General features: G+C 69.7%; 40 protein-coding genes and 1 pseudogene. 31 read left to right on the forward strand and 10 right to left on the reverse strand.

Going from position 1 to position 48178, the window contains the following annotated elements:
- A pseudogene (locus ACQ754_RS15160) lies at nucleotides 1–473 on the reverse strand (IS1634 family transposase); the annotation flags it as partial.
- A 130-nt stretch (nucleotides 474–603) separates the two neighbouring features.
- Here ACQ754_RS15160 and ACQ754_RS15165 point away from each other — a divergent pair.
- From ACQ754_RS15165 to gdhA, 5 genes are read left to right on the forward strand one after another with little or no spacing between them, the layout of a single operon-like run.
- Nucleotides 604–1113 (forward strand): cbb3-type cytochrome c oxidase subunit I, encoded by a 510-nt coding sequence (locus ACQ754_RS15165; RefSeq protein ID WP_440997886.1) that lies wholly within the window; start codon nucleotides 604–606, stop codon nucleotides 1111–1113.
- Nucleotides 1110–1727 (forward strand): cbb3-type cytochrome c oxidase subunit II, encoded by a 618-nt coding sequence (locus ACQ754_RS15170; protein WP_440997887.1) that lies wholly within the window; start codon nucleotides 1110–1112, stop codon nucleotides 1725–1727. Before ACQ754_RS15165 ends, ACQ754_RS15170 begins: the two co-directional genes overlap by 4 nt.
- Entirely contained in the window at nucleotides 1720–2304 is a 585-nt protein-coding gene (locus ACQ754_RS15175; protein WP_440997888.1) for a c-type cytochrome, read from the forward strand. The genes ACQ754_RS15170 and ACQ754_RS15175 overlap by 8 nt, the downstream gene beginning before the upstream one ends.
- A gap of 17 nt (nucleotides 2305–2321) precedes the next feature.
- Nucleotides 2322–2651 (forward strand): carboxymuconolactone decarboxylase family protein, encoded by a 330-nt coding sequence (locus ACQ754_RS15180; RefSeq protein ID WP_440997889.1) that lies wholly within the window; start codon nucleotides 2322–2324, stop codon nucleotides 2649–2651.
- A gap of 58 nt (nucleotides 2652–2709) precedes the next feature.
- Nucleotides 2710–4062, forward strand: coding sequence for an NADP-specific glutamate dehydrogenase (gdhA, locus tag ACQ754_RS15185; protein WP_440997890.1), 1353 nt, complete (start codon nucleotides 2710–2712; stop codon nucleotides 4060–4062).
- 35 nt (nucleotides 4063–4097) lie between these two features.
- On the opposite strand, the gene ACQ754_RS15190 is transcribed toward gdhA, so the two are convergent.
- Entirely contained in the window at nucleotides 4098–4514 is a 417-nt protein-coding gene (locus ACQ754_RS15190; RefSeq protein ID WP_440997891.1) for a GreA/GreB family elongation factor, read from the reverse strand.
- A gap of 1054 nt (nucleotides 4515–5568) precedes the next feature.
- Here ACQ754_RS15190 and ACQ754_RS15195 point away from each other — a divergent pair.
- From ACQ754_RS15195 to ACQ754_RS15235, 9 genes are all read left to right on the forward strand, one after another.
- Nucleotides 5569–6438 carry a pirin family protein gene (locus tag ACQ754_RS15195; RefSeq protein ID WP_440997892.1) on the forward strand — a complete coding sequence of 290 codons (870 nt, stop codon included), beginning with the start codon at nucleotides 5569–5571 and terminating at the stop codon, nucleotides 6436–6438.
- A gap of 85 nt (nucleotides 6439–6523) precedes the next feature.
- Nucleotides 6524–7120 carry a CoxG family protein gene (locus tag ACQ754_RS15200; protein ID WP_440997893.1) on the forward strand — a complete coding sequence of 199 codons (597 nt, stop codon included), beginning with the start codon at nucleotides 6524–6526 and terminating at the stop codon, nucleotides 7118–7120.
- A gap of 102 nt (nucleotides 7121–7222) precedes the next feature.
- Nucleotides 7223–7681 (forward strand): (2Fe-2S)-binding protein, encoded by a 459-nt coding sequence (locus ACQ754_RS15205; RefSeq protein ID WP_440997894.1) that lies wholly within the window; start codon nucleotides 7223–7225, stop codon nucleotides 7679–7681.
- Between the two features lie 13 nt (nucleotides 7682–7694).
- Nucleotides 7695–10079 carry a xanthine dehydrogenase family protein molybdopterin-binding subunit gene (locus ACQ754_RS15210; protein WP_440997895.1) on the forward strand — a complete coding sequence of 795 codons (2385 nt, stop codon included), beginning with the start codon at nucleotides 7695–7697 and terminating at the stop codon, nucleotides 10077–10079.
- An 18-nt stretch (nucleotides 10080–10097) separates the two neighbouring features.
- On the forward strand, nucleotides 10098–10892 hold the full coding sequence (locus ACQ754_RS15215; RefSeq protein WP_440997896.1) for an FAD binding domain-containing protein: 795 nt from the start codon (nucleotides 10098–10100) through the stop codon (nucleotides 10890–10892).
- Between the two features lie 192 nt (nucleotides 10893–11084).
- A complete protein-coding gene (locus tag ACQ754_RS15220; RefSeq protein ID WP_440997897.1) occupies nucleotides 11085–12014 on the forward strand; it encodes an AAA family ATPase in 930 nt (309 codons plus the stop codon).
- Complete coding sequence (locus tag ACQ754_RS15225; protein ID WP_440997898.1) at nucleotides 11998–13224, forward strand: vWA domain-containing protein; 1227 nt, start codon at nucleotides 11998–12000, stop codon at nucleotides 13222–13224. Before ACQ754_RS15220 ends, ACQ754_RS15225 begins: the two co-directional genes overlap by 17 nt.
- On the forward strand, nucleotides 13181–13783 hold the full coding sequence (locus ACQ754_RS15230; protein ID WP_440997899.1) for a nucleotidyltransferase family protein: 603 nt from the start codon (nucleotides 13181–13183) through the stop codon (nucleotides 13781–13783). Before ACQ754_RS15225 ends, ACQ754_RS15230 begins: the two co-directional genes overlap by 44 nt.
- Nucleotides 13776–14591: an XdhC family protein gene (locus ACQ754_RS15235; RefSeq protein ID WP_440997900.1), complete on the forward strand. Its 816-nt coding sequence runs from the start codon at nucleotides 13776–13778 to the stop codon at nucleotides 14589–14591. Before ACQ754_RS15230 ends, ACQ754_RS15235 begins: the two co-directional genes overlap by 8 nt.
- Nucleotides 14592–14655: 64 nt before the next feature.
- Here ACQ754_RS15235 and purL read toward each other — a convergent pair whose 3' ends face one another.
- The 3 genes from purL to dapA form a co-directional block, all read right to left on the reverse strand.
- The gene (purL, locus tag ACQ754_RS15240) at nucleotides 14656–18549 is read right to left on the reverse strand and encodes a phosphoribosylformylglycinamidine synthase (RefSeq protein WP_440997901.1); all 3894 of its coding nucleotides are present in this window, start codon (nucleotides 18547–18549) and stop codon (nucleotides 14656–14658) included.
- 96 nt (nucleotides 18550–18645) lie between these two features.
- On the reverse strand, nucleotides 18646–19698 hold the full coding sequence (gene bamC / locus ACQ754_RS15245) for an outer membrane protein assembly factor BamC (protein ID WP_440997902.1): 1053 nt from the start codon (nucleotides 19696–19698) through the stop codon (nucleotides 18646–18648).
- A complete protein-coding gene (gene dapA / locus ACQ754_RS15250) occupies nucleotides 19695–20579 on the reverse strand; it encodes a 4-hydroxy-tetrahydrodipicolinate synthase (RefSeq protein ID WP_440997903.1) in 885 nt (294 codons plus the stop codon). Before dapA ends, bamC begins: the two co-directional genes overlap by 4 nt.
- 132 nt (nucleotides 20580–20711) lie before the next feature.
- Here dapA and ACQ754_RS15255 point away from each other — a divergent pair, with 132 nt between their 5' ends.
- From ACQ754_RS15255 to ACQ754_RS15265, 3 genes are read left to right on the forward strand one after another with little or no spacing between them, the layout of a single operon-like run.
- Nucleotides 20712–21245, forward strand: a complete 534-nt coding sequence (locus ACQ754_RS15255) for a glycine cleavage system protein R (protein ID WP_440997904.1) — start codon at nucleotides 20712–20714, stop codon at nucleotides 21243–21245.
- 47 nt (nucleotides 21246–21292) lie between these two features.
- Nucleotides 21293–21772, forward strand: a complete 480-nt coding sequence (locus tag ACQ754_RS15260) for a peroxiredoxin (protein WP_440997905.1) — start codon at nucleotides 21293–21295, stop codon at nucleotides 21770–21772.
- Nucleotides 21759–23084: a PhoH family protein gene (locus ACQ754_RS15265; RefSeq protein WP_440997906.1), complete on the forward strand. Its 1326-nt coding sequence runs from the start codon at nucleotides 21759–21761 to the stop codon at nucleotides 23082–23084. Before ACQ754_RS15260 ends, ACQ754_RS15265 begins: the two co-directional genes overlap by 14 nt.
- A 605-nt stretch (nucleotides 23085–23689) precedes the next feature.
- On the opposite strand, the gene ACQ754_RS15270 is transcribed toward ACQ754_RS15265, so the two are convergent.
- Complete coding sequence (locus ACQ754_RS15270) at nucleotides 23690–24562, reverse strand: ATP-binding protein (RefSeq protein ID WP_440997907.1); 873 nt, start codon at nucleotides 24560–24562, stop codon at nucleotides 23690–23692.
- A gap of 110 nt (nucleotides 24563–24672) precedes the next feature.
- On the opposite strand from ACQ754_RS15270, the gene ACQ754_RS15275 reads away from it, so the two are divergent.
- The 3 genes from ACQ754_RS15275 to ACQ754_RS15285 are packed head-to-tail and all read left to right on the forward strand — an operon-like array spanning nucleotide 24673 to nucleotide 27469.
- A complete protein-coding gene (locus ACQ754_RS15275) occupies nucleotides 24673–25239 on the forward strand; it encodes a gamma-glutamylcyclotransferase family protein (RefSeq protein ID WP_440997908.1) in 567 nt (188 codons plus the stop codon).
- Nucleotides 25236–25565, forward strand: a complete 330-nt coding sequence (locus ACQ754_RS15280) for a putative signal transducing protein (protein WP_440997909.1) — start codon at nucleotides 25236–25238, stop codon at nucleotides 25563–25565. The genes ACQ754_RS15275 and ACQ754_RS15280 overlap by 4 nt, the downstream gene beginning before the upstream one ends.
- Nucleotides 25562–27469: an ATP-binding cassette domain-containing protein gene (locus ACQ754_RS15285; protein ID WP_440997910.1), complete on the forward strand. Its 1908-nt coding sequence runs from the start codon at nucleotides 25562–25564 to the stop codon at nucleotides 27467–27469. The genes ACQ754_RS15280 and ACQ754_RS15285 overlap by 4 nt, the downstream gene beginning before the upstream one ends.
- Here the strand turns inward: ACQ754_RS15285 and ACQ754_RS15290 are convergent.
- Nucleotides 27466–29439: a TonB-dependent receptor domain-containing protein gene (locus ACQ754_RS15290; protein ID WP_440997911.1), complete on the reverse strand. Its 1974-nt coding sequence runs from the start codon at nucleotides 29437–29439 to the stop codon at nucleotides 27466–27468. The two genes, ACQ754_RS15285 and ACQ754_RS15290, sit on opposite strands and share 4 nt — an antisense overlap.
- A gap of 216 nt (nucleotides 29440–29655) precedes the next feature.
- On the opposite strand from ACQ754_RS15290, the gene ACQ754_RS15295 reads away from it, so the two are divergent.
- Genes ACQ754_RS15295 through ACQ754_RS15310 form a run of 4 tightly spaced genes read left to right on the forward strand, consistent with a single transcriptional unit; the run spans nucleotide 29656 to nucleotide 34502 of the window.
- The gene (locus tag ACQ754_RS15295) at nucleotides 29656–32286 is read left to right on the forward strand and encodes an EAL domain-containing protein (protein WP_440997912.1); all 2631 of its coding nucleotides are present in this window, start codon (nucleotides 29656–29658) and stop codon (nucleotides 32284–32286) included.
- Nucleotides 32287–32322: 36 nt separating this feature from the next.
- Nucleotides 32323–33060 (forward strand): pseudouridine synthase, encoded by a 738-nt coding sequence (locus tag ACQ754_RS15300; RefSeq protein ID WP_440997913.1) that lies wholly within the window; start codon nucleotides 32323–32325, stop codon nucleotides 33058–33060.
- Nucleotides 33061–33093: 33 nt separating this feature from the next.
- A complete protein-coding gene (locus ACQ754_RS15305; RefSeq protein WP_440997914.1) occupies nucleotides 33094–34020 on the forward strand; it encodes a CHAD domain-containing protein in 927 nt (308 codons plus the stop codon).
- A 17-nt stretch (nucleotides 34021–34037) separates the two neighbouring features.
- Nucleotides 34038–34502 (forward strand): DUF302 domain-containing protein, encoded by a 465-nt coding sequence (locus ACQ754_RS15310; protein ID WP_440997915.1) that lies wholly within the window; start codon nucleotides 34038–34040, stop codon nucleotides 34500–34502.
- A 61-nt stretch (nucleotides 34503–34563) separates the two neighbouring features.
- On the opposite strand, the gene ACQ754_RS15315 is transcribed toward ACQ754_RS15310, so the two are convergent.
- Both ACQ754_RS15315 and ACQ754_RS15320 read right to left on the reverse strand, forming a co-directional pair.
- Entirely contained in the window at nucleotides 34564–37017 is a 2454-nt protein-coding gene (locus ACQ754_RS15315; protein ID WP_440997916.1) for a YbcC family protein, read from the reverse strand.
- A gap of 15 nt (nucleotides 37018–37032) precedes the next feature.
- Nucleotides 37033–38565, reverse strand: a complete 1533-nt coding sequence (locus ACQ754_RS15320) for an NADH-quinone oxidoreductase subunit L (RefSeq protein ID WP_440997917.1) — start codon at nucleotides 38563–38565, stop codon at nucleotides 37033–37035.
- 108 nt (nucleotides 38566–38673) lie between these two features.
- Between ACQ754_RS15320 and ACQ754_RS15325 the strand changes: the two genes are divergently transcribed.
- From ACQ754_RS15325 to ACQ754_RS15335, 3 genes are all read left to right on the forward strand, one after another.
- Nucleotides 38674–39567 carry a LysR family transcriptional regulator gene (locus tag ACQ754_RS15325; RefSeq protein ID WP_440997918.1) on the forward strand — a complete coding sequence of 298 codons (894 nt, stop codon included), beginning with the start codon at nucleotides 38674–38676 and terminating at the stop codon, nucleotides 39565–39567.
- Between the two features lie 64 nt (nucleotides 39568–39631).
- Nucleotides 39632–40273, forward strand: coding sequence for a carbonate dehydratase (gene can / locus ACQ754_RS15330; RefSeq protein ID WP_440997919.1), 642 nt, complete (start codon nucleotides 39632–39634; stop codon nucleotides 40271–40273).
- 36 nt (nucleotides 40274–40309) lie between these two features.
- On the forward strand, nucleotides 40310–40834 hold the full coding sequence (locus tag ACQ754_RS15335) for a Slp family lipoprotein (protein ID WP_440997920.1): 525 nt from the start codon (nucleotides 40310–40312) through the stop codon (nucleotides 40832–40834).
- Nucleotides 40835–40907: 73 nt separating this feature from the next.
- Here ACQ754_RS15335 and ACQ754_RS15340 read toward each other — a convergent pair whose 3' ends face one another.
- Nucleotides 40908–41627: an alanyl-tRNA editing protein gene (locus tag ACQ754_RS15340; RefSeq protein WP_440997921.1), complete on the reverse strand. Its 720-nt coding sequence runs from the start codon at nucleotides 41625–41627 to the stop codon at nucleotides 40908–40910.
- 117 nt (nucleotides 41628–41744) lie between these two features.
- Here ACQ754_RS15340 and ACQ754_RS15345 point away from each other — a divergent pair, with 117 nt between their 5' ends.
- From ACQ754_RS15345 to ACQ754_RS15360, 4 genes are all read left to right on the forward strand, one after another.
- Entirely contained in the window at nucleotides 41745–43142 is a 1398-nt protein-coding gene (locus ACQ754_RS15345) for a PLP-dependent aminotransferase family protein (protein ID WP_440997922.1), read from the forward strand.
- 71 nt (nucleotides 43143–43213) lie between these two features.
- On the forward strand, nucleotides 43214–44509 hold the full coding sequence (gene fadI, locus ACQ754_RS15350) for an acetyl-CoA C-acyltransferase FadI (RefSeq protein WP_440997923.1): 1296 nt from the start codon (nucleotides 43214–43216) through the stop codon (nucleotides 44507–44509).
- A 1-nt stretch (nucleotide 44510) separates the two neighbouring features.
- Nucleotides 44511–46661, forward strand: coding sequence for a fatty acid oxidation complex subunit alpha FadJ (gene fadJ / locus ACQ754_RS15355; RefSeq protein ID WP_440997924.1), 2151 nt, complete (start codon nucleotides 44511–44513; stop codon nucleotides 46659–46661).
- Nucleotides 46662–46776: 115 nt separating this feature from the next.
- On the forward strand, nucleotides 46777–47985 hold the full coding sequence (locus tag ACQ754_RS15360) for an ABC transporter substrate-binding protein (protein ID WP_440997925.1): 1209 nt from the start codon (nucleotides 46777–46779) through the stop codon (nucleotides 47983–47985).
- The last annotated feature ends 193 nt before the right edge of the window (nucleotides 47986–48178 follow it).

Genomic DNA, 48178 nt, shown 5'->3' on the forward strand with positions numbered 1-48178 from the left:
TCGAGCGCATCCATGGCGCGCAGCAACTGCTGATGGGTGATGCCCTCGGTGTCCAGCCCGGGCATCACCACGGTCTCGAGCCAGCGCAGCACCCCGAGCTTGCTGTCGGGATCGCACAACCGATTGAACACCATCACCCGCAGCAGCGCCTCGGCATCGAAGTGGTGGCGCCCCGAGCGTAGGGCCCGCCGCAGCCCCTCCTCGAGACCCAGCGCGCGCCACAATTCGGTCAGCGCCCAGGGGCCGCCGACTTCCCGGGCCGCCTCGAACTCCGGGGTGCCGGGCTCGGGCATCTCCCGGCCGGTGAGCCGACGGAGGCTGCGGACCAGGCCCTCGACCTCCGCCTCGCCGAGCTGGTCGGCGCGGCCGAGCTGCGCGATCTGGCGCTGACGGGCACGGCCGTTGTCGTCGCGATACGACTCGACCAGGCGCAGATACGTATGGCCGCCGGAGCGGGAGGCGCGGATATACATGGCTGCACAGTATAACGGTGCAACCACAACGAATAAATAGGAAACGCGTCCTATATTGGCACTACGGCGCGATTCGCAGAATCAGCCCAGAGGCCGCATCACCGCGTCGTCATCGTTAGGACGCCAGGGCGTGAACTGTCGAACTTCGGTCGGCTACACGGCGTCGTCGCTGCAGGGCTCCATGGAGGCACTGCGCTCGGTGAACGCGGTCACGCACTTCACCCATTACACCGTGGGCCACGCGCACCTGGGCTTCTATGGGTTCCTCAGCTTCGTGCTCTTCGGCGCCATCTACTTCATCCTGCCGCGCCTGGCCGACTGGGAGTGGCCATCGGTGCGGTTGATCAGCCTGCACTTCTGGCTCGCCGCCGCGGGGATCACCGTGTACTTCGTATCGATGACGGTGGGCGGCTGGTTGCAGGGGCTGGCGCTGTTGGACGCGGATACCCCATTTATGGATATCGTGCGCCTGACCTTGCCGTATCTGGAGGCGCGCTCGTTGGGCGGCGCGCTGATGACGCTGGGTCATCTGGTCTTCGCCGCCCACTTCTTCCTCGCGCTCAGCCACCAGGGACGGGCGCTGCGGGGGGCGGCGGTATTCCGACCGCGCATACTCGGTGAGCGGGGGGCGACGCCATGAGGAACACCCTCGCCATCATGGCCGGCGCCGCGCTCATCCTCATGCTATCCATGCTCTTCCTCGTGCTGATGCCCTACCTGCAGATCCAGGGCGCGGAGCCCGCCGATGAGCTCCAGCCCTATACCGAGGCGGAGCAGCGCGGGCGCGCCGTCTACATCGCCGAGGGCTGCATCTACTGCCACAGCCAGCAACCGCGCGACGGCGCCTTCTCCGCCGCCGATCGCGAGCGCGGTTGGGGGCGGCCTTCGGTGCCCGCCGACTATGCCTACGACCAGCCGCACCTGCTCGGGACCATGCGCACCGGCCCGGACCTGCTCAACGTCGGCGCGCGGCTGCCGAGCGACGACTGGCACCTGGTGCATCTGTACAACCCCCGCGCGGTCGTGGCGGACAGCATCATGCCGCCGTATCGCTACCTATTCGAGACGGTCGATACGCCAGTGGACGGCGAGCGGGTGGTCTCGCTGCCCGAGGGGCTCGGTCCCTCCGGGGGGCGCGAGGTGGTGGCCACGCGCCGGGCGCTGGACCTCGTCGCCTATCTGCAGGCGCTGGACCGCACCTACCCCACGGCCGCGCTGCCCACTCGCGAGCCGGCGGAGGGCGACCATGAGTGATCGCGCACCCAACGCCCGCGGTCGTGAGCACCCGGAGCCCGAGGAGGGCGATCGGCCGATCCCCGTGTGGGTGTACCAATTGGTCGGCGGGTTGTTCTTGTGGGGCGGTTTCTATCTCGTCGCCCATACCGGCTACCCCCTCAACGCCGGTGATGCCCGAACGCCTTTGCCGGCCGCCGCATCCGAGGCGGGCGAGGTCAGTGGCGCCACCGTGTACAACAGCAACTGCGCCTCCTGCCATCAGGGCAACGGTCAGGGTGTGCCGGGGACCTTTCCGCCGCTGGCGGACAGTGACTGGGTGAGCGCGGGCGACGGCACCCGGGCCGCGGCCATCGTGCTCCGCGGCCTCAACGGGCCCATCGAGGTGCAGGGCACCACCTACGAGGGGCAGATGCCAGCCTTCGCCGGGTCCCTGAGCGATGCCGAGATCGCCGCCGTACTCAGCCACATCCGCCAGAGCTGGGGTAACCACGCGTCGCCGGTCACCACCGCGCGCGTGGCGGAACTGCGCGAGTCCATGGCGGACGCTGAGCCCTGGGATGGTGGTGAGGCCGTGCGCGCCGCCTTCTCGCAGTGACGAACAGGAGCGTCCCAATGACCGATTCCCGCAAGCCGAACCATCGCGCCACCCACACCCCCGATACGGAGACGGCCTGGCGGGCGTTCAGTCGGCAGGTCTTCGCCGACGGGGCGCTGGATGCGCGGACCAAGCAGCTGATCGCGGTGGCGGTGGCCCACGTCACCCAGTGCCCGGACTGCATCGACGGCCATACCCGCGCGGCCAAGCGCGCCGGCGCCGAGCCCGCGGAGCTGATGGAGGCCATCTGGGTGGCCGCCGAGATGCGCGCCGGCGGCGCCGTCGCCCACAGCCGGCATGCCTTCGCGAGCTGGGAGGCGGCGTCGGATTCGCACGGGCGTAAATGATAGTATGCGGGCCACTGATTAGCCCGCGTATTGTTTCTGACAAGGAAGGCCGCCGCGCATGTCCTACGTCCAGGAAACCCTGAGCAACCTCCGGCGCAGCAGCCCGGCGCAGACCGAGTTCTACCAGGCGGCCGAGGAGATCCTGGCGTCGCTGGCGCCGGAGCTCGACAACGACCCGCGCTATGCCCGCCATGGCATCATCGAGCGACTGGTCGAGCCCGAGCGCCAGATCTTCTTTCGGGTGGCGTGGATGGATGACGCCGGCGCGGTGCAGGTCAACAAGGGCTACCGGGTGCAGTTCAACTCCGCGCTTGGTCCCTACAAGGGCGGACTGCGCTTTCACCCGGCCGTCACCGCCAGCGTGATCAAGTTCCTCGGTTTCGAGCAGATCTTCAAGAACGCCCTCACCGGTTTGCCCATCGGCGGCGGCAAGGGCGGCGCCGACTTCGACCCCAAGGGGCGCTCCGACGCCGAGATCATGCGCTTCTGCCAGGCGTTCATGACCGAGCTGCATCGCCACATCGGCGCCACCGTGGACGTACCCGCGGGGGACATTGGGGTCGGCGCCCGGGAGATCGGCTATCTCTACGGCCACTACCGCCGCCTCAGCGGCCGCTACGAGGGGGCGATCACCGGCAAGGGGCTGGACTGGGGCGGTTCGCTCGGTCGCAGGCAGGCGACCGGTTATGGGTGCGCCTACTTCGCGGAGAACATGCTCAATGCCCGGAGCGAGAGCCTGGAGGGCAACGTCTGCCTGGTCTCCGGGGCCGGCAACGTCGCCATCTACACCATCGAGAAGCTCTACCAGCTCGGGGCGATCCCGGTAACCTGTTCGGACTCCGGGGGCGCCGTCCATGACGAGCGCGGCATCGATCTGGCGCTGCTGAAACGGCTGAAGGAGGAGCAACGGCTGCCATTGTCCGAGTACCTGGCCCACCATCCCCAGGCGGAGTACATACCTGCCGAGGACTACCCCGAAGGGGGCCACGCGGTGTGGCGTTATAGCGGCCGCGCCGCTTTCCCGTGCGCCACCCAGAACGAACTCGGCGCTAGTGACGCCGAGGCGTTGCTCGATAGCGGGGTGGTCTGTGTAAGCGAGGGCGCGAATATGCCTAGCACTCGGGAGGCGGTGGATCGCTTCCTTGAGGCCGGGATCGCGTACGGCCCGGGGAAGGCGGCCAACGCTGGCGGCGTGGCCACGAGTCAGCTGGAGATGCAGCAGAATGCCGGTCTCACGCAATGGTCCCTGGACAAGGTCGACGCCCATCTGCAGGCGATCATGGCGGACATATTCCAGCGCTGCCGGACGACCGCCGTCGAGTTCGGCGAGCCCCACAACCTCGCGCGCGGGGCGAATATCGCCGGCTTCCGGCGCGTCGCCAACGCGATGATCGAGCAGGGGCTCTCCTGAGGGTGGCGGCGGGGCGGACGGTCGCCCCGCGCGCCCTACTCGTTGAAGTTCCCCTGCGCCTCCGGCTGATAGAGGATCTCCAGGACCCGGTACTCGGTGGTGGCGCTCGCGGTGACGACCTCCAGGACCTCCCCGACGCGGGCGCCGAACAGCGCGACCCCCAGCGGCGCCAGTACCGATATCTGCTTGGCCTCCGAGTCCGCCCGATGGGGGAATACCAGCGTGCAGTCGAACTCCTTGCCGCTGGACAGGGACGCGATGCGGACGCGGCTGTTCATAGTGACCACGTCCGCCGGGATGGCGTCCGAGGGCGCCTGATCGTAGGCGTAGATCTTGGCGATCAGCTCCGAGAGGGGGTTCGTGGCCACCCGCAGATCCGAATGCCGGGCCACCACCGCCTCCAGACGACGGACGTCGAATTCCGAGAGCAGGGGAATACGTTCACTCACCATTTCATTGTCCTCCACCAATCCACGACGCATTGCTGACGCGGCACGGGGTCGGCGCCAGTCAGGTTGAAAGCAGTACCAGGGAAGGGCGGCCAGGTGGCGATCACGCACACGCACCTGGCCGGACCTACGGCCGGACCGAGCGCACGCTCCTTCTGCGTATTTTCACGGGCCGGTGAGGGAAGAGCATCGCGTTGAATCCCATCGAAGAGCTAGGGGCAGTATAGCCCAGGGGACAGGGTGCCGATAGCGGTGTCAGTGGCGCCCGAGTTCCCATCAGTCGGGGTCGACCAGCAACGTCCGATATCCGAGCGACCGTTGAGCAACACCTTGAGGCGCTGGAGGACATCTACCTCGCCGATCCCAAGCTCGACGCCTCCGTGCGTAGGCGAATCGGCGAGTACCTCCAACACCGCGTTGCCGGCCTGCGAGACCATCACGCTTGCGCCCCGCGTCTGGAAGGAGCGGTTCGCCCACGACCCCCTGACCAGCGATGTCGAACGCGATGGCCATTCATCTCGTTGCCCTGAACCACCGAATCGTGGAGCGGCTGAAGTTCCTCGAGACGATGCAAGCCCACCGGGCGATGGTGCCCCCGACCCACGGGATGCGGCCAACCCACCATCAGCGATAATGAGTTCCCGTAGGCGGCTCCGGAGCTTCCGCTCAAAAACTGCATTCGATACGGGCCAACTGAACGCACATCGATGTGCCCAAGGATCGGCCTATATAGGTGTGTGTCGGCTAACCGGGTACTCGGACTACTTCCAGTTACACTATTCATCAATCATTGAACTTTCTCTGCTCGGAGAGATCTTGGGGCAGGGGGTATAGGAGCCCTGCGGCAGGGCCGCCTTCCGCCCATTCGGGTACGCTTACGTCGTCGAAACGGGTTGTGGTCGAGCGGGTAATGATGGACCGCCTCGTCGATGGAGGCGACTGTGCCTGGAGCGCGAATACTTTGTTGTCGCAAAGGGGATTGGTGGTCGTTACGCCCGGTCCTATCGTGGGGGCATCGATGAAGGCAAGAGGGCGGTCACTCCGCCGGGAGGCAGTGATGGATGAAGAGACGGTGGTATCGGCGGGCTCCGCCGGCCGCCTCGTGGCTCGTCAGGTCCGTGGACTTCCCGCCAGTGACGGTGCGGGGGTGCGGCTGACGCGGATTATCGGCACCCCGTACCTGGATGCTGTCGATCCCTTCCTGATGCTCGACGAGTTCCGGTCGGACGACCCGGGCGACTACATCGCCGGCTTCCCGGAGCACCCTCACCGCGGTTTCGAGACCGTCACCTACATGCTCGCCGGCCGCATGCGCCATGGCGACAACCAGGGCAATAGCGGGGTGCTCGAGCCCGGTGGCCTGCAGTGGATGACGGCGGGCCGGGGCATCGTCCACTCGGAGATGCCCGAGCAGCAGGACGGGCTGATGTGGGGGTTCCAGCTCTGGGTGAATCTCCCGGCGGCCCGGAAGATGGCGGCGCCGCGCTACCAGGATGTGCCCCCGGAGGCGGTGCCCGAGCGAACGCCGGCGCAAGGTGTGCAGGTCCGCGTGCTCGCCGGCGACGCCGCCGACGCCCGCGGGCCGGTGGAGGGTATCGCCGTGGCGCCGCTGATGGTGGATGTGGCCCTGGCGGCTGGTGCCTCCTGGACGCTGCCGGTCCCCGCTGGTCACGCCGGTTTTGTGTACGTCTTCGAGGGTGATGTCCACGTAGGGCCTGCGGCACGGGCAGCGGCGCTCCCCCGGGGTGAGCTCGCCGTGCTCGCCGACGGTGACACCCTCACGTTGACCGCGGACGGCGGCGGTCGCTGCCTGGTGGTGGCCGGGCGGCCCATCGGTGAGCCCGTGGCACGGCATGGTCCCTTCGTCATGAACACCCGGGAGGAGCTCCAACAGGCCTTCGAGGACTACCGCGTCGGGCGTTTCTGAGCGGCTGTTGCAGCGCGTCAGTGCGCGGCCGACGCGGTCGCGTTATGTTTGGGGCCGGATTCGGACAAGCGCGAGGGTGCCGGCCATGGAGATGAACCAGGAGCGCGAGCTCCCCTTCGACCGCCAGACCGTCTGGGATACCCTCAATGACCCGGAGGCGCTTCGCGCCTGTATCCCGGGATGCCAGGGGTTGGAGCAGCTGGAGGCGGATCGCTACGAGGCGGAGGTGCTGACCAAGGTGGGACCGGTGAAGGCCCGCTTTCGGGGTCACGTTTCCATTGAGGATGCCAACCCCCCCGAGGCCTATCGACTGCGCTTCGAAGGCCAGGGGGGCGCCGCGGGCTTTGCCAAGGGGGCGGCCTCGGTGCGCCTCGACGAAATGAACCCGGAGGGCACCCGGCTCGGCTATGCGGTGGAGGCCACCGTGGGCGGCAAGCTCGCCCAGGTGGGTTCGCGTATCGTCAACGGCGCGGCGCGCAAGCTTGCCGACGAGTTCTTCGACAACATGGGCGCCTATCTCCGCGGTGAGCCCGTCGGCGAGCCCGCTCCCGACAAGTCGAAGGGGCAGGGCAAGGCGGCGGCCGGCGCCGCGGAAGGCGGCGGGGAGGGCGCGGAATCCGCCCCGGCCGAGCCATCGAAGAAGAAGGGTGGCTGGCGGTTCTGGCGGCGCGGCCAGGGCTGAGCGCGGCCGCGTTGGCGTGCCGGCGACGGCCGGCTATCTTTACCGGGTATCGAATGACAACCAGGCGGCACCGGGCCGCCGCGGCGAGGAGGAGAGCCGTCGATGGAAGTATCCCTTACGGTCAATGGCCAGGGCGTCACGCGGGAGGTGGATCCGCGGACCACGCTGGTGGATCTGCTGCGTGACCACCTCTCGCTTACCGGCACCCATGTGGGCTGCGATACCGGCCAGTGCGGGGCCTGTACGGTGCATCTGGACGGCCGGGCAGTGAAGGCCTGCAGTGTGCTCGCCGGGCAGGCGGAAGGTGCGGAAGTCACCACCATCGAGGGGCTCGCCCCCGATGGGGAGCTCCACCCCATGCAGGCCGCCTTCCGCGAGTGCCACGGGTTGCAGTGCGGCTTCTGCACACCGGGCATGGTGATGGCCGCCGTCGACCTGGTACGCCGGAACCCTGATCCCGACGAGGCCACCATCCGCGAGCAGCTCGAAGGCAATTACTGCCGCTGCACCGGTTACCACAACATTGTGCGCGCGGTCCGCGAGGCCGCCGGCCGGATGTAAGGAGGAGGCAGCCATGAGCGAATCCGGAATCGGGCAGCCGGTCAAGCGTCGCGAGGACGAGCGCTTCCTCCGGGGCCAGGGCCGCTATACGGACGATCTTCATTTCCCCAACGAGGCGTATGCCTACTTCCTGCGCTCCCCCCATGCCCATGCGCGCATCGGCGGCGTAGACGTCTCCGCGGCGCGCTCGGCGGAGGGCGTGGTGGCGGTGCTCACCGGCGAGGATCTCGCCGCTGATGGCGTGGGCGGCCTGCCCTGTGGCTGGCAGATCACCGATGTGGACGGTAACCCCATGAAGGAGCCGCCCCATCCGCCCCTGGCCCAGGGCAAGGTCCGTTACGTCGGCGATGCGGTCGCGGTGGTGGTCGCCGAGACCTTCTGGCAGGCGAAGGACGCCTCGGAGCTCATCGAGGTGGACTACGAGCCGCTGCCGGCGGTGGCGTCGGCCACGGCGGCCCTGGAGCCGGACGCGCCGAAGGTCCACGACGAGTTCGACGACAACTGCTGCTATGTCTGGGAGCTCGGCGAGGGCGGTGAGGTGGACGCCGCCTTTGACGCCGCCGCGCATACCGTATCCGTGGATCTCACCAACAACCGGATGATCCCCAACGCCATCGAGCCGCGGGCCGCGGTGGCGATGTACAGCCCCGGCGAGGAGCGCTATACGCTGTATACCACCAGCCAGAACCCCCACGTCACCCGGCTGTTGATGAGCGCCTTCGTGCTCCAGATCCCCGAGCACAAGGTGCGGGTGGTGGCCCCGGACGTGGGCGGCGGCTTCGGCTCCAAGATCTTCCACTACGCCGAGGAGGCGGTGCTCACCTGGGCGAGCCCCAAGGTGGGCCGACCGCTGCGCTGGACCGCGGAGCGCTCAGAGTCCTTCGCCACCGATGCCCACGGCCGGGACCATGTCACCCGCGCGGAGATGGCCCTGGACGAGGACGGGCACTTTCAGGCCATGCGGGTGCGTACGACGGCGAACTTGGGGGCCTATCTGTCCACCTTCGCGCCGTCGGTGCCCACCATCCTCTACGCCACATTGCTGGCGGGGCAGTACCGTACCCCGAAGATCCACTGTCGGGTGACCGCCGCGTTTACCCATACCACCCCGGTGGACGCCTATCGGGGCGCGGGACGGCCGGAGGCGACCTATGTGGTGGAGCGCCTGGTGGACGCCTGCGCCCGCCAGCTGGGCATGGACCAGGCGGAGATCCGGCGGCGGAACTTCATCCCCAAGGACGCCTTCCCCTACCAGACGCCGGTGGCGCTGAACTACGACGTCGGCGACTACGAGGCCACCCTGGATGCCGCCATGCAGCTCGCCGACGTGGCGGGCTTCGATCAGCGCCGCGCGGAGGCCCGCTCCCGCGGCCGCTACCGCGGCCTCGGGTATTCCACCTATATCGAGGCCTGCGGGCTGGCCCCGTCCAACATCGCCGGTGCCCTCGGGGCCCGCGCGGGGCTCTACGAGGCCGGCGAGGTGCGCCTGCACCCCACCGGTAAGGTGACGGTGTTCACCGGCTCCCATAGCCATGGCCAGGGCCACGAGACGACCTTCGCCCAGGTGGTGGCCGATCGACTCGGCATCGGCATCGAGGACGTCGAGATCGTCCACGGCGACACCGACCGGGTGCCCTTCGGAATGGGCACGTACGGCTCGCGCTCCCTGGCGGTGGGCGGTACCGCCATCATGCGGGCCCTGGATAAGATCATCGACAAGAGCCGGAAGATCGCCGCGCACATGCTCGAGGTGGACGTGGCGGACGTGGAGCACGACGAGCACGGCACCTTCCGGGTGGCCGGCACTGACCGCACCCTGTCCATCCCGGAGATCGCCTTCTCCGCGTACGTCCCCCACAACTACCCGCTGGAGACCCTGGAGCCGGGGCTGGACGAGACCGCGTTCTACGACCCCACCAATTTCACCTATCCGGCCGGCAGCCACATCTGCGAGGTGGAGGTGGACCCGGAGACCGGGCGCGTGGAGATCGTCAACTTCACTGCGGTGGATGACTTTGGCAACGTCATCAATCCGATGATCGTCGAGGGCCAGGTCCACGGCGGCCTCGCCCAGGGCATCGGCCAGGCGCTGCTGGAGGGCTGTGTCTACGACGAGGCCAGCGGCCAGCTCATCACGGGGACCTACATGGACTACACCATGCCGCGTGCCGACGACCTCCCGAGCTTCCGCGTGGACACCCGCAACACCCCCTGCACGCACAATCCGCTGGGGGTGAAGGGCTGCGGAGAGGCCGGGGCCATCGGTGCCCCGCCGGCGGTGGTGAATGCGGTGATCGACGCCCTGCAGCCGCTGGGGGTGAATGATATCTCCATGCCGCTGACCCCGCTTCGGGTCTGGCAGACCATCCAGCAGGCCGGCGGCAGCCGCGCGGCGTGAGCCTCGGAGGATTGGCACATGTATGCATTCGAATTCCATCGCGCCAGTGATATCGACGACGCGTTGAAGCAGCTGGCGGCCGACGACGAGGCGCAGTTCATCGCCGGCGGCCAGACCCTGCTGCAGAGCCTGCGCCAGCGCCTGGCCATGCCCTCGACCCTGGTAGACCTGGGTGGGCTGACCGAGCTCGCCGGCATCGAGCGCGACGGCGATGAGCTGGATATCGGCGCGCTCTCGCGCCATGCCGAGGTCGCCGCCTCCGCCACCGTGCGTGATGCCGCCCCCGCCCTGGCGGAGCTGGCCGGGGGTATCGGTGACGCCCAGGTGCGCAACATGGGTACCCTCGGCGGCTCCATCGCCAACAACGACCCGGCGGCGGACTACCCCGCGGGCCTGGTGGGCCTCGGTGCCACGGTGGTGACCACCGGCCGGGAGATCGCCGCCGACGACTTCTTCACGGGTATGTTCGAGACCGCCCTGGAGGAGGGGGAGCTGATCCTCGGGGTGCGCTTCCCGGTGCCGAAACGCGCCGGCTACGTGAAGTTCCCGCAGCCGGCATCCCGCTATGTGCTGGTGAGTGTCTTCGTCGCGGAGACCAATGACGGGGTGCGGGTGGCGGTGGCCGGGGCCGGGCCCTGCGTGTTCCGGGTCCCGGAGATGGAGCAGGCCCTGGCCCGGGACTTCCGACCCGAGGCCCTGGACGGCATCCGCGTGGACCCGGGCGGCCTCAACGAGGACCTCCACGCAACCCCCGAGTACCGTGCCCACTTGGTGGGGGTGATCGCCCGGCGGGCCGTGGCGGCGGCGAGGTAGGTCCGGGCGTAATGATCCCCCGTCCGAGTGCCTGCGGCGGGGAGGGGAAGGGGTATCGCGGCCGATCTCCCGGCAGCGGAGACGCTGTGAATACATCCCTGTACGCTCGACGGCGGCCATCCCTGGCCGCCGACGCTCCGCTGCCGGGAGACCGGCCGCGATACCCAACCGGATAACGTCAGCGTATTGAGTATGGCAGAGCATAGCGATCTCCCCAGCTCCATCGACGCCGTGGAGGAGCTCCTCTCGGCCGAGGACTACGTCCCCGACCGCCGCCTGGCGACGGCGGTGTTTCTGGCCCTGCGCCTGCAGCGGCCGCTGTTCCTGGAGGGGGAGTCTGGCACCGGCAAGACGGAGGTCGCGCGGGTCCTTGCCGCCGCCCTGGGCCGGCGGCTGATCCGGCTGCAGTGCTACGAGGGCCTGGACGTGGCGGCGGCGGTCTACGAGTGGAACTACCAGCGCCAGATGGTGGAGATCCGGCTCGCCGAGGCCGGTGGCGTCGTCGACCGGGAGCACTTGGCCGATGACATCTTCGCGGAACGATTCCTTATCCGCCGGCCCCTGCTCCAGGCCCTAGAACCGCAACCGGAAGGGCCGCCGGTGCTCCTCATCGACGAGCTCGACCGCACCGATGAGCCCTTCGAGGCCTTCCTCCTGGAGGTGCTCTCCGAGTACCAGGTCACCATCCCGGAGCTCGGCAGCGTACGTGCCGAGGAACCGCCCATCGTGGTGATCACCTCCAACCGCACCCGCGAGATCCACGACGCGGTCAAGCGCCGTTGCTTCTACCACTGGGTGGACTATCCGGATGCCGCCCGGGAGCTGGCCATCGTGCGCCGTCGGGCCCCCGAGGCCGCGGAGGCGCTCAGCGCCCAGGTGGTGGCCTTCGTCCAGCGCCTGCGGGAGATGCCGTTGTACAAGCTCCCCGGCGTCGCCGAGACCATCGACTGGAGCCAGGCCCTGGCGGCCCTGGACCGGGTGAGCCTGGACCCGTCGGTGGTGGGCGAGACCCTGGGGGCGGTGCTCAAGTACCAGGAGGACCTGGAGCGCCTGGACGCTCGGGAAGTGGAGACGCTGCTGGAGCAGATCAACGCCGAGATCGCCGATGCACGGCACGGCTGAGCCTTCCGGACGGCTGGCGGAGAACATCACCCACTTCGTGCGCCTGCTGCGTGCGGCGGGGTTGCCGGTGGGCCCGGATAGCACCCTGGACGCCATCGAGGCCGCCCGCACCGCGGGTGTCGCCAGCCGTGCCGACCTCCGCGCCGCGCTGGCGGCCGTGCTCGTGCGTCGGCGCAGCGAAGGCCCGATCTTCGATCAGGCCTTCGCGATGTTCTGGCAACACCCCCATCTTGGCCAGCGGGCCCTGCGCCGCCTGGCGGAGCGGGCGGCCGGAGGTGGCGCGAGCCCCCCGAGGCGGCCACCACCACGGCGGCTGGCCGATGCCCTTTCCCCGGAGGCGAGCGAGGGTCCGAGGCAGCGCGAGCACGAGGAGATCGAGGAGCATGCGGGGGTGCATACCTGGTCGGAGCGCGAGCGCCTCCAGCACCGGGACTTCGAGTCCCTGAGCGCCGAGGAGCTGGCGCTGGCCCATCGGCTGATCCGCCGCTTGACCCCGCCAGTGCCGGCGCGACCCACGCGGCGGCTCCAACCCCACCCCCGTGGCGAATACCTGGACCCCCGGGCGAGCCTGCGCGCGAGCCTGCGTGGCGGCGCCCCGGGCATCGACCTGCAGCGCCGACGCCGGCGCCGGCGCGATCCCCCGCTGGTGGTGCTGGTGGACATCTCCGGTTCCATGAGTCAGTACGCGCGGACCTTCCTGCACTTCCTCCATGCCCTGATGCAGCAGCGTGACCGGGTGGAGGTGCTGCTCTTCGGTACCCGGCTGACGCGGGTGACCCGGCTGTTGGCGGCGCGAGACCCGGACGAAGCCCTCGCGTCGGTGGGCCGTAGCGCCCCGGACTGGTCCGGGGGCACGCGGATCGCGGCCATGCTGGGCGCCTTCAACCGCCGCTGGGCCCGACGCCTGCTGGGCCAGGGGGCGGTGGTGGTGCTGCTCACCGACGGCCTGGATCGTGACCCCGAGGACGGGCTGGATCGGGAGGCCGCGCGGCTGGGGCGGCTCGCCCGGCGGCTGATCTGGGTGAATCCGCTGCTCCGTTGGCAGGGCTTCGAGGCGCGGGCCTCGGGGGTGCGGGCGCTGCTGCCCTATGTGGACGAGTTCCGCCCGGTGCACAGCCTGGACAGCCTGGAGCAGCTCGCGCGTGCCCTGGGCGGGGAGTACGGTCGTGGCGAGCGCTCGGATCTGCGCGCTGCTGCTCGCCGGCGGTGAGGGGCGCCGCTTCGGCGGCGACAAGCTCCTCGCCCCCCTTGCCGACGGGACCCCTTTGGCGGTGGCCGCGGCGATGCCGCTGCTCGCCTGTGTCGAACGGGTGATGGCGGTGACCCGCCCCGGCCGAGAGGCCCTGATAAGGGCACTGGAGGCCGCGGGTTGCGAGGTGGTGGTCACCGATGCATGTGCGGAGGGCATGGGGGCGAGCATCGCCGCCGGGGTGGCGGCGAGTCCGGACGCGGACGGCTGGCTGATCCTGCCGGCGGACATGCCAGCGGTGCGGCCGTCGAGCGTGGCGGCGGTGGTCGCAGCCCTGGCGCGTGGTAGCCTCGTGGCAAGACCGGAGTACAAGGGACGCGGCGGCCATCCGGTGGGCTTCGCTGCTTCGCTGCGCGCCGAGCTCTCCGTGCTCGGCGGCGATGTGGGGGCCCGTTGGGTCGTGGAGCGCCACCGCCGTGACCTGGGCCGGCTACCGGTGGATGACCCGGGGGTGCTCCTGGACGTGGATACGCCGGCGGACCTGGAACGGCTCGCCGGGGGAGGGAAGCAAGGTGAGTGACGACTGGCTGGAGACCTTGAGAGACCTGCGCGAGCGCGGGGTGGGCCACGCCCTGGCCACGGTGATCGAGACCATCGGCAGCGCGTCGGCGAAGACCGGCTCCAAGGCCGTGATCGATGGCGAGGGCCGGCTCCTGCATGGGTGGGTGGGCGGCGGTTGCGCCGAGTCCACGGTCTGCCAGCAGGCGGTGGCCGCCCTACGCGAGGGCGAGGGCCGGGTGGTGGAGATCGACCTGGACGATGAGGTGTTGGGCGTGGGTATGCCCTGTGGCGGGCACATGCGGGTCTTCGTGGAGCCGGTGCTGCGGCGGCCCGGTCTGTGGGTCGTCGGCCACGGCCGGGTGGCGGAGACCCTCTGCGAGCTCGGTGATCGCCTGGGCCTTGCCGTACGGGTCAGCGACGCCCAGGCGAGCCGCGAGCGTTTCCCGGCGGCGCTGGAGCGGATCATCGATGACCCCGGCTACGAGCGGTTGCGACCGGAGCCGGGCGACTTCGTGGTGATCGCCACTCAGCACAAGGGCGACCATCTCTCCCTGGACCGGGTATTGGCCTCGGAGGCGGGCTATATCGCCCTCATTGCCAGCCGCAAGCGCGCCGGACTGGTGATGGACTACCTCCGCGAGCGCGGCCGTGGCGAGGCGGATTTGGCCCGGGTGCGTTCGCCGGCGGGCCTGGATATCGGCGCCCGCACCCCCGAGGAGATCGCCCTCAGTGTGATCGCCGAGATCGTTCAGCATCGCCGTGGCGGAAGCGGCCGCCCCATGGCCGGCGCGGAGGCGGTCGGACAGGGCAGGGACGAACCCGCGTAGGGGCGCGCCCTGCCCGCGAGAGGCGAGCCCCGTTCGCCGGCAGGGCCGGCCCTACGGGTGGGTGTCACCCCAGTGCCCGGCGCGCGTTGCGGAACAGCCGCATCCAGGGGCCGTCCTCGCCCCAGCTCGTCGGGCGCCAGGAGTGCTGGACGCTGCGAAAGACCCGCTCCGGGTGGGGCATCATGATGGTCACCCGGCCGTCGCGGCTGGTGAAGCCCGTCAGCCCCAGGGCCGATCCGTTGGGATTGGACGGGTAGCGCTCGGTGACCTCGCCGTGATTGTCCACGTAGCGCAGGCCCGCGAGGCCGGCGCTCAGCACCTTGCGCGGCCCCGATTCCGGCTCGTAGACGGCACGACCCTCGCCGTGGGCGACCGCGATGGGTAGCCGCGAGCCGCTCATCCCGGCGAGTAGCAGTGACGGCGAGTCCAGCACCTCCACCAGGGAGAGCCGGGCCTCGTACTGCTCGGAGCGGTTGCGGACGAACCGGGGCCAGAGCTCGCTGCCGGGGATCAGCTCGCGTAGGCCCGCAAGCATCTGGCAGCCGTTGCAGACGCCGAGGCTCAGGGTGTCCGGCCGATCGAAGAAGCCGGCGAAGGCGTCCCGCAGGCGGGGGTTGAACAGCACCGACTTCGCCCAGCCGCCCCCGGCACCGAGGACGTCGCCATAGGAGAAGCCGCCGCAGGCGGCGAGCATCCGGAACGCGGAGAGCTCGCGGCGGCCGGCAGCGAGGTCGCTCATGTGCACGTCCACTGCCTCGAAGCCGGCCCGGTCGAGGGCCGCCGCCATCTCCGAGTGGCTGTTCACCCCCTGCTCGCGCAGCACCGCCGCCCGCGGCCGGGCACCCGTGCCGATGAACGGCGCGGCCACGTCCTCGGCGGGGTCGAAGGACAGGCTCGCCTGCAGACCTGGGTCCGCATCGTGGTCCACCGTGGCCAGGGCCTCGTCCGCGCAGTCCGGGTCATCGCGCAGGCGCTGGATCTGATGGCTGGTCTCCCGCCAGGTGCGCTCCAGCGCCGCCCGGGACTCGTCGAGGAGCACCGTCTCTCCGGCGCTAATGCGGATACGCTGGTCGTCACGCAAGGCGCCGACGCGATGACAGTGGCGGCCCAGGCCGGCCTCGTGGAAGGCCGCCTCCACAGCGGCGAGCTCGGTCTCCGCTACCTGTAGCACGGCGCCGAGCTCCTCGCTGAACAGCAGCGCCAGGGGATCGGCCGCTGATGGCAGGACGAGCTCGACGCCGGTTCGCCCGGCGAAGGCCATTTCGGCGACGGTGGCAAACAAACCGCCGTCGGAGCGGTCGTGATAGGCGAGGATCCGGCCCTCGCGCAACAGCCCTTGGATGACAGTGAAGAACGCCGCCAGCGCACGGGGATCGTCCAGGTCCGGGGTATCGTCTCCGATCTGCCGGTATACCTGGGCCAGTGCCGAGCCGCCCAATCGGTTGTGCCCCTTGCCGAGATCCACTAGCAGCAGCGCGCTCTCGTCGTGGCCGCGATCCAGCTGGGGGGTGAGGGTGAGGCGGGCGTCGTCCACCGGGGCGAAGGCGGAGACCACCAGGGTGAGGGGGGCGGTCACCGAGCGGGTCCTGCCGGCCTCCTCCCAGACCGTGCGCATGGACAGGGAGTCCTTGCCCACCGGAATGGCCACCTCCAGCTCCCGGCACAGCCGGGATACCGCCTGCACGGTATCATACAGGCGGGCGTCCTCGCCGGGATGGCCGGCGGCGGCCATCCAGTTGGCGGAGAGGTTGACCCGGCGCAGGGCCCCTACCGGCGCCGCTGCCAGGTTGGTCAGCGCCTCCCCCACCGCCATGCGCCCGGACGCAGGCGCATCGAGGACCGCCACCGGCGGCCGCTCGCCCATCGCCATGGCCTCGCCGGTGTAGCCCTCGTAGTCCGCCAGGGTGACCGCGACGTCCGACACCGGCACCTGCCAGGGGCCGACCATCGGGTCCCGGGCCACCAGGCCGGTGACGCTGCGGTCGCCGATGGTGATGAGGAACTCCTTGGAGGCCACCGCCGGGAGCTGTAGTACCCGTCGGGCGGCCTCTGCCGGGTCCACCCCGTCGAGTGCGAGCGGCGGTTTGGCGAAGGGGTGGTGGTGGACATCGCGGAGCATCTTCGGCGGCTTGCCGAGCAGCAGCTCCATGGGGATGTTCACCGGCGTGTTGTCGAAGTAGCCGTCGCCCACCACGAGATCGGCCTCGTCGGTGGCCTCGCCGACCACCGCGTAGGGGGCGCGCTCGCGCTCGCAGATGGCCTCGAAGGCCGCTAGGCGTTCCGGGGCCAGGGCCAGGACGTAGCGCTCCTGGGCCTCGTTGGACCAGATCTCCATGGGCGACATGCCGGGCTCGTCGTTGGGTACGGTGCGCAGCTCGATGCGCCCGCCGCGGCCGGAGTCGTCGAGCAGCTCCGGCAGTGCGTTGGACAGCCCGCCGGCGCCGACGTCGTGGATGGCGACGACGGGGTTGTCCGGACCCAGGGCCCAGCAGGCGTCGATGACCTGTTGGCAGCGCCGTTCCACCTCGGGGTTGCTGCGTTGCACGGAGGCGAAGTCCAGCGCCTCGTCGCTCTCGCCGCTGGCCACCGAGGAGGCGGCACCCCCGCCGAGGCCGATGAGCATGGCGGGACCGCCGAGGACCACCACCGGTGCCCCTGCCGGCGCGCGTCCCTTGTGCACCTGGGACTCGCGGATGTTGCCCATGCCGCCGGCGATCATTACCGGCTTATGGTAGCCGCGGGTTTCCTCGCCTTGAGGCCCCGGGACGCGCTGCTCGAAGGTGCGGAAATAGCCGGCCAGCTGCGGCCGGCCGAACTCGTTCGCATAGCCGGCGGCCCCAACGGGGCCGTCGATCATGATCGACAGTGCCGAGGCGATCCGGGCGGGACGCCCGTGGCCGTCCTCCCACGGGCGAGGGGCGTCCGGCAGATGCAGATTGGAGACGGTGAAGCCGGCCAGCCCCGCCTTGGGCCGGGCACCACGGCCGGTGGCTCCCTCGTCGCGGATCTCGCCACCCACACCGGTGGCCGCGCCGGCGCTTGGGGAGATCGCGGTGGGGTGGTTGTGGGTCTCCACCTTCATGACCAGGTGCGCGGGCTCCTCGCGCCGGGTGTAGACGCCGGTCTCCGGGTCGGCGAACCAGAGCCCGGCGGGATGCCCCTCGGCGACCGCCGCGTTGTCGCGGTAGGCGGAGAGGACCCCCTCGGGGCGATGCGCGTGGGTCTCGCGGATCATGGCGAACAGCGAGCCCTCGCGGCGCTTGCCGTCGATGATCCAGTCGGCGTTGAAGATCTTGTGCCGGCAGTGCTCCGAGTTCGCCTGGGCGAACATCATGAGCTCCATGTCCGTGGGGTTACGGCCGAGCTCGCCGTAGCTGTCCAGGAGGTAGTCGATCTCGTCGTCCGCCAGCGCGAGACCGAGTTCCGCGTCCGCGCGCGTCAGTGCGTCCCGTCCGCCACCGAGGACATCCACCACCGCCACTGGACGCGGTTCGTGGCGCAGGAACAGTGCCTCCGCGTCCGCGGCATCGTCGAGCACGGACTCGGTCATGCGGTCGTGGAGCAGCGGCAGGATGCGCGCGCGTTCCGCGGCAGTAAGCGGCCCGTCGCCGTCCAGTGTCAGCGCCCATAGCACGCCGCGCTCGATGCGTCGCACCGCGGTGAGGCCGCAGTTGTGGGCGATGTCCGTGGCCTTGCTCGCCCAGGGGGAGATGGTGCCGATCCGCGGCACCACCACCAGCTGCTCGCCGGCGGGGAGGGGGACGTCGGCGCGCTCGCCGTAATCGAGCAGGGCCTCGAGCACCCGTCGCTGGGGCTCGCCGAGGGCGGTCTCGGTGTCCACGAAATGGACATAGTGGGCGCCGGCTGCGTTCAAACGGGGCACGACGGCGCGGAATGCGGATGCCAGCCGTTGGAGACGGAACGCGGAGAAGGCGGGGTTACCGGGGATTTGCAACATCGATGCGCAGAGCTCCTCGTGCAGGATTACGCCCGGCGGAGCGGGCCCTGCGGCCGCGCCCCCGGGCGTGCTGCGGGGGGCGGGGGCGCCCGTGGATCAGCGCAGCTGTTCCGCGAGCAGCCCGAGCATGCGGGTGACCAGTTCCTCGTCCGGCGCCTCGCCGTCCTCTTCACCGGGAAGCACGCGCACGCGGGTACCGGCCTCGGCCTGATCGAGCACCAGTCGATAGGTGCGGATGGTATCCGGAACCGGCTCGTCCCGCCAGAATGCGAAGGACGCGAGCCAGCCCTCCTCGGGGGGCTCGGCGCCGGTCTCCGCCATGGTGTCATAGCGGACGTAGTACACGCCGGCGCTGCGGTCACGGTCGTCCACGGTGAAGCCGGCGCGGTCCAGGGCGAGCCCCACCCGACGCCAGGCATCGAAACGGTCGCTGTCCAGGACCAACTGTGGCTCGCCGCCGAAGCGCTGTACCTCCGCCTGGATCTCGCCGGCGCTGGCGGCGGCTACCGCCTCGTGGCTGCGCTCCTGCTCGTAGCCGAGGAACACCAGCATGCCACGCAGCAGCTCCGCCTCCAGGTACGGATCGTTGCCGATCAGGCGCCAGCCCTCCGCCTTTCGGGCCACACGGCGGTGCGCGACGAACACCTCGGCGCTGCCGTCGTCGCGCCCTGGCTCCACGCGAATGAGGTAGCGGTCCGCCACCGTGGCCTCGTCGGGTCCTGCCACCCGGGGCGCGAACACGCCACCGCTGAGGGGGCGGTTGGTGTACAGCCACTCCGTCTCGGCGATGCCCAGGGCGGGCCGCCGCCGCTCCAGGCGCACCCCCTGGCGGTCGACGAAATCGTCGATCCAGCCCCAGACCTCCTGCGGCGAGGCATCCACCTCCAGCCAGCGATCGTCCCCCGCGCGGCGCACGGACACCGATCCGGGCTGGGGCAACACCGGCTCGCCGGTGAGGGGATCCCCGCCTCGCGCCGATACCGAGCCCGGGATGGCCATCAGGCCCTCGGTGCGGTCCCGCGTAAGGTCCGGGGGGAGCTTGAGCTGCTCGATGCGCGGGCTCGAGTCGGTATCCCCACTGAACCAGCTGCAGCCGGAAAGCATGCCCGCCAGGGCGGCCATGGCGAGGTAGGTGAAGGGGCGTTTCATGTCTTTCCCAGGCAGCCCGCGAGCTTCATGGCCTGCAGCACGGTCTCGTGGTGCTGCTCGGACAACGGGGTCAACGGCAGCCGGATGCAGGGGCCGATGAGCCCCATCTGCTCGGCGGCCCACTTGACCGGAATGGGGTTGGTCTCGACGAACAGCGCCTTGTGCAGCGCCGCCAGCCGCGCATCGATCCGCTCCGCCTCCTCGCGGTCGCCGTCGAGGGCGGCGGTGCACATCTCGTGCATCTGCCGCGGGGCGACGTTGGCGGTCACCGAAATGGAGCCCTTGGCACCGACCAGCATCAGCGCGAGGTTCTTGGCGTCCTCGCCGCAGAAGACGTCGATGCGATCGCCGCAGCGCTCCACCAGGTCCTCGGCGCGCTCGACGCTGCCGGTGGCCTCCTTGATGCCGACGATGTTGGAGATGTCGGCGAGCCGGTCCACGGTGTCGGGGAGGATGTCGCAGGCGGTGCGGCCGGGTACATTGTAGATGAGTTGGGGCAGCGGCACGGATTCCGCCACGGTGCGGAAGTGCTGGTATAGCCCCTCCTGAGTGGGCTTGTTGTAGTACGGCGTCACCAGCAGGGCGGCGTCGCAGCCCCCCTCCATCGCGCAGCGGGTGAGCTTCACCGCCTCCCAAGTGGAGTTGGCGCCGGTGCCGCCGATCACCGCGGTGCGCCCCCGCGCCATCTCCACGACGCGGCGCATCACATAGCAATGCTCGTCATAGTCGAGGGTGGCGGACTCGCCGGTGGTGCCCACGGCCACGATGGCGTCGGTCCCGTTCTCGACGTGGAATTCGACGAGTCGCTCCAGGGCCGGCTCGTCCAGCGAGCCGTCTTCGTGCATCGGGGTTACCAATGCGACCATGCTGCCGCGGAACATCGCAACGACCTCCCAACCGGGCCTCGACCAAAGCCCGCATAGTAGCGACGGCGCCCGGGTGTGACAAGCAAGCCACGCCGCCGTGCTACACTCGCTGACCGGTGAACCAGCGCACGTGACGTTCCGGTGGGCATGCACAATAATCTTCTGGTGATATCCGCCCTCGGCGAGGATCGGCCGGGCCTGGTCGACGAGCTGACCCGCCTCGTGGCCGACGCAGGCTGCAACATCGAGGAGAGCCGCATGACGGTGCTCGGTGGCGAGTTCGCGGCCATCGCGCTGGTCTCCGGCCGCTGGAATCAGCTCGCCAAGCTCGAGACCACCCTGCCCAGCCTGGAGCGCCGCCTCGGTTTGACCGTGCAGACCCGGCGCACCGCGCGTTCCCGCCGGATCGGCGACCTGCTGCCCTATGCCGTGGAGGTCATCTGCCTGGACCAGCGCGGCGTGGTGCATCAGCTCTCCAATTTCTTCTCGCTGCGCGAGATCGATATCCGTGACCTGGCGACCACCACCTATGCAGCGGTGTATACCGGCACGCCCATGTTCTCCGTGCGCATGACCATCGACGTGCCGGCGCGGATGCAGATCGCCCGCCTGCGCGAGGAATTCATGGATTTCTGTGACGAGCTCAACCTCGACGCCGTTATCGAGCCCGCCAAGGCCTGATACCGCGCGGGGTTGCACATGGATACCGATTCAGGGAGGCAATGACCATGTCCGAGGTCGCCATCGACCGGCCTGTCCCCGATTTCGAGCTGCCCGCCACCGACGACGGCCATTTCCGGCTGTCCGATTATCGGGGCCGGCAGGTGCTGCTGTTCTTCTACCCGAAGGCCAATACCCCGGGCTGCACCCAGGAGGGCAAGGACTTCCGCGACCTCCACGAGGACTTGACCGCCGCCGACACTGCGGTGGTCGGTATCTCTCGTGACGGTGTGCGCGCCCAGCAGAACTTCAAGGAGAAGTACGGTTTCCCCTTCCCGCTGCTCTCCGACAAGGAGGAGCGGGTGTGCAACCTCTTCGGGGTGCTCAAGGAGAAGAACATGTACGGCCGCAAGGTCATCGGCGTGGAGCGCTCCACCTTCCTCATCGATGCCGAGGGGGTGCTCCGCCGGGAATGGCGGGGCGTGAAGGTCAAGGGCCACGCCGCCGAGGCCATGGAAGCGGCACGGGCGCTCCATGCCGGCGGGTGAGGGTGCGTACCCCCGGGCCTACGTGCTCGACACCTCGGTGTTGATGCACGAGCCCACAGCGCTGTTCCGCTTCGAGGAGCATGACCTCTACCTCCCGGCGGCGGTGCTGCGCGAGCTCGATGCCGCCAAGCAGGGCGTCTCCGAGGAGGCGCGCAACGTCCGTCAGGTGAGCCGCTTCCTCGACGCCCTGCTTAGCGGTGCAGGCCCGGAAGAGCTGGATGCCGGGTTGCCGCTGTCGCCGGTGGCCGTGGGCGAACGGCCGAGCGGGCGGCTGTACTTCCTGCGCGACGGTGGCGACCGCGGCGACGATGCCATCCTCGCCGCTGCCCTGGCGCTGCGCGAGCGGCTGAGCCCGGCCACGGTGGTACTGGTGAGCAAGGATATCAACCTGCGCATCCAGGCCACGGTGGCGGGGTTACGCGCCGAGGATTACCACAGCGACCAGGTCCTCGATGACGTGGACCTGCTCTACCGGGGCATGCGCGAGGTCCCGGGCTGGGACGAGGGCATGAGCCTGCCCGCGCCACCGGAGGGGGAGGCCGGCTATGCCCCTGCGGAGTGCGTGTACTCGAGTGGGCGCGAGGGCATCATCACGGCGGTATCCGCGACCGGCGAGGCCGAGGCGCGGGCAGTGGGGGATTTCCGTTCCGGCGGCGATTCCGTCTGGGGGATCCATGCCCGCAACCGCGAGCAGAATTTCGCGCTCAACCTCCTGCTCGATCCCGGCATCGACTTCGTCAGCCTGCTGGGCCCGGCGGGTACCGGTAAGACCCTGCTGGCCCTCGCCGCCGGGTTGGCCCAGACCTTTGACGATGCCCGCTACCGGGAGATCGTGATGACCCGGGCCACGGTGGCCATCGGCGAGGATATCGGTTACCTGCCGGGTACGGAGGAGGAGAAGATGACCCCCTGGATGGGGGCCCTGATGGATAACCTCGAAGTGCTGGCCGGTCCGGGCCAGGGCGGCGGCTGGCACCAGGCCGCCACCCGGGACGTGTTGCAGAGCCGCATCCGCATCCGCTCGCTGTCGTTCATGCGCGGGCGCACGTTCCTGGACCGTTATCTGATCCTGGACGAGGCGCAGAACCTCACCGCCAAGCAGATGAAGACGCTGATCACCCGGGCGGGACCCGGGACCAAGGTAGTGTGCCTGGGCAATATCGGGCAGATCGACACGCCCTATCTCACCGAAACCACCTCGGGTCTGACCTACATGGTGGACCGATTCCGCAGCTGGCCGCATGCCGGCCATATCACCCTGCAACGGGGCGAGCGCTCGCGGCTGGCTGATTACGCCAGCGAGGTGTTGTAGCCGCGGGTCGCAGGCGGTCGCGGACGGCTTACTCTTGTTCATGGGTAGGTGGCGCCATTCGATAAGGGCGACCCCGGTCCGCAGGGAGAGCGGTCGTTGCGCTCCGAGGGGACCCCGCCCGCCTGTGCGTATAGCATACCTATGCCTGACGGCCGTGAGGCCCCGGCGATTTCGGGGGCGGGCACCCCCAGTCGCTTACGCCCGCTCTCCCTACGGACCGCGCTCGCTTTCAAGCACCGCTCCGGAGATTGGCCAACACTGTGGCCCCGGCGTCGACTACGCTGGAAACGCCGACATGACGCGTGCAAGGTGCCGGTCGGTACCGCCTGAGTTCGCTATCGTGTGCGCGGATGGTGGCGCGATGTGCGTTCACCAGTCCCCGTAGCCGAGCCTTCCGTGCGCGGGGTCGACGCGGCGGGTAGCCGGGTGCAAGCGACTGGGGGCGGGGTCCCCTCGGAGCGACGCGCACGGCTACCCGCCGCGTCGATCCCGCCTGTGGCAGTGACACCAATGGCCGTTTCCGTCAGCGGATCCCCTCGGAGCGCAACGACCGGACCCCCTTCGGGTCGGCATCGCCCTGCTCGGGCGGTGAGGGTGGAGGGAGCCTATCGGCCTGCAAGGCCCTGGCGCCCGGCGTAGTCGCGGGCGAACTGCCAGGCCACCCGGCCGCTGCGCGAGCCGCGGGCCAGCGCGTAGCGCAGTGCCTCCGCCCGGATGGCCTCCCCGTCGGTGGTGTCCGTGCCGAGCTCTTCGAGCCAGGCGAAGCAGATGTCCAGGTAGCGCTGCTGGTCGAAGGGGTAGAAGGACAGCCACAGCCCAAAGCGCTCGGACAGCGAGATGCGCTCCTCCACCGCCTCGCCGTGGTGGATCTCGCCGTCGATGTTGCGGGCCTGCTCGTTGTCGGCCATGTACTCCGGCAGCAGGTGGCGACGATTGGACGTGGCATAGACCAGCAGATTCTCGGGGGCGGCGGCCAGGGAGCCGTCGAGCACCGCCTTTAACGCCTTGTAGCTGGCATCATCCGCCTCGAATGATAGGTCATCGCAGAAGATCACGAAGCGCTCCGGGCGGCCGTGGACCAGCGCCACGATCTCCGGCAGATCGGCGAGGTCATGGGGCTCCACCTCGATGATCCGCAGGCCGTCGGCGGCATATTCGGTGAGCAGCGCCTTGATCAGCGACGACTTGCCGGTGCCCCGGGAACCCCAGAGCAGGGCGTTGTTGGCGGGCAGCGTGGCGAGGAACTGACGGGTATTGCGCTCGAGCTCGTCGCGCTGGCGGTCGATGTTGCGTAGCTGGGCGAGGCGCAGCTGCTGGGGGTGCGCGATTGCCTCCAGATGGCCGCGCCCCTGGCGATGGCGCCAGCGGAACGCCGTGCTGGCGGCCCACTCCGGCTCGGCGGAGGCCGGAGGCAGGACGGGGTCCAGGCGCTCGAGCAGGCGCTGCAGGTTCTCGGCCAGGTGGGTCACGGCATCCATGGTCGCAGTCCTCCGGTTCGGGCGCGGGGCGCTATTCTGGCATAACCCGTGGCGCTTCACCCGCTGGCACGTCGGCGCTAGGGTAGCGGCTCACGAGTAAGGGGAAGGCAATGCACGAACGCGGAACAAGACGCTATTTCGCCTACGGCTCCAATCTCCATCCGCTGCGCCTGGGGTTGCGCACCCCGGGTTGCCGACTGCTCGGTACCGCGGCGCTGCCCGACTATCAGTTGCGCTTCCACAAGCGCAGCGACGGGGACGGCTCGGCCAAGGCGGATGCCCGCCACACCGGCGCCGGCGACGATCGGGTGCTGGGCGCGGTCTACGAAATGCGCGACGATGAGATCCCGGTGCTCGACCGCATCGAGGGTCTCGGCCCCGGCGGCTACCGGGTGACCACAGAAACGGTATCCCTGAACGGCGAGGCGCTGACGGTCTTCCTCTACGTCGCCGTCGACAGTCACATCGTGCCGGACTGGCGCCCCTTCGCCTGGTACCGGGACCTGGTCTGGCACGGCGCGCGCTGGCAGGGTTTCCCTGCGGACTATGTGGAGACCATTGCCGCGGTGCAGGCCCGGCCCGACCCCGAGCCGCAGCGCTCGGCGGACAATCGCCGCCTGCTGGAGGTCATGCCGGACTGGCGGCTCGAGCACGGTTATCGCCTGGAGTGGCAATGAGGCGCGTCTACACCGATAGCGATCCCCTCATCGTCGGTCATCTCGCCGAAGTGCTGCGGGCGCGGGGGATCGTCTGCGTCCTGCGCAACTATTACTTGAGCGGCGGGGTGGGCGAGCTCCCGCCCAATGAGGTCTGGCCCGAGCTGTGGGTGGAGGATAACGATGACGAGGCCGTGGCCCGGCGTCTGGTCGACGAGGTGCTGGCGAACCACGACGCCGACGGACCGGACTGGACCTGTCCCGGGTGTGGCGAGCGCATCGAGGGCCAGTTCGCCGCCTGCTGGCGCTGCGGGCACGTCGCCCCTTCGGAACGGGGAGAGGCATGATCGAGCTGCGTGATATCACCCTCCGACGCGGTCCGGAGCCGCTGTTGGAGCGCACCGGCGTGACCCTGCACGCCGGCCACAAGGTGGGTCTGGTCGGCGCCAACGGTACCGGCAAGACCAGCCTGTTCTCGCTGCTCCAGGGCGAGCTCGGCGTCGATGCCGGCGAGGTCTCCATTCCGCGGGACTGGGAGATCGCCCACATGGCCCAGGAGACACCGGCACTGGAGCGCCCGGCCCTGGAGTTCGTGCTCGACGGCGATCGGGACTTCCGTGCCGCCGAGGCCGCGGTGGCCGAGGCCGACGCCCGCGGCGATGGCCGGGCGATCGCCGCCGCCCACGCCGCCTACGACAACGCCGGCGGCTATACCGCCCACGCCCGGGCCGGGGAGTTGCTGGACGGCCTGGGTTTCCCCGCCGAGCAGCACGGCTGGGCGGTGGCCCAGTTCTCCGGCGGCTGGCGGGTACGGCTCAATCTCGCACGGGCGTTGATGAGCCGCAGCGACCTGCTGCTGCTGGATGAGCCCACCAATCACCTGGACCTGGAGGCGGTGCTCTGGCTGGAGCAGTGGCTGCGGGCCTACCCGGGCACCCTCATGCTGATCTCCCACGATCGCGATTTCCTCGATGCCGTGGTCGACGAGATCCTCCACATCGAGCACCGTAAGCTCACCCTCTACCGGGGCGGCTACAGCGACTTCGAGCGCCAGCGCGCCGAGCGCCTGGCCCAGCAGCAGGCCCTCTACGAGAAGCAGCAGCGCGAGATCGCCCACCTGCAGAAGTTCATCGACCGCTTCCGGGCCCAGGCCAACAAGGCCCGCGCCGCCCAGAGCCGGGTCAAGGCCCTGGAGCGCATGGAGCGAATCGCCCCGGCCCATGTGGATTCGCCCTTTCAATTCGAGTTCCGCCAGGCGCCGGCGGTGGCCAATCCGATGCTGGCCATGGAGGCGGTGAGCCTGGGTTACGGGGAAGTGCCCGTGCTCACGGGTATCGATCTCGCCCTGCGACCCGGCCAGCGGATGGGGCTGCTCGGCCCCAACGGGGCGGGCAAATCCACCCTGGTGCGGGCCCTGGCTGGGGAGCTGGGGCCGGTGACTGGTCGAGTCACGCGGGCACGCAACCTGCGGGTGGGTTATTTCGCCCAGCACCAGCTCGAGCAGTTGGACCCGGAGGCCAGTCCCGTACTGCACTTGGCGCGGCTGGCGTCGGACGCCCTGGAGCAGACCCTGCGCGACTTCCTCGGCGGTTTCGGCTTCCACGGCGACCAGGCCCTGGAGCCGGTGGCGCCGCTCTCCGGTGGCGAGAAGGCGCGGCTGGTGCTGGCCCTGCTGGTCTGGCAGGCGCCGAATCTGCTGCTCCTCGATGAGCCCACCAACCACCTGGACCTGGAGATGCGCCATGCCCTGACGGTCGCCCTCCAGGGCTTCGAGGGTGCGGTGGTCACCGTTTCCCACGACCGCCACCTCCTTGGTGCCACCGTCGACGAGTTCCACCTGGTCGCCGATGGCGGGGTGCGTCGCTTCCACGGGGGGCTGGCGGAGTACCAGCAGTGGCTCTCCGAGCGTCGCCGCGCGGGACGGAGCCTGGCCGCCGAGACCCCCGCCGGCGGCCAGAGTGCCGCGGAACGAAAGGCCGAGCGCCAGCGCGCCGCGGACCAGCGACGTGCCCTCAAGCCCTTGCGCGAGCGCGTGCAACGCCTGGTCCGGGAGATCGAGCGGGTATCCGCCGAGCTTGCGGAACTGGAGGGGGACCTGGCCGACCCGGCGCTCTACGAGGCCGACGACAAGGAGCGCCTCAACAACCTGCTGCGGCGCCAGGGCGAGCTCCGCCGCCACCACGACGCCCTGGAGGCCGAGTGGATGGAGGCGGAAGAGGCCCTGGAAACCGCGCAGGCCGATGGGGCCTAGAAGCGGGCCGTCAGCGCCGCGTAGAGGGTACGACCGCGTTCCTGGTACGAGTAGCCATCATCGCGCTCGGTGCGTTGGTCGGCGATGTTCAGCACGCCGCCGCGGACCGTGAGGGTATCGCTGAGGTCATGACTCATTCCGGCATCGGTGAGCGCATAACCACTGAGGGTGGTCTCACCGTCGCTCTGCTCGCCGCGGTATTCCGTACGCACGAACCAGCGTGTCTCCATGCCGAGTTCTCCCTCGAGCCGCACGTTGGCGCTGTGTTTCGGGCGATACGTGAGGGTCTCGCCGGTTTCACGGTCCTCGGCGTCGAGGTAGGTGTAGTTAGCGGTCAGCGTGAGTGATTGCGTTAGTGTGCGGCGCAGGGTTGCCTCCACGCCCTGCAGGCGGGCCTCGGCGACATTCACGTAGGTGTAGTAGGGGTTACCGTCCTCGTCGCTGCCCACTGCATGTTCCAGGTCTCGCTCGATCAGGTCCTCCACGTCGTTGCGGAAGAACGTGAGCGAGCTATTCCAGGCACCACCGTCATACGCCACGGAGGCCTCGTAGTTGGTGCTGGTTTCAGGCTCCAGGTCCGGGTTGCCGACCAGGGTACAAGCCCCGCGGCAGCTCGCTGTCTGAGAGGTGGGGCTGTTCTGGCGCAGGGTCGGTGCCTTGAAGCCGGTGGCGACGCCGCCTTTGACCGTCACCCGGGGGCTCAGCCGATAGACCAGATACCCACGCGGGGTGACCTCGGTGCCGAATCGCTCGTGGTCGTCCACACGCGCCCCCAAAAGGAGATCCAGCTGGTCGGTGAGCATAATGTCGTCCTGCAGGTATACGGCGGCCTGGCGCACCCGGTCGTCACCCGGAGTGCCGGCGCCGCCGAGGCCCGGGGCATCCTCCAGCTCCAGCCGCCATAGCTCCGCCCCGGCGGTGAGGGCGTGGTTGCCCAGGTAGGCGGTGGCATTACCCTCAATGAGGCGGTTCGTCTGCGTGACACCGTCGGAGTCGGTTTCGATGCGCTCACCATAGGCGCGGAACTCCGAGTCGCCCCACGACCATCGGCCCTGGTGGCTCAGGGAAAGGTCGTCGCGGACCAGTTCCTGGTCCGCTTCGCCCCAGCCGCGGATGAAGTACTCGCCGAAGCGCTCCTGCTCGCGGTGGCCGATCTCGGCCTTCACCGTCTGACCCTCTGCCGGAGTCCAGGACAGCCGCGCGCCGACGTCCCGGTTGTCCCGGCCTTCGACGGTGCCGAGGTCACTTTCCTTGACGACACTGCCGTCACCGCGGGTGACCGGATCGCCGTCTCCACCGGTAAGCACGCGATCATCGCCGGCGCGCCAGGGCTCGCGCCGGCTGTAGGCGGCGGTGACGGTGAATGCCAGATGGTCTCTCACCAGTGGACCGCTGACGCGCAGGCTGGTATTGCGCTCCAGGCCGTCGCGGCCCTCCGTGGGTTTGGCTGCCTCGGCGTTGATGCTGCCGCCCCATGTGCGCTCCGCCGGTTTGGTGATGATGTTGACCACGCCGCCCAACGCCTCGGAGCCGTAGAGCGCCGACATGCCGCCGCGGATGACCTCCACTCGGTCGATCGCGTCCACCGGGATCATGCCCAGGTCGTAGTCGTTATGGCGAAACACCGCTTCCCGGGAATTGACTCGCTTGCCGTCGACCAGGATCAGGGTGTAATCCGAATCCATGCCGCGGATGCTGATCTCGGAACGCCCCTGACTGCCGGCGCTCAGGCTGATCCCCGGGAGCTGACGCACGGCGTCGGTCAGATCGTCGCTGGGCACGTTCCGCAGTTCCTCGCCGGAGACCACACTCACCGACGCTGGGGCAGTGGAGACCTGCTGCTCGGTGCGTGTGGCCGATACCACCACGGCGGCGCTCGTGGTGACTTCGCCGTGAGCGCAGGTGGAGGCCAATAGCGCGAGGACGGAAGACATCGTGGTGGCAGTGAAGCGAAGACGGTACACGCGCATCGTTGTTTTCCCTCGTATACTAATTGTTAGAAGGCGAACAATAAGCGAAACGCGAATCGATCGCAATACGATTTCAAGTTATCGGCTCGATGACGGATGGTGGCTGCCCGTACCGGCTGCTTGCTTTATGATCAGCCCGACAAGTACTTCTTACTTCCCTCGAAGGGGCGGCTGTCGATTGATCAAGGGAGCGTTATGTTTTCCCCGGACACCCCGATGCCCAGCTTCCTGCGCGGTGGCGGAGAGATGGGACGCCGCATCCGCGAGCTGGACTGGTCGTCCACCCCGATTGGAGCGGTCCACACTTGGCCGCAGACCCTGCGTACCGCCATAGGCATCATGTTGAACTCGGGCTATCCCATGTATATCGCCTGGGGCCCGGAGTTCGTGCAGTTCTACAACGATGCCTACGCCCCGATCTTCGGCAGCAAGCACCCACAGGCCCTGGGCCGCGGGACCGCGGAGTCCTGGGGGGAGATCTGGGACGAGGTCGGGCCCATGTTCCGTGGGGTCCTGGAGACGGGGGAGCCCGTCACCGTCACCGATCACTGCTTCGTCATGTACCGGCACGGCTATCCGGAGGATTGCTACTTCGACTTCTCCTACAGCGCGCTCTGCGACGAGGAGGGAATCCCGCGAGGGGTGCTGGTCACCTGCGCCGAGACCACCGAGGCGGTGCTGCAGGCCCGGCGGATGGCGATGCTGCAGGGTCTCGACGGCAGTCTCCATGACGCCCTGAGCCGGGATGTGGTCTACTCGGTTGCCCTGGAGAGCCTCTGTGGGACGGAGGCGGGTGTCCCCTTCGTACTGTTCTACGAGCCCAGCGGCGATGGTACCGAGCTGTGGTTGCGCGGCCACCGCGGCTGCCAGTCGGTGCCACCGTCCTGGCGGGCACTGCGCTCGGACAGCGAGCGACCCTGGCCCCTGGCCCAGGCCCTCGGCGGCGACGAGGTAACGCCGGCACAGCATTGGCGGGACGAGCGCCTTCGGTTGACGCCGGGCCGTGCCGCCGGTGCGCCCGCTGAGGCGGTGGTGATACCAGTGGCCGGCACCGATGCGGGGCAGCCCGATGCGGTACTGGTGCTGGGCGTGGACCCGCGCCGACGCCTCGACGAGCCCGGCCTGCGGTTCTTCCAGTTGATCCGCCAGCACCTGGAGAAGGCACTGCGGCGCGCCATGGCCCATGAGCAGAGCCTGGCGGGTGCGCGCCGTCGCGCCGAGGCGGTCTTCGAGATGGCCCGGGAGGGGATCGTTGTGTGCAGCCCCGAGGGGCGCATCATCGAGGCCAATCCTGCATTCGCGGACATGGTGGGCGAGACGGGCGCGGGCCTCGCTGGCGTCGCATTCCCGCGCCTGGTGGCCGACGATGAGCACTATGCCGTGCGCGATCTCCTGCGTCGCGCGCGGGTGGCGGAGGGGGCGTTTGGCCAGCTCCGCCTCAGTGACCGGGATGGCGCGGCGCGCCTGGTGGAAGTGAACGCCCGGCCCCTCGATGACGGCGCCGGGGGGCAGCTGTTCCTGGTCATCCACGACATCAGCGAGCGGCTCCGCCACGAGGCCTTGCTCGCCCACCAGGCTTCCCATGACGCCCTCACCGAGTTGATCAACCGCTACGAGTTCGAGCGGCGCCTGGACGCCCTGCTGGACAAGCCGCTCGCCGGGGATGCGGGTCATGCCCTGGCCTATATCGACCTGGATCAGTTCAAGGTGGTCAACGACACCTGCGGCCACACCGCCGGCGACGAGTTGCTTCGGGAGCTCGCTCGACGCATGCAGGAGCCCCTGGCCGGGGGGCACACCCTGGCGCGGCTCGGTGGCGACGAGTTCGGGGTGATCCTCAGCAACGTGGGCATCGAACACGCAGAGGCCATCCTCACGCGGTTGCTGCAGAGCATCGAGGGCTACCGGTTCGATTGGGCCGGCGAGCAGTACCCGGTCACCGCCAGTGTCGGCCTGGTCGAGATCCCACCGCAGGGGGCCTCCCGCGTGGAGCTGGTCAGTCGCGCGGATAACGCCTGTTTCGCCGCCAAGGAGGAGGGGCGGAACCGCATCAAGACCGTCCCGGTGACGGATACCACCCTGGTGGATGCCCGTCGCAATGCGATGAGCTGGGTTTCCCGGATCGTGGATGCGCTGGATAGCGGTCGCCTGTTCCTGGAGTACCAGCCCATCGTGCCGGCGCGGGAGGAGGCGCTGGGCCGGCCCGCGGAGCGCGGCGAGCTGCTGGTGCGGCTGTGCGACCGAATGGGCAGCATTGTGCCGCCGGATCACTTCATTCCGCCCGCGGAGCGCTTCAACCTCATGCCTCGGGTGGACCGGTGGGTGATCGGCCACGCCCTCTCGCACCTGGCGGCGCGCGAGGGCAGTGATGCGGGTGTCTACGGCATCAACGTCTCCGGTAATAGCCTGAGCGAGCCCGGTTTCGCCGACTTCGTGCTGGAGACCATCGACGCCAGTGGCATCTCGCCGCGGCGGCTGTGCTTCGAGATCACCGAGACCGCGGCGGTGACCTACCTGGACAGCTGCATCGAGTTCGTCAGCCGCTTGCGGGCCATCGGCTGCGAGATCGCCCTGGATGACTTCGGCAGCGGCTTTTCCTCTTATGCCTATCTAGAGCGGATCCCCTGCGACTGCATCAAGATCGACGGCCACTTCGTCCGTGATATCGCCGACAGCCCCAGCTGCCAGGCCATCGTCGAATCCATCGTCAGTGTCAGCCAGCGCATGGGCCTTCGCACCATCGCCGAATGGGTGGAGCGCCGCGAGACGGTGTCACTGCTGCAAGGCCTGGGCGTCGACTACGTGCAAGGCTTCGGCGTCGCACCGTATCGGAACTGGCTGGAATGAGGTGCTGCGCCGGGATGGTTCGGCTGTAGGCGGTTCATGCGTACGCTAAGCGGTCTCGAGGTGCTGTACCTCGACGATACCCTGGTGGCGGTGAACAAGCCCTCCGGGCTGCTGGTCCATCGTACGGAGCTGGACCGGGAGCGGGATGTGGCCCTGCAGCGCGTCCGCAACGGCCTGGGCCGCCGCGTCTATCCCGTGCATCGCCTCGACCGCGCCACCTCTGGGGTGCTGGTGTTCGCGCTGACCGCGAAGCGGGCGGGCATCCTGGCTGCGGCGTTTCGCGGCCGTGCCGTGGAGAAGGCCTATCTCGCGGTGGTCCGGGGGTGGGCGCCCGCCTCCGGCGAGGTGGATCGTCCGCTGGCCCGGGAGAAGGGCGGGGAGCGCCGGCCCGCCCGGACCCGATTCCGACGGCTGGCCACCGTGGAGCTGCCCATCCCGGTGGATCGTTATCCCGCCGCCCGTTACTCCTTGGTGGAGGTTACGCCGCTGACAGGCCGCCGCCACCAGATCCGTCGCCACATGGACCGGGCGAATCACCCCCTGATCGGCGACACCACCTACGGTCGTGGTCCCCACAACCGGCTGTTTCGCGAGCACCTGGGCAGTCACCGGCTGTTGCTCCACGCCTGGCGCATTGCCTTCCGCCACCCCGGTTCCGGTGAGTGGCTGGAGATCCATGCCCCGCTGACGGACGATTTCTCGGAGGTCTGCGCCCGCCTCGGCTGGTGGCCGGCGCTGCGCCGCCGGGGTGTGGCTGCCACCGGCCGTGGCTAGACTGGGAGATGTGCCCCGCTGGCAGGAGACGGCATGGCCTATCGACTGGACCCGCAGTGCGACGCCGATGAGGAGGTCCGGCGTATCGCCGGTGAGTGCATTGCTTGGGCCCGGGATGCCCTGGCGTTGCCCGCCGAGCGCCGGGCCGAAGGGGTGCACGAGGCACGCAAGCGGCTCAAGGAGCTACGCGCCCTGCTGCGGCTGATTCGGCCGCGCCTGGGCAAGCATCGATTCCGCCGCGAGAACGCGCGCTTTCGCGATATTGCGAGGGGGCTCTCGGAGATGCGTGATGCCGATGCCCTGTTGGAGGCCTGGGACGCCATGGCCGTGGCCGAGCCGACGCGCTTCTCCCGTGCCGCTATGCGTCGGGTGCGGGATCGCCTGGTGTCGCGCCGGGATGCCGGCGTGGGGGAGGGCGGTCCGGCCGAGGCGATCGAGGGGGCGCACTCCGCCCTCACGGAGGCCGCAACGGGGGTGTCCGAGTGGCCTTTGGGGGCCCGCGGTTTCGCCCTCGTCCGCGAGGGATTGCATCGCAGCTACCGGGATGGCGGCCGCCGACTCGCGGTGCTGGATGACGGCCTCACCGACGCCGGGCTCCACGAGTGGCGAAAACGGGTGAAGGACCACTGGTACCACACCTGTCTGCTGGAGCGTTGCTGGCCCGCGATGCTGGGTGCCCGGCGCCGGCTGCTCAAGCAGCTCTCCGATGCCCTGGGCGATGATCACGACCTGGCGATGCTGCAGGCCCTGATGGACGTCGAGCCCGGCGTGTTCGGGCCTGCCTCCACGCGCCGGGCCGTGGCCCGCGCCGTGGCCCGACGACGCGCCACCCTGCAGGCCGACGCCTTCGCCGTCGGCCGCCGCCTGTACGCGGAAACCCCTAGGGCGCTGGTGATCCGGTGGCGGGCATACTGGCGCCTGACCCGTGCGGGTAATGGTCCCGCGACGAGCAAACCGTGAGGAGAGGAGTGAGCGTGATGATCGCAACGAGGTTGTACCGAATGATCGCCGCGGCCGCCGTCGCCCTGTTCCTGGGGGCCGGTAGCGTCCACGGTGCCGAGGGCATGGAGCAGGTCACCAGCACCGATGATGTCGCCACCACCACGGAGCGGTTGGTGGAGGTCCTCGAGGAAAAGGGCATGAACGTATTCGCCGTGATCGATCACGCCGCTGGCGCCCGGGAGGCCGGTATGGAGCTGCCCCCCACAAGACTCGTCATCTTCGGCAACCCCAAGGTGGGCACCCAGCTCATGCACTGTGACCGGAGTACCGCCATCGATCTGCCCATGAAGATGCTCGTCTGGGCCGAGGACGGCGCTGTGTACGTCGGCTACAACACGCCCGCGTATCTTGCCCAACGCCATGGGCTCGAGGACTGCGGGCCGGTGCTCGGCAATATCGAGGAAGCCCTGCGCGGCTTCGCCGACGCCGCGGCCGGTTGAGCCTCGCAGGCCTCGCCCGGACCGCATGCGCGGCCCGGGCATGACAGTGCGGCTCGTGCCGCTAGCCGGCGGCGCGCTGGCCGTCGCGCCCGGCCGTTTCTGTCTGGGCGTCGTCACCCGCCCCGGCCTCGGGGCTCCAGTGCAGGTCGCCGACGTAGCGCCACGCCATACGGCCGCGCTCGTCCAGGGCGAAGAGGTGTAGCCAGCGGTTGTCGAATAGCGCCCGGAGCTCCGGGTGCCGTCGCAGCACCGCGGTCATCGCCGCCACCGGTGCCTGTATCAGCACCGATAGCCGGAGTGGTTCGTGCACCGGGTCCTCGCCGTCGTGCACCGACTGCCAGGGTAGGCCGCCCCGGAGGGCCCCGCCGTTACCCTCCACCACGCCGATGCCGCCGGTGACGTTGTGCAGCAGCTTGTTGCCCGCGCCGAACAGCGCCGGCGCGACCGTGGAGCCGTAGTACTGCAGGCTGATCCAGCCGGCCACCACCACCGGCGCGGTCATCACCTGCTCGAGCACCTGGAAGCCCCGGTCGGCGCGCCAGTCGTAGCTGTGCAGGAACGCCGTTCCGCCGAGATCGACGCCGGCGGTGCGGTGACGCGGTGCGGCGACGAATGCCCGGCAACCGGCGAGCCCCCACTCCGGACGGATCTCCGCCCAGTCCCGTGCCCGTGCCGGCACGTCGGCGGCCTCGCGCGCCCGGGACAACCGCCGTGCGCGCTCGGCACGGGTCGCGTGGCCGGCGGCGTCCAGGGCGGCCCGGAGCCGGTCCAGCGCACCCGCGTGGGCCGGTGACGGTGTATCCCCGGCGTACAGGGTCACTTCATCCGTGGCCGTGTCGTGCAATGCGCCGACGAACACGGTGTCTTCGGGGATGAGGAAGCCCCGCCCGTCGAGCCCGGCGCGGACCGCGGGGTCGTTCAGGAGCCCGGCGAGCAGCCGCGCGTTGGCATCCCCCGGATAGCCACCGCAGGCCCCGCAGTGGAGTGCCCCGGCGTGGGGGTTGTTGATCACCCCCGCGCCGTGGCCTGCGAGCATCACCACCGGCGCGAAGCCCCCGGTCAGCGACATCCCCCGCAGCACCGTCTCGGCGGCGTCGACCCGCGCCTCCAGGGGCAGGGCCGGATCAGGCACCGGCGGCGGCTCGTGGCCGGGCAGCGGGCTACGCTGCTGGCGCAGGGCGTCGCGCAGCAGCCGGGCGACGTAGACGGGACCCGTGGCTTCGACGAAGGCGAACGAGGAGACCGCCGCCAGCTTGAATCGCCCCCAGGCGCGGGCCGTGCGCGCGGCGATGCGCGCTCGACGGGACGCAGTCCCGTCCTCGGGGTCGGCGGCCCGGCTGGGGAGGGTCGGGGCGAGCAGTCCGGGGCAACGGGCCTCGATTGCCTCGGAGGCAAACCGCCGATGGGCGAGGGGCAGGCCGAAGAAGCCGGCGAAGCCCAGCGTCGCGATCCCCGGGTCCGCTGCCTCCAAGGCACGGCGGAAGACCTCCGAGCGCACGTCGATGCAGAACGCCGCCTGAATCGCCGGGCGTTCGTTGGCGTCGTCCCCGACTGCGGCAGGAATGCGGCCCGCGAGGCGGCGCTGCGCGGCGCGTTCCGCTGCCTCTTGGAGGATGGCATCGATGACGTGGTTTCGCCCGGGCCGAACCGGCCGGGCATGGGCAGTGCACACTGCCGCCCAGCGCTCGGCGATGGTGTCACGGTGACGTGCGAGCAGCGCCTGCTCCCATACCAGCCGGACCGCGAGCAGGGCGATGCCCGTGCCGTCCGTGCTGTCGCGGAGCTCCGCCTGCCACAGCCGGTAGCGGGCGTACTGCGCCCAACCGCCCAGGTCGTTCAGCAACCGGTGGAAATAGCCTTCCCGGGCCTCGGGGGGTAGCCCGAGGGCCTCCGTCGCCGCGACGATGGTGGCCTCGGCGGATTCGGGCGTGGCCGCCACCCGGCGGGTGAAGCCGGCCAGCCCCGCGATCTCCGGGGTCCGGTCCCGGCGGGCGTGGGCCCGCCAGGCGGTGAAGGCGTTCGCCGGCCGAGGTGCCGGCCATAGGGCCTGCCCCAGGTCGAAGTACCCCGCTGCCCAGGCGCCCACGCGCTCGGTGATGAGCCCCGGCCAGTCGGTGCCTGAGGCATCCGCTGCCAGCTCGGCGACCGTGGGCAGTGCCCGTGGGGCCGGCGCGGGCTCCGCCGCGGCCGCCTTCAGGGCGGCCAGATCCCGGGGGCGGTGCCGAGCGGGCGCGGCGGCAAGGGCGGCGAGCAGGTCGTCGTCCTCGATGGCGCCGGAGCGGATGCGTGCCTGGAACCACTCCCTCGGCATCGTGACCCGGGCCCCGGCCGTGCGTTCTAGCCGGGCCGCCGTGGTCGCCAGGGGTTCATCACCCTGGCCGAGGAACGGGTTCACGGCCACCGAGCCGTGCAGGGGCCACAGCGGGGGCACCGCGCGGACGGCCGCTTCCGCCGCGTTGAGAACGGGGTCGGCGTCGTCGGCGGGGTGGGGTATGGGGTGATCATCGTGGCTCATGGAGGCCTCCAGGGGTCAGTGACTCGGGGACCTCGTCCAGCCCCCGAGGAGCCGGTCGAGCAGGGCGTTGGCATACAGACCGTTGGCCAGGTGCACCCGGAGCGCGGCCGCGGCCGGACGGTGGGCCCACAGCGGCAGGGCGGCCTGGGCGACGGCCACCAGGGTGAAGCTCGCCACGGCTAGGGCCATGAGGGCCCACTCGAGGCCACCGGGCGGCGGCGGTGCGGGCAGGCGGTCCGCCGTGGCCCAAGTGGCGACGGCATGCAGGGTGAAGTAGGCGACGGTGGTCGCCGCCGCATACGCGGCCGTGCGGGCGGTCAGGGCCCCGGGGGCGGCGTCCGCGAGCCCCTGGGCCAGCAGGTAGGCCACGCCGAGGACGAGGATCGCCCCGAGCACGATGGCCTGCGGCGGCTTCGACGCCAGGCCGAAGGCGAGTCCGACCGCCGCATACAGCGCCAATGCCGCCGTCAGGGCGCACATCACCGCCGCGATGCCGGGCGTCGCCACCGGACCGGGACGGCGGTTCGCGGCGATGCGCTCCACCGCGCCGCCGGCAGCGAGGAAGGCGTGCGCCTTGTACAGCGAGTGCGCCAGGATATGCAGCAGCGCCAGCGGGAAGAGCGCCAGCCCGCACTGCAGGATCATGAACCCCATCTGGGCCACGGTGGACCAGGCCAGCGAGGTCTTGACGGCCGGCTGGGTAAGCATGACCAGCCCGCCGAACAAGGCGGTGAAGCCGCCGACGGCTGCGAGGGCGGCGAGCACCGGTGGGGCGAGCAGCAGCACGTCGGCGAAGCGCACGAGCAGGAAGCCGCCGGCGTTGATCACCCCGGCGTGGAGCAGGGCAGAAACGGGGGTGGGGGTCTCCATGACCTCCGTGAGCCAGCCGTGGGTGGGGAACTGCGCGGATTTCAGCACGGCGGCGAGGGCCAGGAGGGCGGCCGCCCAGCCGGTCCCCGGCGGTGCCTCGCCGTCCCGCGCGGCCTCCAGGAGCGTCCCGATGTCCCCGGTGCCGAAGCCTGCGGCGAGGAGGGATGCCGCTGCGATTAGCGCGGCGTCGCCGGCCCGTGCGAACACGAACTTCTTGCGCGCCGCGCGCCGTGCCGCGGCACGGTGGGGGTAGAACAGCAGCAGCCGGTGCAGGCACAGGCTCATCGCCACCCAGGCGCCGGCGAGCACCGCCAGGTGGCCGGCCTGCACTAGGAGCAGCACCGATGCCAGGGTCGCGCAGAGCCAGCCGGTGAACGCGCGGTGGCGGGGCTCCCCGTCGAGATAGATGGCGGAGAAGCGCAGCACCACCCAGCCGACGAAACCCACCAGCAGCAACATCGGCGCGCCCACCACATCCAGGCGTACGCCCGGGGCTGCGAGTGGCCCCTCGATCGCGACCCACAGTGTCGAGACGGCGGCCACCGCCAGGGCCGCCAGCGCGGCACCCTCGGCGAGCCGGGGCAGTGGGCCGGGAGAGGCTGCGGGCCGTGTCAGCGCGGCGGCCGCTGTGGCCAGCAGTGCCAGGGGGGCGAGTAGGGGTAGGGCCTCGGGGGTCATCGTTTTCCTCGTTGGGACAGGCCGCGGAACACGGCGAAGTTGTACCAAGCCCCGTCAAGACAAAAAAATTCATTGTTTGCGATAAAACGTTCGATAAAATCGAACGATATGGCCGAGCTCAATTACCACCATCTCCGCTACTTCTGGGCCGTGGCCCACGACGGGAACCTCTCGCGCACGGCGCAGCGGCTGCATGTCTCGCAGTCAGCGCTGTCGGTGCAGATCCGCAAGCTCGAGGAGCAGCTCGGGCAGAACCTGCTCGAGCGCGAGGGCCGGCGGCTACGGCTCACCGAGGCGGGCCGTATCGCCCTGGACTATGCGGACACGGTGTTCGCCGCCGGCGCCGAGTTGGTGGGCACGTTGAAGGGCGGGGTGGGGCAGCGGCGGCGTGTCCTGCGCGTGGGGGCGCTGACCACGTTGTCGCGGAACTTCCAGCTCGAGCTGCTGCGGCCGCTGATCCATCGCGACGACGTGGAGCTCGTGATCCGCTCGGCGGGGCGCCGCGAGCTCCTTGCCCAGCTCCAGACCCATGCCGTCGACCTGGTGCTCTCCAACGAGGCCTTGCCCCGCGACGCGGGCGCCGATTGGTACAGCCAACTGGTGAGCAGCCAGCCCATCAGCGTGGTGGGTCCGCCTTCCGCCGACGACGGCCCGCTGCGCTTCCCCGGGGACTTGGAGGGGGTGCGGCTGGTGCTGCCGAGCCTGGAGAGCGGGGTACGCGAAAGCTTTGATCGATTGCTGGAGTTCGCCGGCGTGCGTCCGGTGATCCTCGCGGAGGTGGACGACATGGCGATGCTGCGGTTGGTCGCTCGTGAGGGACACGCCTACGCGCTGGTGCCACCGGTGGTGGTACGTGATGAGTTGCGCGCGGGGGTGCTGGTGGAACGCTGTCGAATCCCGGAGGTTCGGGAGCGCTTCTATGCCATCTTTCAGCGGCGTCGCTTCCCTAATCCACTGGTGCGGGAGCTGTTGGAGGCCGCGGCCGGCCGTGACAATGAATAACCCCGATTCAGGGTCTGGTACCGTAACAGGGTAGGCACCATCCCGATGCTCGTGGGGGGAGGCAATGAGCGGACTCGAGGAACTGTTGGCGAACAATCGTCGGTGGTCCGAGCGGCTCTCCCGCGAGCAGCCGGACTTCTTCCCCCGGCTGGCGCGGCAGCAGAACCCGGACTACCTGTGGATCGGCTGCTCGGACAGCCGGGTGCCGGCCAACGACATCGTCGGCCTGCTGCCCGGGGAGTTGTTCGTCCACCGCAACGTGGCCAATGTCGTGGTGCATAGCGACATGAACGCCATGTCCGTGCTGCAGTTCGCCGTGGAGGTGCTGCGCGTCCGGCATGTCATCGTCACCGGCCATTATGGCTGCGGTGGCGTCCGTGCCGCCCTGGGCCACGCCCAGCTGGGGCTGATCGACAACTGGCTGCGCCACATCAAGGACGTCTACCGTCTGCACGAGGCGAGCCTTCGAGGCATCGATGACGGGGAGTCCCTGGTGGACCGGCTCTGTGAGCTCAATGTAGTCGAGCAGGTGCGCAACGTCTGCCATACCACCATCGTGCAGAACGCCTGGGCGCGGGGGCAGCCGCTGGGGGTTCACGGCTGGATCTACGCCCTGACCGACGGTCGGGTGAAGGACCTTGGCGTCAGTGTCCACGAGCGCGACGAAATCGCCGAGGTCTATCATATGGAGACGCCCGCGGGGTGAGGGCCATCCCGCCGCGGGCATTCTGGGAGGCCGGTTATGGGCCGTCTGAGCGTTGTGATCCTCGTTGTCGTCTGGCTGGGTGGCTGTGCGATGGTGCCTGAGGCGGTGCGGGATGCGCCGCCGCGTTCGCCGGCCCCCGAGGCAATGCGCGCCGCGATGGAGGACTACGGCGGTGAGCGCGTGCGCTGGGGCGGGGAGATCGTCGAGGTGATCAATCGTGCCGACCACACCCTGGTCGCGGTGAGCCAGCGCCCGCTGGACGCCGCCGCGCGGCCCCGGGAAGACGCCGACAGCGGCGGACGTTTACTTGCACGCTTTGACGGTTTCCTCGATCCGGCGGTCTACGCGGCCGGCCGTGATCTCACGATTACCGGCCGCGTCGTCGGCCTGGAGACCCGCCCAGTGGGGGAATATCCCTACCGCTACGTGGTCGTGGAGGTGGACGGGCATAACCTCTGGCCGCCCCGGCGGGTGCCGGTGACCATCAACCGCCCGGTGGGCGCGCCGCCGTACTGGTGGGACTGTTTCGGGCCCTGGGATCCCTACTGCCGCCGCTGGTAGTCCCCTTTCGACCCCGGGGTGGCCGACATGGCGAAGGCGAACAGGGCCACGGCGAGGAGCTGGTCCGCCGGCATCATCCCGCCTCCGCCGCGTCGTCCACCAGCTCGACGCGACGGGCCCTGCGGTTCTTCTTGCGAACCCGTGCCACCCGGATGCCGTCGAGCTCGGCGGTGCTGGCCACGTGTGTGCCGCCGCAGGGCTGGCTGTCGATGCCCTCGATGCTTACTACCCGCACGGCGTCGCCGTTACCCGGTGGCCGACGGAGGGTGCGGGCGCTGTCCCGGGCGCCATCACGGTATTCCTGGCGCACGGGGTGACCGGCGGCGATCACTGCGTTGAGGCGCTCATCCAGCCATTCACGATCCAGGGTGCGCTCGCCCAGGTCGAAATCGATGCGCCCGCGCCCGGCATGGATGGCGCAACCGGTTACCGCTGCCGGCACAAGCCCGCAGAGCACGTGCAGCGCGGTGTGCATGCGCATGTGGCGCCGGCGCCGCGCGGGGTCGATGGCGAGGGTCACGCTGTCGCCGGGCTCGAGCTCGGGGCCCTCCTCGTCGAGCTCGTGGATGATACGCAGGCGTCCGGGCAGGTAGCGGGTGTCCGTCACCCGCCAACGCCGACCGTCGGCGGCGGTGATCCTCCCGGTATCCCCGGGCTGCCCGCCGCTTTCCGCGTAGAAGAGGGTGCGGTCGAGGATCACCCCGCCGGCTGTGACCGCTACCACCTTTGCCTCTCCCTCCGTGGCATAGGCGTCGGTCTCGAACAGGCGTTCCGTGGGGACGATGGCGGACATGGCGGTCCTCCGCTTATTTACGGTTACAATTTTATTTTTTATCGGTACAATCTGACGTGAACCACGCGTTTCCTAGTGTTATCCAAGAAGACAATCCGTGTAAACGGGAATTTTGTAATGGATACAATTTCGGTGTCGTCGCTTGCCCGCTTCCCGGGGCCGCGCTATCGCGCCATCGCCGAGGCCATCGCCGAGGCGGTGGAGACGGGGGCCCTGGCGCCCGGGCAGCGGCTTCCCACTCATCGGGCGCTCGCCGAGGCGCTCGGCGTGACGGTGGGGACGGTTACGCGCGGCTACGCCGAGGCCGAGCGGCGGGGGCTGGTCACCGCGCGAGTGGGCAGCGGTACCTACGTGAACGCGGGTGGGGCCTCCTCCGCCCCCGCGTTCGCCATCGCCCCGGGTGGGGATACCGGGCGCATCGACCTCGGGCTCGCCTTCCCGGTGCCCATGGATCGCGAGGCGACCGTGGCAACCCTGTTGCAGGACATCGCCGCTGATCCGGCTACCCTTGCGACCTGCCTGGCGTATCAGCCGGAGACCGGCCTGGAGCCCCACCGCGAGTGCCTCGCCCGGTGGCTGCAGGGCTGGGGCTTCCGTATAGATGCCAGTGAGCTGGTCATCTGCCTGGGGGCCCTCCACGGCGTCAACCTCGCCCTGCAGGCGGTGGCCCGTCCCGGCGATACCATCGCTTCCCCAGGTCTTGTCTACCCAGGGCTGATCGCCGCCGCGCGCGGGCTCGGGCTGCGCCACCTGCCCCTGTCGCTGGACGCGGACGGTGTGGACCCGGACGCCCTGGACGCATTGTGCCGCCAACAGCCGGTGCGCGCCGTATACGTCACACCGGACCAGAACAACCCGACCACGGCCCTGCTCCCTGCCGAGCGCCGCGCAGCGCTGCTCGAGGTCGCCGAGCGTCACGACGTCGCCGTGATCGAGGATGCGGTACACCTGGTGGACGCCGCCGAGCGCCCCCGGGCGCTGGTGGACGAGGCACCGGAAAGGGTCATCCACGTCAGCGCCGTCTCCAAGATACTCGCCGGCGGGCTCCGCGTGGGCATGGTGCGGGCACCGGGACGCTGGCGCACCGCCGTGGCCGAGGCGCTGCGCAGTCATTGCTGGATGGCGCCGCCGCTGAACGCCGAGCTTGCCTGCCGCTGGATCGCCTCGGGGCAGGCGGACGAGGTGGCGCACCGCCAGCGCCGGGCGGTCGGCGAGCGCCAGGTCCTGGTCGCGGAGGAACTCGCTGGGTTCGACTATGCCGCGCGGCCGTACGGATTCAATGTCTGGCTCCGACTCCCCGAGCCCTGGCGGGCCGGGGAGCTCGCCCGCGCCTGCGAGGAGGCGGGGGTGGTGGTGAAGACGGGAGAGCCCTTCGCGGTCTCGCGCTACCCTGTGCCCCAGGCGGTGCGGTTGGCGATCAGCGCCCCCGGCGATCGCGCCACCGTCGCCGAGGGGCTGCAGCGCGTGCGTGCGGTCCTGGAACGTGGCCCGGGACGGGGCGGGGCGACCCTGTGATGGCTAGGAGTTGACAGGGGCCGTGGCGCTGGCGAAGCTATCCATACGTAGGCGTATGGAAAGGAGGCGCCGTGCCGGCGAGACCCGCAAGCGATCGGGTGGCGGTGGTGGACGGCCTGCGCACGCCCTTTGCCCGGCAGCTGACCGCCTATGCCGACACCGACGCCGTGGAGCTCGGGGCCATGGTGGTCAACGAGTTGATCACCCGCATGGACCTGGATCCGGCGCTGGTGGAGCGACTGGTCTTCGGTCAGGTAGTCATTCGCCCGGAGGCGCCGAACATCGCCCGCGAGGTGGGGCTCAATGCCGGCCTGCCCGTGGGCGTGGATGCCTACAGTGTCTCGCGGGCCTGCGCCACCAGTTTCCAGACCACCGCGGACGTGGCCTGCGCCATCCAGCGCGGCGAGATCGAGGTGGGCATTGCCGGCGGTGCGGACTCCGCCTCCGTGCTCCCCATGGGGGTGAGCCGGCGGCTCGCCGGCGCGCTGCTGCGCGCTAACCGGGCGAAGAGTACCCGCGAACGGCTGCGTGCCTTCCGTGGGCTACGGCCCAGGGATCTGGTGCCACGGCCCCCGGCCATCCGTGACTACACCACCGGCCTGGGCATGGGTGAGATCGCCGAGCAGATGGCCAAGAGCCACGGCATCCCCCGCGAGGAGCAGGACGCCTTCGCCGCGCGTTCCCACCAACGGGCCCATGCGGCCTGGGAGGCCGGCCACCTGGACGAAGAGGTGATGCTCGCCTTCACCGGCCGGGAGCAGGAGGCCCTGCAACGGGACAACAACATCCGCCCTGATGCCAGCCCGGAGGGCCTGGCCCGGCTGAGGCCCGCCTTTGATCGGCGCTACGGCACCGTCACCGCCGGCAACTCCACCCCGCTGACCGATGGCGCCGCCGCCCTGGTGCTGATGTCCGAGTCCCGGGCTCGGGCCCTCGGCTACGAACCCCTGGGTACCCTCCGCTCCTGGGCCTTCCGGGCAGTGGATCCCTTCCAGGACGCCCTGATCGGCCCGACCTACGTGGCCCCGCCGGCCCTGGACCGGGCCGGCCTGAGCCTGGCGAACCTGGAGCTCGTCGATATCCACGAGGCCTTCGCCGCCCAGACCCTGGCGAACCTGAAGTACTGGAATGACCCCGCCTTCAGCAGGGAGCATTTGGGGCGGGACGCTCCCATCGGCGAGCTGGACTGGGAACGGCTCAACGTCAACGGCGGCTCCATCGCCTATGGCCATCCCTTCGCCGCCACCGGCGCCCGGATGATCGTGCAGACCCTGCGCGAGCTCCGCCGCCGCGGCGGGGGTAGCGCACTGACCACCGCCTGTGCCGCCGGGGGGCTGGCGGCCGCCATGATCCTGGAGGTGGACTGAGATGGCTGCGGACACGCCGGAAGCGGCGGCACCGCTGTGGCTGGAGCGCCGTGACGACGGTATCGCCGTGGTGCGCATCGACACCCCTGGTCATAGCCAGAACACCCTGGATCGCGAGGCGGTCAACGCCGCCAGCCACATCCTTGATGAGCTCGCGGGGGACAACGCGGTGGCCGGGGTGGTCTTCGCCAGCGGTAAGCCCGGGTCGTTCATCGCCGGTGCCGATGTCCAAATGATCCACGAGTGTGCCAGTAGCGAAGAGGCCAGCGCCCTGGCGCGAACCGGCCAGCGCATCTTCTCCCGGATCGCGGCCTTCCGGGTGCCAGTGGTCGCGGCCATCGACGGGATCTGCCTGGGTGGCGGCCTGGAGCTGGCCCTCGCCTGCCACGGCCGGGTCGCCAGCGACGCCGCCCATACCCGCCTCGGCCTGCCCGAGGTCCAGCTGGGGCTGCTCCCCGGCAGTGGCGGAACCCAGCGGCTGCCGCGGCTGGTGGGCCTGCCGGCGGCGCTGGAGATGATGCTCACTGGGCGCGAGGTGCGTGCGAGGAAGGCGCGCCGGATGGGGCTGGTGGACGAGGTGGTGCCGGCGGCCATCCTGGAGCAGGCCGCGGTGGCGCGGGTCGCTGGTCTCAAGGGCGGGGGACGGCGGCTCCCGTTGCGGGAACGGATCACGCGGTGGGCGCTGACGGGCAACCCGGCGGGGCGGGCCTTGGTACTGAACCGGGCGGGCAACCAAACGCGACAGCGCACCCACGGTAACTACCCCGCCCCCGAGCGGATCCTCGAGTGCGTGGGCACCGGCCTGTCCCGGGGCATGGAGGCGGGTCTCGATGGCGAGGCCCGTGCCTTTGGCGAGTTGGCGATGACCCCGGAGGCCCGGGCGCTGATGGGCATCTACTTCGCGACCACGGCGATGAAGAAGGAGCGCGGCGCCGACGCCCAACCCCGGGAGCTCCGGCGTACCGCCGTCCTCGGTGCCGGGCTCATGGGCGGGGGGATCGGGTTCGTAACCGCCTCCCGGGCCGGGCTGCCGGTGCGCCTGAAGGACGTCCGCATTGAGGGCCTGTCCGCCGCGTTGCGACACGTGGCCGCCGAGGTGGAGGGGCGCCGTCGCCGCGGGACCCTGCCCGGGCACAAGGCCACGCTGGTGCGACGCCGGGTCACGCCCACCCTGGAGTATTCCGGTTTCCGCCAGGTGGATCTGGTCTTCGAGGCGGTCCCCGAGGAGCTCGCCCTCAAGCACCGCATGCTCGCGGAGATCGAGGCGGTTTGCGAGCCGACCACCGTCTTTGCCAGCAACACCTCGTCGCTGCCCATCGCCCGCATCGCCGAGGGGGCCCGGCGTCCGGGGAACGTGGTGGGCATGCACTACTTCTCGCCGGTGGAGCGGATGCCCCTGGTGGAGGTCATTCCCCACGCCGGGACCGACCCGGAGGTGGTGGCGACCGCCGTGGCGCTGGCGCGGCGTCAGGGCAAGACGCCGGTGGTGGTGGGCGATGCGCCCGGTTTCTACGTCAACCGCATCCTGGCCCCCTACATCAACGAGGCCATCCACCTCCTCGGCGAAGGGGTGGGCATCCACCTTATTGACCGGGCATTGGTGGGCTTCGGTTTCCCGGTGGGCCCGTTCAAGCTCCTCGATGAGGTGGGCCTGGATGTTAGCGCCCACGTCGCGGGGGTGCTCCACGAGGCCTTCGGCGAGAGGATGCGGCCTACCGAGGTGGCACAGCGGATGATCGACGACGGCCGCCTTGGCCGCAAGGCCGGGCGGGGCTTCTACCGCTATGGGGGCCGCAGCGCCGGCGAGGTGGACGAGACCGTCTACGAGCTCCTCGACATCCAGCCCCGCCGGGTCGTCGAGGCCGAGGAGATCGTCCGGCGCACAGTGGGGCTGCTGCTCAACGAGGCGGTGAGATGCCTCGACGAGGGCATTATCGCCGTTCCCCGCGACGGGGACATCGCCGCGGTCTATGGCTTCGGCTTCCCCCCGTTTCGGGGCGGGCCGTTTCATTATATGGATCATGTGGAGGCGGACGCCGTGTGCCGCTGGCTGGACGGCTTCCGCAGGGATCATGGGGAGCGCTTTGCACCCGCGTCGGGGTTGGTTGCCCGTGCGGAGGGCCGCGGCTCCTTCTATGCTGAGGGGCGATAGGCAGCGTGGGCGCGCTTTGCACGCCTCCCGGCGCGTGCGTATGCTCGCTCACAGACCCGGTATCTGCCGGGTCATCAGCAACCCAACTCGAAGAACAGACAGGAGAGCGATCATTATGTCAGTGAAGAAACAGCTAATCGGTGCGGTCTCCGCGCTGGCCATCGCCGCCAGTGCCACGGCCATAGCCGAGCCGCTCAAGGTCGGCGCGCTGGTGCCGCTCACCGGTGACCTGCAGTCCTATGGTGGCCCGTCGCTGAACGGCATCGAGCTCGCCGCCAAGGAGATCAACGCCGCCGGCGGGGTCCTCGGCGAGGACATGGAGATCTTGGACGGCGACACGCAGACGCGGCCCCAGGCCGGCGTCGACGCCGCCCAGAACCTGGCCAACGTCCGCGGCGTGCATGCCTTCGTGGGGGCGCTCTCCAGCGGTGTGACCATTCCCGTTGCGCAGAGCGTGTCCAAGCCCGAGGGCATCCCGCAGATCAGCGGCGCCTCCACCTCGCCGGTGATCACGGATCTCGACGACGATGACTTCTTGTTCCGCACCGTACCCTCGGATGCCTTCCAGGGCGTGGCCCTCGCGGAGATCACCGCCGAGGCGGGTTACGACTCGACCGGCGTGATCTACATCAACAACGACTATGGCAAGGGCCTCGCGGACGCCTTCAAGGCCTCGTTCGAGAGCAACGGCGGCAGCGTCACCGAGATGGTGGCCTACGAGCAGGGCCAGTCCGCGTACCGCGGCGAGCTCCAGCAGGCCGGCGGCGGCGACGCCCTGGTGCTGATCGGCTATCCGGAGAACGGCCAGACCATCCTGCGCCAGGCCCTGGAGGGCGGATACTATGACCGCTTCGTGTTCACCGACGGTATGAAGGCCCCGGAGCTCGTCGAGAACCTGGGCGCCCAGTACCTCAACGGCTCCATCGGCACCGCGCCGCAGGCCCGCGAGGATTCCCCCGGGGCGCAGCACTTCAACGACGCCTACGTCGACGAGTACGAGGAGCGCCCGCCGAAGCCGTTCATGGATACGGCTTATGACGCCGTCTACGCTATCGCGTTGGCCGCGGAGCAGGCGGGTTCGGTAGACAGCGAGGCGATCCGGGACAACCTGCGCTCTGTGGGCAACCCGCCCGGGGAGATGATCTATCCCGGCGAGTTCGCCAAGGCCGCCGAGCTCATCGCCAATGGCGAGGAGATCGACTACGAGGGCGCCTCGGGCTCGATCAACTTCGACGACAATGGCGACGTTCCCGGCACCTTCGCCCACTGGGCGATCGAGGACGGCGAGATCGTCACCAAGCGGGTCTTCGAGCCGCAGATGTAAGCCATCGGCTCCTGCGTGAAAAACCCCGGCTTCGGTCGGGGTTTTTTGTTTGCGGTCCGTTCGCCTGCGGGCAGGCTCCTACGGGATCCCGGTACCGGCGCCCGGGCCAAGGCCCGTGTAGGAGATTCTATGTCTGCTCGCAAGGTATATGTGGCTGGTATTCGGTTTGGTTTTTCATCAGCGCGAAGGCGAG

It is taken from the genome of Arhodomonas sp. SL1 (genome assembly GCF_052060015.1).
Taxonomy (GTDB): Bacteria; Pseudomonadota; Gammaproteobacteria; order Nitrococcales; family Nitrococcaceae; genus Arhodomonas.

What these genes read in the sequence shown, in the direction of transcription:
- ACQ754_RS15170 (WP_440997887.1), top strand. Translation starts at nt 1,110, where the DNA reads ATGAGGAACACCCTCGCCATCATGGCCGGCGCCGCGCTCATCCTCATG.
- ACQ754_RS15175 (WP_440997888.1), top strand. Translation starts at nt 1,720, where the DNA reads ATGAGTGATCGCGCACCCAACGCCCGCGGTCGTGAGCACCCGGAGCCC.
- ACQ754_RS15180 (WP_440997889.1), top strand. Translation starts at nt 2,322, where the DNA reads ATGACCGATTCCCGCAAGCCGAACCATCGCGCCACCCACACCCCCGAT.
- gdhA (WP_440997890.1), top strand. Translation starts at nt 2,710, where the DNA reads ATGTCCTACGTCCAGGAAACCCTGAGCAACCTCCGGCGCAGCAGCCCG.
- ACQ754_RS15190 (WP_440997891.1), bottom strand. Translation starts at nt 4,514, where the DNA reads ATGGTGAGTGAACGTATTCCCCTGCTCTCGGAATTCGACGTCCGTCGT.
- ACQ754_RS15195 (WP_440997892.1), top strand. Translation starts at nt 5,569, where the DNA reads ATGGATGAAGAGACGGTGGTATCGGCGGGCTCCGCCGGCCGCCTCGTG.
- ACQ754_RS15200 (WP_440997893.1), top strand. Translation starts at nt 6,524, where the DNA reads ATGGAGATGAACCAGGAGCGCGAGCTCCCCTTCGACCGCCAGACCGTC.
- ACQ754_RS15205 (WP_440997894.1), top strand. Translation starts at nt 7,223, where the DNA reads ATGGAAGTATCCCTTACGGTCAATGGCCAGGGCGTCACGCGGGAGGTG.
- ACQ754_RS15210 (WP_440997895.1), top strand. Translation starts at nt 7,695, where the DNA reads ATGAGCGAATCCGGAATCGGGCAGCCGGTCAAGCGTCGCGAGGACGAG.
- ACQ754_RS15215 (WP_440997896.1), top strand. Translation starts at nt 10,098, where the DNA reads ATGTATGCATTCGAATTCCATCGCGCCAGTGATATCGACGACGCGTTG.
- ACQ754_RS15220 (WP_440997897.1), top strand. Translation starts at nt 11,085, where the DNA reads ATGGCAGAGCATAGCGATCTCCCCAGCTCCATCGACGCCGTGGAGGAG.
- ACQ754_RS15225 (WP_440997898.1), top strand. Translation starts at nt 11,998, where the DNA reads ATGCACGGCACGGCTGAGCCTTCCGGACGGCTGGCGGAGAACATCACC.
- purL (WP_440997901.1), bottom strand. Translation starts at nt 18,549, where the DNA reads ATGTTGCAAATCCCCGGTAACCCCGCCTTCTCCGCGTTCCGTCTCCAA.
- bamC (WP_440997902.1), bottom strand. Translation starts at nt 19,698, where the DNA reads ATGAAACGCCCCTTCACCTACCTCGCCATGGCCGCCCTGGCGGGCATG.
- dapA (WP_440997903.1), bottom strand. Translation starts at nt 20,579, where the DNA reads ATGTTCCGCGGCAGCATGGTCGCATTGGTAACCCCGATGCACGAAGAC.
- ACQ754_RS15255 (WP_440997904.1), top strand. Translation starts at nt 20,712, where the DNA reads ATGCACAATAATCTTCTGGTGATATCCGCCCTCGGCGAGGATCGGCCG.
- ACQ754_RS15260 (WP_440997905.1), top strand. Translation starts at nt 21,293, where the DNA reads ATGTCCGAGGTCGCCATCGACCGGCCTGTCCCCGATTTCGAGCTGCCC.
- ACQ754_RS15265 (WP_440997906.1), top strand. Translation starts at nt 21,759, where the DNA reads ATGCCGGCGGGTGAGGGTGCGTACCCCCGGGCCTACGTGCTCGACACC.
- ACQ754_RS15270 (WP_440997907.1), bottom strand. Translation starts at nt 24,562, where the DNA reads ATGGATGCCGTGACCCACCTGGCCGAGAACCTGCAGCGCCTGCTCGAG.
- ACQ754_RS15275 (WP_440997908.1), top strand. Translation starts at nt 24,673, where the DNA reads ATGCACGAACGCGGAACAAGACGCTATTTCGCCTACGGCTCCAATCTC.
- ACQ754_RS15280 (WP_440997909.1), top strand. Translation starts at nt 25,236, where the DNA reads ATGAGGCGCGTCTACACCGATAGCGATCCCCTCATCGTCGGTCATCTC.
- ACQ754_RS15285 (WP_440997910.1), top strand. Translation starts at nt 25,562, where the DNA reads ATGATCGAGCTGCGTGATATCACCCTCCGACGCGGTCCGGAGCCGCTG.
- ACQ754_RS15290 (WP_440997911.1), bottom strand. Translation starts at nt 29,439, where the DNA reads ATGCGCGTGTACCGTCTTCGCTTCACTGCCACCACGATGTCTTCCGTC.
- ACQ754_RS15295 (WP_440997912.1), top strand. Translation starts at nt 29,656, where the DNA reads ATGCCCAGCTTCCTGCGCGGTGGCGGAGAGATGGGACGCCGCATCCGC.
- ACQ754_RS15300 (WP_440997913.1), top strand. Translation starts at nt 32,323, where the DNA reads ATGCGTACGCTAAGCGGTCTCGAGGTGCTGTACCTCGACGATACCCTG.
- ACQ754_RS15305 (WP_440997914.1), top strand. Translation starts at nt 33,094, where the DNA reads ATGGCCTATCGACTGGACCCGCAGTGCGACGCCGATGAGGAGGTCCGG.
- ACQ754_RS15310 (WP_440997915.1), top strand. Translation starts at nt 34,038, where the DNA reads ATGATCGCAACGAGGTTGTACCGAATGATCGCCGCGGCCGCCGTCGCC.
- ACQ754_RS15315 (WP_440997916.1), bottom strand. Translation starts at nt 37,017, where the DNA reads ATGAGCCACGATGATCACCCCATACCCCACCCCGCCGACGACGCCGAC.
- ACQ754_RS15320 (WP_440997917.1), bottom strand. Translation starts at nt 38,565, where the DNA reads ATGACCCCCGAGGCCCTACCCCTACTCGCCCCCCTGGCACTGCTGGCC.
- ACQ754_RS15325 (WP_440997918.1), top strand. Translation starts at nt 38,674, where the DNA reads ATGGCCGAGCTCAATTACCACCATCTCCGCTACTTCTGGGCCGTGGCC.
- can (WP_440997919.1), top strand. Translation starts at nt 39,632, where the DNA reads ATGAGCGGACTCGAGGAACTGTTGGCGAACAATCGTCGGTGGTCCGAG.
- ACQ754_RS15335 (WP_440997920.1), top strand. Translation starts at nt 40,310, where the DNA reads ATGGGCCGTCTGAGCGTTGTGATCCTCGTTGTCGTCTGGCTGGGTGGC.
- ACQ754_RS15340 (WP_440997921.1), bottom strand. Translation starts at nt 41,627, where the DNA reads ATGTCCGCCATCGTCCCCACGGAACGCCTGTTCGAGACCGACGCCTAT.
- ACQ754_RS15345 (WP_440997922.1), top strand. Translation starts at nt 41,745, where the DNA reads ATGGATACAATTTCGGTGTCGTCGCTTGCCCGCTTCCCGGGGCCGCGC.
- fadJ (WP_440997924.1), top strand. Translation starts at nt 44,511, where the DNA reads ATGGCTGCGGACACGCCGGAAGCGGCGGCACCGCTGTGGCTGGAGCGC.
- ACQ754_RS15360 (WP_440997925.1), top strand. Translation starts at nt 46,777, where the DNA reads ATGTCAGTGAAGAAACAGCTAATCGGTGCGGTCTCCGCGCTGGCCATC.